39 protein-coding genes (1 of these 39 running past the window's edge) are annotated in these 57,671 nt (G+C 68.0%); 25 read left to right on the top strand and 14 right to left on the bottom strand.

Going from position 1 to position 57,671, the window contains the following annotated elements:
- From JS531_RS00195 to JS531_RS00185, 3 genes are all read left to right on the top strand, one after another.
- Positions 1-520, top strand: the 3' end of a protein-coding gene (locus tag JS531_RS00195; protein ID WP_240541964.1) for an amino acid ABC transporter permease. The gene continues 710 nt to the left of window position 1, outside the view; 520 of the gene's 1,230 nt are visible here — the last part of the coding sequence; the start codon falls outside the window, past its left edge; the stop codon is at positions 518-520.
- Positions 521-853: 333 nt separating this feature from the next.
- On the top strand, positions 854-2,359 hold the full coding sequence (locus JS531_RS00190) for a phosphatase PAP2 family protein (RefSeq protein ID WP_214311623.1): 1,506 nt from the start codon (positions 854-856) through the stop codon (positions 2,357-2,359).
- A gap of 135 nt (positions 2,360-2,494) precedes the next feature.
- Positions 2,495-3,415, top strand: a complete 921-nt coding sequence (locus JS531_RS00185) for a PPK2 family polyphosphate kinase (RefSeq protein ID WP_240541977.1) — start codon at positions 2,495-2,497, stop codon at positions 3,413-3,415.
- A 60-nt stretch (positions 3,416-3,475) separates the two neighbouring features.
- Here JS531_RS00185 and JS531_RS00180 read toward each other — a convergent pair whose 3' ends face one another.
- Together JS531_RS00180 and JS531_RS00175 are read right to left on the bottom strand one after the other, a co-directional pair.
- Positions 3,476-4,495 carry a zinc ribbon domain-containing protein gene (locus tag JS531_RS00180; protein WP_214311011.1) on the bottom strand — a complete coding sequence of 340 codons (1,020 nt, stop codon included), beginning with the start codon at positions 4,493-4,495 and terminating at the stop codon, positions 3,476-3,478.
- Positions 4,496-4,539: 44 nt separating this feature from the next.
- Positions 4,540-5,214 (bottom strand): XRE family transcriptional regulator, encoded by a 675-nt coding sequence (locus tag JS531_RS00175; RefSeq protein ID WP_214311010.1) that lies wholly within the window; start codon positions 5,212-5,214, stop codon positions 4,540-4,542.
- Between the two features lie 1,348 nt (positions 5,215-6,562).
- On the opposite strand from JS531_RS00175, the gene JS531_RS00170 reads away from it, so the two are divergent.
- The 3 genes from JS531_RS00170 (at position 6,563) to JS531_RS00160 (ending at position 12,452) form a co-directional block, all read left to right on the top strand.
- Positions 6,563-9,274, top strand: coding sequence for a DEAD/DEAH box helicase (locus tag JS531_RS00170; RefSeq protein ID WP_240541963.1), 2,712 nt, complete (start codon positions 6,563-6,565; stop codon positions 9,272-9,274).
- Positions 9,275-9,352: 78 nt separating this feature from the next.
- The gene (locus JS531_RS00165) at positions 9,353-10,735 is read left to right on the top strand and encodes a replication-associated recombination protein A (protein ID WP_214311009.1); all 1,383 of its coding nucleotides are present in this window, start codon (positions 9,353-9,355) and stop codon (positions 10,733-10,735) included.
- A gap of 202 nt (positions 10,736-10,937) precedes the next feature.
- Entirely contained in the window at positions 10,938-12,452 is a 1,515-nt protein-coding gene (locus JS531_RS00160; protein ID WP_214311008.1) for an MFS transporter, read from the top strand.
- A 152-nt stretch (positions 12,453-12,604) separates the two neighbouring features.
- Here the strand turns inward: JS531_RS00160 and JS531_RS00155 are convergent, their stop codons facing one another.
- The 4 genes from JS531_RS00155 to JS531_RS00140 form a co-directional block, all read right to left on the bottom strand.
- On the bottom strand, positions 12,605-13,183 hold the full coding sequence (locus JS531_RS00155) for a TM2 domain-containing protein (protein ID WP_214311007.1): 579 nt from the start codon (positions 13,181-13,183) through the stop codon (positions 12,605-12,607).
- A 363-nt stretch (positions 13,184-13,546) separates the two neighbouring features.
- Positions 13,547-13,858, bottom strand: coding sequence for a YhbY family RNA-binding protein (locus tag JS531_RS00150; RefSeq protein ID WP_214311006.1), 312 nt, complete (start codon positions 13,856-13,858; stop codon positions 13,547-13,549).
- Positions 13,859-13,998: 140 nt separating this feature from the next.
- A complete protein-coding gene (locus JS531_RS00145) occupies positions 13,999-18,126 on the bottom strand; it encodes a DUF3418 domain-containing protein (protein WP_214311005.1) in 4,128 nt (1,375 codons plus the stop codon).
- 70 nt (positions 18,127-18,196) lie between these two features.
- The gene (locus tag JS531_RS00140; protein ID WP_214311004.1) at positions 18,197-18,853 is read right to left on the bottom strand and encodes a methyltransferase; all 657 of its coding nucleotides are present in this window, start codon (positions 18,851-18,853) and stop codon (positions 18,197-18,199) included.
- Positions 18,854-19,001: 148 nt separating this feature from the next.
- Here JS531_RS00140 and hflX point away from each other — a divergent pair, with 148 nt between their 5' ends.
- Both hflX and JS531_RS00130 read left to right on the top strand, forming a co-directional pair.
- A complete protein-coding gene (gene hflX / locus JS531_RS00135; RefSeq protein WP_240541976.1) occupies positions 19,002-20,483 on the top strand; it encodes a GTPase HflX in 1,482 nt (493 codons plus the stop codon).
- A gap of 230 nt (positions 20,484-20,713) precedes the next feature.
- Positions 20,714-21,679 carry an L-lactate dehydrogenase gene (locus JS531_RS00130; RefSeq protein ID WP_214311003.1) on the top strand — a complete coding sequence of 322 codons (966 nt, stop codon included), beginning with the start codon at positions 20,714-20,716 and terminating at the stop codon, positions 21,677-21,679.
- Between the two features lie 111 nt (positions 21,680-21,790).
- Here JS531_RS00130 and JS531_RS00125 read toward each other — a convergent pair whose 3' ends face one another.
- The 3 genes from JS531_RS00125 to JS531_RS00115 all read right to left on the bottom strand — a co-directional run bounded on the left by JS531_RS00125 (position 21,791) and on the right by JS531_RS00115 (position 26,683).
- Complete coding sequence (locus tag JS531_RS00125; RefSeq protein ID WP_214311002.1) at positions 21,791-22,768, bottom strand: cation diffusion facilitator family transporter; 978 nt, start codon at positions 22,766-22,768, stop codon at positions 21,791-21,793.
- 202 nt (positions 22,769-22,970) lie between these two features.
- The gene (locus tag JS531_RS00120; protein ID WP_214311001.1) at positions 22,971-25,859 is read right to left on the bottom strand and encodes an ABC transporter permease; all 2,889 of its coding nucleotides are present in this window, start codon (positions 25,857-25,859) and stop codon (positions 22,971-22,973) included.
- Complete coding sequence (locus JS531_RS00115; RefSeq protein ID WP_214311000.1) at positions 25,856-26,683, bottom strand: ABC transporter ATP-binding protein; 828 nt, start codon at positions 26,681-26,683, stop codon at positions 25,856-25,858. The genes JS531_RS00120 and JS531_RS00115 overlap by 4 nt, the downstream gene beginning before the upstream one ends.
- A gap of 71 nt (positions 26,684-26,754) precedes the next feature.
- On the opposite strand from JS531_RS00115, the gene JS531_RS00110 reads away from it, so the two are divergent.
- From JS531_RS00110 to JS531_RS00065, 10 genes are all read left to right on the top strand, one after another.
- A complete protein-coding gene (locus JS531_RS00110; protein ID WP_214310999.1) occupies positions 26,755-27,699 on the top strand; it encodes a tyrosine recombinase XerC in 945 nt (314 codons plus the stop codon).
- 351 nt (positions 27,700-28,050) lie between these two features.
- A complete protein-coding gene (locus JS531_RS00105; protein ID WP_214310998.1) occupies positions 28,051-29,682 on the top strand; it encodes an ABC transporter substrate-binding protein in 1,632 nt (543 codons plus the stop codon).
- Positions 29,683-29,987: 305 nt separating this feature from the next.
- Positions 29,988-30,914, top strand: coding sequence for an ABC transporter permease (locus tag JS531_RS00100; RefSeq protein WP_214310997.1), 927 nt, complete (start codon positions 29,988-29,990; stop codon positions 30,912-30,914).
- A gap of 16 nt (positions 30,915-30,930) precedes the next feature.
- Entirely contained in the window at positions 30,931-31,896 is a 966-nt protein-coding gene (locus JS531_RS00095) for an ABC transporter permease (RefSeq protein WP_214310996.1), read from the top strand.
- A 20-nt stretch (positions 31,897-31,916) separates the two neighbouring features.
- Positions 31,917-33,932 carry an ABC transporter ATP-binding protein gene (locus JS531_RS00090; protein WP_214310995.1) on the top strand — a complete coding sequence of 672 codons (2,016 nt, stop codon included), beginning with the start codon at positions 31,917-31,919 and terminating at the stop codon, positions 33,930-33,932.
- Positions 33,933-34,063: 131 nt separating this feature from the next.
- On the top strand, positions 34,064-34,921 hold the full coding sequence (locus JS531_RS00085) for an exodeoxyribonuclease III (RefSeq protein WP_214310994.1): 858 nt from the start codon (positions 34,064-34,066) through the stop codon (positions 34,919-34,921).
- A gap of 96 nt (positions 34,922-35,017) precedes the next feature.
- Positions 35,018-35,887 carry a DUF3710 domain-containing protein gene (locus tag JS531_RS00080; protein WP_214310993.1) on the top strand — a complete coding sequence of 290 codons (870 nt, stop codon included), beginning with the start codon at positions 35,018-35,020 and terminating at the stop codon, positions 35,885-35,887.
- Positions 35,888-35,890: 3 nt separating this feature from the next.
- Positions 35,891-36,685 carry a DUF3159 domain-containing protein gene (locus JS531_RS00075; RefSeq protein ID WP_214310992.1) on the top strand — a complete coding sequence of 265 codons (795 nt, stop codon included), beginning with the start codon at positions 35,891-35,893 and terminating at the stop codon, positions 36,683-36,685.
- Positions 36,686-36,692: 7 nt separating this feature from the next.
- The gene (locus JS531_RS00070) at positions 36,693-37,964 is read left to right on the top strand and encodes a TRAM domain-containing protein (RefSeq protein ID WP_214310991.1); all 1,272 of its coding nucleotides are present in this window, start codon (positions 36,693-36,695) and stop codon (positions 37,962-37,964) included.
- Entirely contained in the window at positions 37,961-38,617 is a 657-nt protein-coding gene (locus JS531_RS00065) for a hypothetical protein (RefSeq protein ID WP_338024110.1), read from the top strand. Before JS531_RS00070 ends, JS531_RS00065 begins: the two co-directional genes overlap by 4 nt.
- A gap of 933 nt (positions 38,618-39,550) precedes the next feature.
- Here JS531_RS00065 and JS531_RS00060 read toward each other — a convergent pair.
- Complete coding sequence (locus JS531_RS00060) at positions 39,551-40,129, bottom strand: hypothetical protein (RefSeq protein WP_214310990.1); 579 nt, start codon at positions 40,127-40,129, stop codon at positions 39,551-39,553.
- 153 nt (positions 40,130-40,282) lie between these two features.
- On the opposite strand from JS531_RS00060, the gene JS531_RS00055 reads away from it, so the two are divergent.
- Complete coding sequence (locus JS531_RS00055; protein ID WP_346427745.1) at positions 40,283-42,841, top strand: HAD-IC family P-type ATPase; 2,559 nt, start codon at positions 40,283-40,285, stop codon at positions 42,839-42,841.
- A gap of 155 nt (positions 42,842-42,996) precedes the next feature.
- Positions 42,997-45,699 carry an aconitate hydratase AcnA gene (acnA, locus tag JS531_RS00050; RefSeq protein WP_214310989.1) on the top strand — a complete coding sequence of 901 codons (2,703 nt, stop codon included), beginning with the start codon at positions 42,997-42,999 and terminating at the stop codon, positions 45,697-45,699.
- A 166-nt stretch (positions 45,700-45,865) separates the two neighbouring features.
- On the opposite strand, the gene JS531_RS00045 is transcribed toward acnA, so the two are convergent.
- The 3 genes from JS531_RS00045 to JS531_RS00035 all read right to left on the bottom strand — a co-directional run bounded on the left by JS531_RS00045 (position 45,866) and on the right by JS531_RS00035 (position 50,301).
- Entirely contained in the window at positions 45,866-47,971 is a 2,106-nt protein-coding gene (locus tag JS531_RS00045) for a DUF262 domain-containing protein (protein ID WP_214310988.1), read from the bottom strand.
- Positions 47,972-48,156: 185 nt separating this feature from the next.
- Positions 48,157-48,786, bottom strand: coding sequence for a response regulator transcription factor (locus tag JS531_RS00040; protein WP_214311596.1), 630 nt, complete (start codon positions 48,784-48,786; stop codon positions 48,157-48,159).
- A gap of 81 nt (positions 48,787-48,867) precedes the next feature.
- Positions 48,868-50,301, bottom strand: a complete 1,434-nt coding sequence (locus JS531_RS00035) for a histidine kinase (protein ID WP_240541962.1) — start codon at positions 50,299-50,301, stop codon at positions 48,868-48,870.
- 190 nt (positions 50,302-50,491) lie between these two features.
- Here JS531_RS00035 and JS531_RS00030 point away from each other — a divergent pair, with 190 nt between their 5' ends.
- Positions 50,492-51,118 carry a hypothetical protein gene (locus JS531_RS00030; RefSeq protein WP_214310987.1) on the top strand — a complete coding sequence of 209 codons (627 nt, stop codon included), beginning with the start codon at positions 50,492-50,494 and terminating at the stop codon, positions 51,116-51,118.
- An 81-nt stretch (positions 51,119-51,199) separates the two neighbouring features.
- The gene (locus JS531_RS00025; RefSeq protein ID WP_214310986.1) at positions 51,200-52,138 is read left to right on the top strand and encodes a Bax inhibitor-1/YccA family protein; all 939 of its coding nucleotides are present in this window, start codon (positions 51,200-51,202) and stop codon (positions 52,136-52,138) included.
- Positions 52,139-52,279: 141 nt separating this feature from the next.
- Here the strand turns inward: JS531_RS00025 and JS531_RS00020 are convergent, their stop codons facing one another.
- Positions 52,280-53,320 (bottom strand): LacI family DNA-binding transcriptional regulator, encoded by a 1,041-nt coding sequence (locus JS531_RS00020; RefSeq protein ID WP_214310985.1) that lies wholly within the window; start codon positions 53,318-53,320, stop codon positions 52,280-52,282.
- 243 nt (positions 53,321-53,563) lie between these two features.
- Here JS531_RS00020 and JS531_RS00015 point away from each other — a divergent pair, with 243 nt between their 5' ends.
- The 3 genes from JS531_RS00015 to JS531_RS00005 all read left to right on the top strand — a co-directional run.
- Complete coding sequence (locus JS531_RS00015; RefSeq protein ID WP_236034400.1) at positions 53,564-56,575, top strand: glycoside hydrolase family 2 TIM barrel-domain containing protein; 3,012 nt, start codon at positions 53,564-53,566, stop codon at positions 56,573-56,575.
- A 1-nt stretch (position 56,576) separates the two neighbouring features.
- On the top strand, positions 56,577-57,029 hold the full coding sequence (locus JS531_RS00010; RefSeq protein ID WP_214310983.1) for a hypothetical protein: 453 nt from the start codon (positions 56,577-56,579) through the stop codon (positions 57,027-57,029).
- An 86-nt stretch (positions 57,030-57,115) separates the two neighbouring features.
- Positions 57,116-57,671: amino acid permease (locus tag JS531_RS00005; protein ID WP_214310982.1), on the top strand; the 556-nt coding region annotated here is incomplete at its 3' end.

Here is a 57,671-nt window from a genome sequence, read left to right as displayed (position 1 = left end):
GTACTTCAACATCCTCCAGACGCTCGTCATGGCCGCCGTGGTCTACTTCATCGCCTGCTGGCTGCTCTCGCGCCTCGCCGAATGGCTGCCCGAACGCATGCAGCAGCGCACCGCGGCACCCGCCGAGCCCGAGCCGGTCGCCCCGATCGCCGCCGGCGACCCGTCCAACGTCAACCAGATCGCCGTGGCCAAGGAGGTCGAGGAGCTGCCGCTCGGCGGCACGCCGCGCAAGTACCATGTGCACCATCGCGGCACCAACGCCTCCATCCGCAACTGGCGCAAGACCCGGTACGAGCAGGGCTACGACGCCACACAGCCCGATTCGCAGGTCGACCCGGAGACCGGACGCCCGATCCGCGAGGAGAAGGCCCGCAAGGCGAAGAACGCCAAGCCCGGGGAGGATGCGCCGCACCACCACGACCAGTACGGCCACGGCGAGAAGCATGACCGCGCCGTGTTCAAGCCGCACAACGACATCGGCGGCACGCACACCGATCTGGGCCGCAAACCGAAGATCTGAGCCGCGTGGGCGGGCCTTCCGGGCCTTCCGGGCTGATGGCCGAAGCCGGTCGTCGAAGCGGGCCTTCGCGACCGGCCGCTAAGGCCACGCACATCCGGCACGAAGAGTTCACCGAGTGTTCGGATGCGGCGTGCGCCGCATGAACGGACGGCGGATAGGTTGGGGGACATGACATTGTTCCCCGATCCATCCGCCGTCCGTCGTCGTTCCGGCACGTTCCGGCACGACGCGTCCCGCCGTCCCGCCACACCCCGCACGCTCCGGACGTCCCAGCCGCTCCTGCAGGCCGGCCGGGCGGCGCGCCGCGCGCTCGCCGTTTGCTGCACGGCCGCCATGACGCTGCCACTCGCCTTCGCCGCGTTCGGTGTGTTGGCCGTCGTCCCGCAGACCGCCCGCGCCGACCAGATGCCGAACCCCGATTTCGTCGCGTTGCTGTCCGACTACGAGAAGGACTACTGGCAGGCGCCGAAGAACGCGAAGCAAGGCGGCAAGGTGCTCGACGCCGCCACCATGCGGCGGGACGACGAACTCGTCCTCGCCATCAACCACCGCGGCGCCGAAGGCGCCGGCAAGGACGGGCTGACCCCGCAGCGCAAGCGGGCCCTCGTCGACGCCGACCTGTATCCGAGGGAGACCATGCCGGACGCGCTCGGCCCCGTGCTCGGCACGTACATGCGCGAAGGCATCGACCGGCACCAGCTGGGACGCGTCGTCGACCTGTTCCGGTTCAACGTCGCCCCCACCTATCAGACGAAACGCGCCGCCATGCACCCGCGCCCCTACCTCGACCGGTCCATCAGCACGTTCGACGGGACGAACGACCTCGCGGGGCTCCCCGCGAAACTCGACATCCGCCAATCGCCCTCCTGGGGCGACCACATCCCCGGATACTCCACGCTGCAGAAGAACAGCTCCTACCCGTCCGGCCACACCACCGGTGCCTACTCGTGGGGCGTCGCCCTGGCCGGCATGATCCCGGAACTCGCGCCGCAGATTATGGCGCGCGCCTCCGAAGCCGGCAACAACCGCATCCTGCTCGGCGTCCACTACCCGCTGGACATCATGGGCGGTCGCATCGGCGCCTCCGCGCAGAACGGACAATACTGGCACAACGAATTCGCCTCGTCCGTCCGTCCTGCAGCGGAACAGCTGCGCGCCTACCTCACCGCACGATGCAAGGCCGACGGGCACGGCGACACGCTCGCCGCCTGCATCGCCGACCTCAAGGCCGGCGCCGCCGGAGGATACACGAACGGCTTCCTCGATCCGGTGGCCACCGAGCCCGTCAAGGACCGGGCATCCGCCGTCCGCGTCTACACCGCGCGCATGACCTACGGGTTCCCGCAGGACAAAGCCGAGAAGGGGCGCCCGTTCACTGCTCCGAAGGGCGCCGCCGACGTGCTGCGGCTCGCGTATCCGCAGCTTCACGTCGACCAGAGGAACGCGATCCTCAAGGCCACCGCGCTCGACTCCGGCTACCCGTTGTGGAAGTCCAGCGAAGGCTGGCAGCGCATCAACTGGGCCAAGGCCCTGTGCGCCCGCGTCACGCTCGACGCGAACGGCGACGTCGTCAAGGTCGAGACCGCCGACGACGCGCGGGGCGCGACGTTCGATGGTCCCGTCGTCGTCAACGCGCAATACGCCGACCGCGGTGGCCATCCCGCCTCCGATACGGCGGCCGGCGAGAACGACGCGCCCTCCGCGGGCCCCGTCGCCGTCGCCGGCGTACGCAGACGTGCGTTCGACGGCGTCGCCGTCGGCGTGTGCGCCGTGCTGGCCGTTGCGGCCACGTTGCGCGTACGTGACCGTCGCCGCGTGCGCCGCGGCGTACAATCATGACCTATGGCCAAGGACGACATCAAAGGCGATAGGAAGACCGGCAAAGGCGGCAGGGACAAGGACCGTGCGGAGGCGGGCAAGGCGGTGCGCAAACGCGTCGACAAGGCGCTCGACGCCGCCGAGGCGCGCATCGGCATGATCGAGGAGAGCGAGACCGTGGCGGAGCGGCTCGCCAACGCCGCCAAATCCAGCGAACTGCTGAGCGCCGTATGGTCGCTGCCGCCCGCGCAGCGGCTCATGTTCCACCATGGGGTGAACGTGGGGGAGCTGGCGGCGGCCGGCGCGGGGGAGACGCCCGGGTTCGATGGCGACAAGCTGGACGGCGAACGGTTCATCGACCTGAGCTCGTCCGGCATCGCCCGCTACCAGCGGCTCATGTACGCCAACGGCGTGAAGGGGTCGAGCCGCAGGCTGCTCATCGTGTTGCAGGGCATGGACGCCTCCGGCAAGGGAGGCATCGTGCGCCACGTGTTCCGGCAGGGCGACCCAATGGGCATCCACTACCACGGTTTCGGCAAACCCACCGACGAAGAGGCCTCCCACGGGTTCCTGTGGCGCGTGGAGCGCGAACTGCCCGAACCGGGGTGGATCGGCGTGTTCGACCGTTCCCACTATGAGGACATCGTCATGCCGCACGTGTACGGCACGTTCCCCGAGGAGGTGTGGCGTGCGCGCTACGACCTCGTCAACGCGTTCGAACGGAACCTCGTCGCCTCGGGATGCGCGGTCATCAAGATCTTCCTCGTCTCCAGCCGCGAGGAGCAGCGCAGGCATTTCCTCTCCCGGCTCGACGACCCCACGAAATACTGGAAGTTCGACGTATCCGACCTGGATGCCCGCGACCGGTGGGACGACTACATGGCCGCATGGCAGGAGGTGTTCGAACGGACCAGCACCCCGGAGGCGCCGTGGTATCTCGTCCCGGCGGACAACCGCTGGTATTCGAGGGCCGTCGTCTCCGAGCTGTTGCGCACCACGCTGAGGAACATGAACATGTCCTGGCCGTCGCTCGAAGCGGAGGTCGACCCGGACGAGGCGCGCCGGCGGCTGGGGTAGGGGGAGTTCCGGTCCTGGCCTCGGAGCCAAGGGCTCCGTTCCGAGACCGGAACCGCGGCGTCATTCGTTCACACGGTCATATTCGTAGATGGCGCCCACTATCGTGCCGGCGGAATCCTCGGAGGAATCCCCAGGCGCATCCTCCACCGAGATGTCGCAGGCGACGATGAGCCTGTCCGCGGTGAGCGACAGGATGTGGACCCCGGCCATGGTGTCGCCGTTGGCGTCCAAGGCCCGGCAGCTCTTGTAGTGGCCGTCCCCGCCGTCCTCATCGCAGAAGGCGAGATGCGCGTCGTACGTCGCATCGATGTCGTCGTTTTCGTCGTCTCCGGAGGCGACGATGAAATAGACGTCGCCGAGCAGGTCGAAGGAGCCGTTATGGCCGCTGGCGTCGGCCTCGGTCCGGTAGTGGGCGCCGCTGTCCACGCCCGGGACCTCACCGTCGGCGCCGATACCCAGCATCCATGACGGCTTGCAGGAGGAGGCGTCGTAGTACGATGCGAACGCCTTGCTCACCGTGCATGTGTCCGAGAGGTCCGTGGTGTCGTTCTCGTCGTAGAGGGCGAGCACTCCCGTGGGCAGCTGCGCATCCTTCGTGCCCGATGACGACGGTCCGTCGTTCGATTCGGCCTCGGATGATGAACCGGATGACGGCGATTCCGACGAGACGCCTGCGGATCGGGACAGGGACGCCGCGGATGACAAGCCGATGGCGAGGGCCGCGACGGCGGCGATGACGTTGACGATGATGCCGGCGATGAACCCGTTGCGCGCGCGACGTGAATCCCGTGGACGTCGTCCGCGCCAGACGAGCCACAGGATGAGTCCGGCGACCGGAACGAAGAATCCGAGCACGCTCCATCCGAAGCTGTCGGTGTCCTGCTCCGGTGCCGGGGCTCCAGGTTGTGCTGCGACGGGATCGGGAGACGCGGGCGCGGGAGGCATGGAGACGGAGGGTGCGGGTGCGGCCGGAGGCGCCGGGTGCGTCGACGTCGGATGCGCCAGCGGCGCACCGCAATTCACGCAGAACCGGGCGTCGTCCCCGTTGCCGGTCCCGCATTGTGTGCAATACATCATCATGGTCCCCCTTCCGTCGTCTTCTTCGACGACTTCCATGATTCCGATTATAGGTCTTGCGTCGGCTCATGCGGCAGTGCGTCGGGGCGGCGACGGCGCGAATGCGAGGCGTCGGGAAGGTCCGCGACCGGGATCAGCACGTTGTAGGCGAGGAAATCCGGGGAGAACGCGGCATCGGGTGGTTCTTTCCTGCGCGCCGACCGCTCGCGTTCATGATCGATGATGGATTGCGGCAGCGGGGACCATGGGATGGGGAGGCGGTACCGCCGGCCCGGCGATACGCATGTCGTCGTCATGGTGCGGCGGGATGTGCCGTCACCCCATCGCAGATGACGGTAGACGCCCGCCAATGTGGCGAGCCATCGTCGGTCCCGTATGCCGTAGGCGGCTTGCGTGAAGGCGATGCATTGGAGGTTGCGGTCGGCGGCGTGGAGGAGGTCGTCGAGGTGCGATGACAGTGAACGCCATGCTGCGCCATTGTCGATGAGGTGTTGGTCGATGGGACGCCGTAGTTCGGCGAGCAGTGCATGCAGTTCGTTCTGCGGGAGCTGGATGAGCGGTGCCGATCGTTCGGCCCGGATGGCGAATCCGGCTTTCCGCAGTCCTTCGGCGAACAGGTCGAATCCCATGCTTCTGTCGCCGCGGAGCACTTTGGCGAGCGACGACTTGTCGACGCCCATGTGTTGGGCCAGCTCGGCCGCGTTCCAGCCTGTCTCGGCCATGATTGACAGCAGGATCCGCTTGGATGGCCGCACCTCGGTTTCGGATGTCGGTGCTCCGGTTGTTGACGTTGGTGCTTTCGATTGGTTCGTCATCATCGCATCCCCTCTATGCGCATATGGAGGGCGACCATGCCCCCATACGTCGATTCTATCCCCGTTCCGCTTGACGGAGCTTAGTGATTGGCCGTTGCTGATTCTTCGGGGGTGGGTGAGTGTTCTTTCGCGGTCGTGGCAGGCTGGTGTCCGATGGGACACCATTTCGTTTGTGCGGGTGTGGGGCGTGCAGGCGGATATTCGGTGTGGTTTGTGCGGCTGCGCGGTGATGCGGGAGGGTTGCGGTCTGTGCGGTTGTACGGCGACGTGACTACACGGCGATGCGTGCGGATATGCCGCGTGGAGATGCGGCCGCGTGTACGTCGCGGCCGGAGCCGTGCCGTGATGCGTCGGGGTCTTCGGCAGGGGCGGGGTCGTGCTCGCGTGGTCGTGACAATCTGGTGTCCGATGGGACACTGCCCCGTCCAATGGCTGGCGGTGTGGCGTGATTGTGCCGGTGGTGCGGTGCGCGCGATGTTGCTCGTCGGGTGCAGCTGGGTATGTGTATGGCTGGCTGGGGCGGTGACATGGACCGGATGCGCGCATGGCCGGGTGGGGCGGTGACCCAAGGTATTCATACTGCCGGTTCCTGCTTAGGGGTGGATGCGCGCATGGTGGGGTGGTGGCGTGGGTCGGATGTGCGCATGGTGGGGCGGGACGGTGACGTGGGTTGGATGCGTGCATGGTGGGGTGGTAGCGTGGGTCGGATGCGCGCCTGGCTGGGTGGGGCGGTGTGGGCTGAAGCATGGCGGATGGCTGTGTGGTGGTGCCTGGTGTCTTATCGGACACCGGGTTGTCATGGGGTGTGATGGTTTACATCCTGCCTCCGCGCGTCCGGGCTTCTATCCGGATCGCCGGTGGTGGCGGGGACGGCCGGCCTGCTTCCCTCGGAGCCGGAAACCCCTTCAATAGGGGGTATGTTCCTTCGCAGGCGGAGTGGTTTCACATGGCGGCATGGTCGGGGTCGTCGTGGTGGTTTCACGTGGCGGCATGGTCGGGTCCGTTGTGGTTGGTTTTGCGGTCGGTCTGGTGTCCTATCGGACACCGGGTTGTCATGAGCCGTGAGAACGCTGCGTCTTGTGCTTCTTGAACGTGCGGGGAACGCGGCATCGCATAGGCGCATATGGGGAAGGTGATGACGGTGTCTTGACGTGACGAAGTGGTCGGGGGGCTGGACGGAACGGTTGGGCCGGACCAGACGGGACGGGCTGGACGGGACGCGGGTGGTGCGCTCCTGCGGCTAAGCTAGGAAACCATGACCGACGGGAAGGAATACGATGACATGGACCGCGACGAGGCGAGGGACGACGCGAGGTACGACATGATGGACGATGCGAACGACGGTGCGGCGGTCGACGATGCCGCCCGTGACACGACACGTGACGATGCGAACGCCACGGCCCGATACGGGTCGCTGGGACGGCTCGCCCCGGAATGGGACGGTGACGAACGGGAGCGCAACCTCACGGCCGACGACATCTACGAACGTTTCTTCGGCTGGGTGACGGACGTCAAGGGCATCGAACCATGGCCCCATCAGGAGGAGGCCATCATGGACATCCTCGCCGGCGACCACGTGATCCTCAACACGCCCACCGGCTCCGGCAAGTCGCTGGTCGCGCTCGGCATGCATTTCGCCGCCCTGTGCACCGGACGCCGCTCCTACTACACGGCCCCCATCAAGGCGCTCGTCTCCGAGAAGTTCTTCGACCTCGTGGAGGTGTTCGGCCGCGACAACGTCGGCATGATCACCGGCGACAGCCACATCAACGCGGACGCCCCCATCATCTGCTGCACCGCGGAGATCCTCGCCAACCAGGCGCTGCGCGAAGGCGAGCACGCGGACATCGGACTCGTCGCCATGGACGAGTTCCACTACTACGGCGACCCGGAACGCGGCTGGGCGTGGCAGGTGCCGCTCCTCACCCTCCCGCAGACCCAGTTCCTGCTCATGAGCGCCACGCTCGGCAACGTCGACGCCATCGCCGACAAACTCGCCGACCTCAACGACACGCCCGACGTGGACGTGATCGCCGACGCACCCCGTCCCGTGCCCCTGAGCTACGAGTACACGCTCGACCCGCTGGAGAAGACCGTCGAACTCGCGTTCAGGAACGGCGAGACCCCCATCTACGTCGTCCACTTCTCCCAGGATGCCGCCCTCGAGACCGCGCAGGCGCTCGCCTCCACCGGCGTCTCCTCCAAGGAGCAGCGCACCGCCATCGCCGAGGCCATCAAGGGCGTGAAATTCACCACCGCGTTCGGCAAGATCCTCCAGCGGCTCCTCAGAACCGGCGTCGGCATCCACCATGCCGGCATGCTGCCGCGCTACCGTCGACTCGTCGAACAGCTCGCCCAGCAGGGGCTGCTCCCGGTCATCTGCGGCACCGACACGCTCGGCGTCGGCATCAACGTGCCCATCCACTCCGTCGTGCTCACCGCCCTGACCAAGTTCGATGGCACCAAGATGCGCCGCCTCAAGGCCCGTGAATTCCATCAGATCGCCGGCCGCGCCGGCCGCATGGGCTTCGACACCGAAGGTCTCGTCATCGCCGAGGCGCCGGAATACGAGATCGAGAACCAGAAGGCCATCGCCAAGGCCGGGGGAGACCCGAAGAAGCTCAAGAAGGTCAAGCGCAAGAAGGCGCCCGAAGGCTTCGTCACGTGGAACCAGAACACGTTCGACAAGCTCATCGACGCCGCTCCCGAGACGCTCGTGCCGCACCTCAAGATCACCCACTCCATGGTGCTCAACGAGGTCGAGCAGGGCGGCGACGCCCGCGCCCGCATCGACGACCTCATCGACGATTCCGCACAGACCCCCGATCAGAAGGAGAAGCTCCACCAGCGCGCCGACGAGATCTTCCAGACCCTGTTCGACACCGACGTCATCGAGGTCCTCGAAGGCCGCGACGGCGGCAGGGACTATGTGATGACGCTCGACGTGCCCGACGACTTCGCGCTCGACCAGCCGCTCTCGCCGTTCCTGCTCGCCGCGCTGGAACTGCTCGACCCCGAAGCCGACACGCACGCGCTCGACGTGATCTCCATGGTCGAGGCGACGCTCGACGACCCCAAGCAGGTGCTGCGCGCCCAGGAGCGCGCCGCCCGGGACAAGGCCATGGCCGACATGAAGGCCGACGGCCTCGACTATGACGAGCGCATGGACCGCCTCCAGGAGATCACCTACCCGAAACCGTTGGAGGACATGCTCGACGCGGCGTTCGACCAGTACCGCCACGACGTGCCATGGGCCAACGACTACTGGCTGAGCCCCAAGTCGGTCGTGCGCGACATGGTCGAGACCGCCTCCGACTTCACCGGCTACATCGACCGCTACAACATCGCCCGCTCCGAAGGCACGCTGCTGCGCTACCTGTCCGACGCGTACCGGGCGCTCGCCCGCACCGTGCCGCCGGAGAAGCGCGACGAACAGCTGGACGACATCATCGCCTGGCTGCGCGTGCTCGTGCGCTCCATCGACTCCTCGCTCGTCGACGAATGGGAGAACGCGGGTGCAGACGGCTCCACGGACGCCTCCGAGGCGGCCGCCTCGCTCGCCGCGCCGGGTGCGAGGAACGCGGTGGTCGAGGACCGTCGCGGCCTCACCGTGCTCGTGCGCAACGCCCTGTTCCGCCGCGTGCAGCTCATGGACCTCGACGATCCGGACGCGCTCGGTGCGCTCGACAAGGACTGGGGCTACGGCGTCCACGAATGGGAGGACGCGCTCGACGACTACTACGACGAGCACGAATACGTGAACACCGACGCGAAGGCCCGCTCCGCCGAGCTGTTCATGCTCGACGACGCCCACGAGAGGGACGAGCACACGTGGAAGGTGCGTCAGATCATCGACGACTCCGACGGCGACCATGACTGGGCCATCGAAGGCGTCGTCGACCTCGACGCCACGCAGGAGAGCGGCGAGGTCGTGTTCCTCGACTACGCCGTCGGCGACGGCGACTGACCGGTGACGACGGCGTGCGGCCGCAACGCCCGGCCGCATGATAGAACGGATGTTCGAATCGTGGGGTAGGCTGGAGCCATGACCGACCATGACCTGTTCGCGGCGTCCGACGCCCCCGAGGACGTGACCCGTCCGCTCGCCGTGCGCATGCGCCCGCGCACGCTCGACGAGGTGATCGGACAGGGGCACGTGCTCGGCCCCGGCTCCCCGCTGCGCCGGCTCGCCAACCCGGCGAGCCGCGGCAGTCTCACCGCGCCCAGCTCCATCATCCTGTTCGGGCCTCCCGGCGTCGGCAAGACCACGCTCGCCACCATCGTGGCGCGCCAGTCCGGCCGTGTGTTCGAGGAGCTGTCCGCCGTGACCAGCGGCGTGAAGGACGTGCGCGCCGTGCTCGACCGGGCGCACGAACGCCTCGTCTCGGGTGGACAGGAGACCGTCCTGTTCATCGACGAGGTGCACCGTTTCTCCAAGTCGCAGCAGGACGCGCTCCTGCCGGCCGTGGAGAACCGGGACGTCACGTTCATCGGCGCCACCACCGAGAACCCGAGCTTCTCCGTCATCAAACCGCTCCTGTCCCGTTCCGTCGTCGTCAAACTCGAATCGTTGGAGCCCGGGCAGCTCACCGAACTGGTCGAACGGGCCCTCGCCTCCGCGCACGGGCTCAAAGGCGAGGTGAAGGCCACCGACGAGGCCGTCGCCGAAATCGTGCGGATGGCCGGCGGCGACGCGCGCAAGTCGCTCACCATCCTCGAGGCGGCCGCGGGCGCCGTCACCGGCGACAAGGCGCGCGAGAAGGGCAAACGCCGCCCGATCATCACGCCGGACGTCGTCTCCACCGTCATGGACGTGGCCACCGTGCGCTACGACAAGGACGGCGACGACCACTACGACGTGATCTCCGCGTTCATCAAATCGATGCGCGGGTCCGATCCGGACGCGACGGTCCACTATCTCGCGCGCATGATCCGCGCCGGCGAGGACCCGCGGTTCATCGCCCGGCGCATCATGATCGCCGCCGCCGAGGAGGTCGGCATGGCCGCCCCGCAGATCCTGCAGGTCACCGTCGCCGCCGCGCAGGCCGTCGCGCTCGTCGGCATGCCCGAGGCGCGACTCATCCTCGCCGAGGCGGCCATCGCCGTCGCGACGGCCCCGAAATCGAACGCCAGCTACATGGCCATCAACGAGGCGCTCGCGGACGTCGACGCCGGCCATATCGGCGCCGTGCCCCTGTACCTTCGGAACGCGCCCACCAAGCTCATGAAGGAGTGGGGCAACCATGAGGGCTACAGGTACGCGCACGACTGGCCGGGTGCCGTGGCCCCGCAGGAGTATCTGCCCGAGGAGCTGCGCGGACGGGAATACTACCATCCCAACAACCGCGGCTATGAGCGCGAAGTGGGGGAGCGGATGGCGCGCATCCGGCCCATCCTGCACGGCGGTGACGGTCGCGGTGACGGATGACCGCCATGCCGTCGTTGTCCGGTGTGATTGACTAAGGTATGCGGTGGTCCAGGGCGGATGCGGATGGCCGGAACCGGTTGCGATCCGTTGAGACAAGACGCCCGACGGTTGGCAAACCACATTCCGAAGGCGCATGGCCGCGTGTGGTCGCCGTCATGCGCCCTGCATTGAACAAGAAATGGAAGGTCGCATGGAATCGTCCATGGCTCACTTCGACACCGATCGCGCCGGCAAGCCGCAGCAAGGGCGGGAATCGCGGCATGACAACGGTAACGGCGAACGCGTCCCGCTGCATCTCATCGGCTCGATCGTCGCCGTCGGATCGCTCGCGTTCGTCGGCATCCTCACCGAAACCGTCATGACCGTGCTGTTCCCGCAGCTCATGCGTGAATTCCACGTGGACACGGCCACCGTGCAATGGATCACCACGATCTACCTGCTCGTCGTCGCGGCGACCATGCCGCTCTCGTCGTTCCTCAACCGGCGGTTCCGACTGCGCGCGTTGTTCGTCGCCGCCGTGGCGCTGGCCGTGCTCGGCTCGCTGCTGATGATCGTCGGCCACGCGTTCCCGCTGATCCTGGTCGCGCGCGTGATCCAGGGCGTCGGCTCAGGCGTCGCCACACCGCTGATGATGAACATCATCCTCCAGCAGTCGCCGCGCTCCAAGGTCGGCCGTCTCATGGGCGTGGGCTCCCTGGTGATCACCGTGGCGCCGGCCATCGGGCCGACCGTCGGCGGCGCGATCGCCAGCGTGCTGCCGTGGCGTGCGATCTTCGTCATCGTCATCCCGATCGTGCTGTTCGTCTCCCTGCCGGTCGGTCTGAAATGCATCCGTCAGACCCGCCCCACCGAGGAGGCGCAGCTCAACCCGTTGCAGTTCGTCGCCATCGTGCTCGCCCTGTGCGGGCTGATCTTCGCGCTCAACCAGGCCGGCGTGGCGGTCGGCGAGGCCGTGTCCGGCGGTTCGGGCGCGGTGCGCTCCGGAATCCTGGCGGTGGCGAGCCTGATCGTCGGCGTCGGATCGCTGCTGTTCTTCGTCTGGTCGTCGAAGCGTTCGTTCTCCCCGCTGATCCGTCTGGGCTGGCTGCGTGACCCGGTGGTGCGGCTTCATCTGCTGCCGTACCTGCTCATGCCGATCATCGGCATCGGCTTCGGGTACGTGGTCACCAACGTGGCGCAGCTGTCGCTCGGCACGACGGCGTTCACGGCCGGCGCGCTCGTGCTGCCGGGCGCGCTGATCGGCGCGTTCTTCGCCCCTGTGGGCGGCATGCTGTACGACCGGTTCGGCGCGCCCCGTCCGGTGCTCGCCGCGATCGGCACGGCCACGCTCGGCCCCATCCTGCTGCTCGTCTTCTCGATGCATCTGACGCCGGCGCTGCTGTCCGGCTTCTATTTCATCTTCGGCCTGTGCTATTCGCTCGGCTATTCGAACATCATGGCCAGCGCGTTGGGCGGCATCGACCATGAGTTCACGCCGGACGGCAACGCCGTGTTCCAGACCTCGCTGCAGTTCGGCGGCGCCGTGGGCACCGCCCTGTTCTCCACGATCCTCGGCGTGGCGCAGGCCGGCGCCGGCGAGGAGGGGACGGCTACGTTCCGCCACGCCACCGCGGTGGGCGGCGCGTGGGTGTTCGCCGTGATGATCGTGATCTGCGTGGTCTCGATCGTCTCGCTCGTGGCCGCGTTCCGCATCCGCGCGGCGCGCGCGGGACGGTAGATGGTCCGACGTCGCGGTCGCTCTGTCCGGTGCATCCGTCGCGTTCTCCGCGCCGCACCTGATGCCGCGGGGATGCGCGCCGATACGATGAAGCCCCGCACGGACCGTCCGGTCCGTGCGGGGCTTCATCGTGGCTTCGATGTCGTCGCCCGTCAATCCTGCAGTTCGTAGCCGTTGGCGTCCTTGTGCATGGGGGTGCCGGGCTTGCTGCACAGGATCATGATGCCTTCGACCAGTCCCCAGATGGAGGCGGCCAGCGGGCCGATGAGGATGATCCAGCCGATGAGGGTGAGCAGCAGCTGGGCGACGGCCTTGCCGGTGTAGCCCAGATAGAAGTTGTGCACGCCGAGCGAGCCGAGGAAGATGCCGAGCAGGCCGGCGACCATCTTGGATTTGGTACCGACGGCCGTCTGGCTGTATCCCGCGGCGGCGTAACCCGGGGCCGCGGGGGCACCGTACGCGCCCGCCGGGGCCCCGTAGGCGGGCGCTCCGTACGCGCCGCCCGCCGGCTGGGCCGGGGCGCCGTACTGCGGCTGGGCTCCGTAGGCTCCCGTGGCGGGTGCGCCGTAGGCGGGGTTCTGCGCGCCGTACTGCGGCTGGGCGCCGTACGCGCCGCCCGCCGGCTGGGCCGGGGCGCCGTACTGCGGTTGGGCGGGGGTTCCGTATGCGCCGGGCTGCGCGCCGTATGCGGGGGCCGTGTATGTAGGCCGGGGTCGGTTGCGTGGCGCCATAGGCGGGCGTCTCCGCGGGCGCGGCGGCGGGCTGCTGCGCGACGGGCGCGGCGGCGGGCTGTTGCGCGACGGGCGCGACGGTATCGGCGGCCGGTTCCGCGGCGGGAGCCTGTTCGACGTGTTCCGCGACGGCGTCACTGCCGTACGGTGCCTGCGCGGCGTTCGGATCGACGCCGGCGGGAGTAATCGTTGGTTCCGTCATGAGAATTCCCTTCTACTGTGAATGTACCCAACCCCATCATTGCACATTTCGGCCCGGAATGCACGATTCGCCCGTTCCGCATCCCGTCGGGACGGGGTGCGGAACGGGCGAATCCATATCGGCGGCCGTATCTGTCTGGAAACCGGCCGGGCATGCGCGGGCTACTCGCGCACGAGACGGATGTGCTCGACGTCCTTGCGCTTGGAGGCGCGGTACAAGGTGAACCGGTTGCCGATGGTCTGCACCACCTGCGCGCCGAGCTGGCCGGCCAGGTTCTCCGCGGCCTCCTTGGCGTCGAGACCGGAGCCGTCCTGGATGCTGAACTTGACGAGCTCGCGCTTCTCGAGGGTCTCGCTCGCCTGCTTGACGAGCGCGTCGGTGATGTCGTTCTTGCCGACGCTGATGAGCGGCTTGAGGCTGTTGGCCATGCCGCGCAGCTGACGGGTCTGCTTCTTGGTGAGTGTCGTCGCCATGGGGCGTCCGTTCCTTTCCTTGGGGGTGTGTTCGCGCGGCGTCTCGCGGCGCCGCGTCGTTCGTGTCCTTGTGCGTTCCTCCGTCCGTATTGTATCGGGACGGGGGTGATGCGTCATGCGGTGCGATGCGCCGAGGCGGTTCAGGCGAGTGCCTTTTTGATGCGGTTGAGGCTTGCGGGCTTCGGCGTGCCGAGCTCCTGGGCCCACAGGCTCACGTAGAACTCCTCGAGCATCCATCGGGCCGTGACCGCCTTGCCCATCATCCGTTCATGCGAGGGGCCCGCCGGTTCGGCCTTGGCCTTGGCCGTCGCCTTGTCGACGAGCTGCCTGGCCTCGTCGGCCTCCCATGCCCAGCGCACGTCGCGGTTCTTGTCCTGCTTCGCCTTGCCCAGGCGCATGAGGTCCGCGTGGAGGTAGCGTTCGATGGACTTCAGCGATGCCGGGGGAGCGGCGCCGATGAAGCCCGGGAACACGAGCGTGGCGATGTGTTCGCGGATCGACTGGAGCACGGAGAGCATCGGCAGGTCGGCTTTGCCGGAGACCGCCTTGTCGACCTCCGCATAGCGCTTGAGGATCGCGATCACGTCGTGCGCGACCGCGTACACCGTGTCCTCGTACACCTCGCGCACGTCGAGCACGGCGTTCGCCAACGCCTCGTCGTCCGGCAGCTTGTCCACATCGGGCAGGAGCCGTTTGACGGCGGCGAGCTGCAGGTCCTCGACGAGGTCCTTCGTGGACTTGTATGGGGCGGAGGCGAGCATCAGCGCCTCGGCGCCGAGCCAGCGCGACGAGACGCGGTCCGATGGCAGCCGCAGCGCGTCCAACGCGCCGCGCCAGAGCATCGAGGCGCGCGATTCGGTGGTCGCGCCCGCCTTGTGCAGCAGGTCGGCGCGCTGGACGAGCTTGCCCGCGTCGCCGGCCTGATCGGCCTGCTTGCGCACCATCTTCCTCGCCGAGGCCTTCGCCTCCTCGGCGAACCGCACCTGCAGGGCCTTGAGGTCCTTGGAGCGGCCGAACGTCTTGACCTGCGCCCTGCCGCGGCGTCCGGGCCTGCCGTGTCCGGCCGCGCGCTCCTCGACGACGAACGTCATCCTGAGGTACGGCTGGAGGCGTTCGACGAGCTCCGGGCCCAGCACCTCCGGGTGGATCTGCGCGCCCAGCACGGCGATGGCCGCCTGTGTGAACACGTGGGCCAGGTCCGGCCATGCGGCCGCGTCGTCCGGCGGCGTGTTCGGCCTGCGCATGTCGCCCGAGCCGGGCAGGTCCGGGTAGTGTTCGTCGATCCATGCGCGAATCTTCCGCGCGGCGTCCGGCGCGGGCACGAACTGCACGCGCAGCTGCTTGGGCAGCGCCTTGATCATCGCGAGGATCAGCTCGTCCAGCAGACCCGGCACGTTCCAGGTGAACTGGTCGGGCAGGATGCGCGAGAGCGCCTTCATCGGCACGTGCACGGTCACGCCGTCGTTCTCGTCCGAGGGGTCGTAGACGTAGCTGAGCCTGAGGTCGATGGGCTGGCCGTCCGTGCCGAGCGTATGCCAGTGGTCGGGATAGTCGTCGAGGCTCACCGCGTCGGCCGACTGGAGACGCTCGACCTTCGAGGGGTCGAAGTCCAGCAGTTTCGGGTTCTCGTCATGGACGTCCTTCCACCATTTCGCGAGGGCGGCCACGGATGTCACGTCGTTCGGGACGACGGCGTTGTAGAAGTCGAACAGGTCCTCGTCGGAGACGGTCTCGGCGATTTGGCGCGTGCGGTTCGCGTCGTCCGCGGCCTCCTCGAGAAGCTTCAGGTTCCGCGTGACGAAGTCGTCGTAGCTGAACCGTTGCTGGATGTCGCCCTCCACGAGCCCCTGGCGGATGAGGAAGTCGCGCGCCTCCGGCGGATTGATGCGCCCCCACTGCACGGTGCGGTCCTGCACGATCGGCAGGCCGTACAGGAGCACGCGCGCCGTGGCGACGGCCGATCCGCGCGAACCGGACCAGTGCGGTTCGGCGTACGTGGTGCGGGTGAGCGTGCCGGCCAACGGCTCGGCCCACGCCGGGTCGATGGCCGCCGAATAGCGGGCCCACAGACGCGATGTCTCCACCAGCTCGGTCGACATGACCCAGCTCGGCGTGGTCTTGGCGACCGCCGAGGCGGGGAACAGCGCGAAATGCGTGCCGCGCGCGCCCAGATAGTCGTTCTTCGACATCTTCTGCGCGCGTTTGAGGGCCTTCGCCCTCGCCGCGCCCTTGAGGTTCGCGTAGTCGGAGGCCTTCGGCTCGCGGATGACCTGCATGCCCATCATGGACAGCAGTCCGGCGAGCATCGACTTGTGGATGCCGTCCGCGTCCCACGCGCAGCACAGGGAGTGCGCCGCCTGCTGGTTGATGGGAAGCTGGCGGATCTCCAATCCGGCGCGCGTGGAGGGCAGCGGGTCGCCCACCTTGAACTTCATCTCGCGGCACATCTGCCTCAGCTGCGCGACGAGGTCCTTCCACTGGCGCATCCTGAGCCAGCTGAAGTACTCGGTCTTGCAGGTGCGGCGCAGCGCGTTGTTGCTCGGCTCGCCGTCCGCCTGGAACACGCGGTCCCAGATGTTCAGGGCCGTCAGGTAGTCGCTGGTCTGGTCGGCGTAGCGGTTGTGGATGCGGTCCGCCTCCTCGCGCTTGTCGTCCGGGCGTTCGCGCGGGTCCTGCAGGCTCAGGAATGCGACGACGACCAGGACCGCGGCCAGCGTGTTCGGCGACGCGGTCCGCGCCGCCTCGATGACCATGCGGCCGAGGCGCACGTCGATGGGGATGCGCGCGAGCTGCCGTCCGATGTGCGTGAGGGTCACCTCGCCGCGATGACGGGCCACGGCCTTGAGCTCGGTGAGCTCGTTGAAGCCGTCGGAGACGGCCTTCATGTCCGGCGGGTCGATGAAGCCGAAGTGCGTCACGTCCTCGGCGGTGCGGGCCACGCCCACGGAGAGCATGTGGAGGACCACCGCGCCCAGCGAGGTGCGGAGGATCTCCGGCTCGGTGAAGCGGGGGCGCGTCTCGTAGTCCTCGCGCGAGTACAGGCGGATCGCGATGCCGTCCGCCACGCGGCCGCATCGGCCGCTTCTCTGGTCGGCGCTCGCCTGGCTGATCGGTTCGATGGGAAGCCGCTGCACCTTCGCGGTCTTCGAATAGCGGGAGATGCGCGCGTTGCCCGGGTCCACCACGTAGCGGATGCCCGGCACGGTCAGCGACGTTTCGGCCACGTTCGTGGCGATGACGATGCGCTGGTGCGTATGCGATTCGAACACCTTGTGCTGGTCCGCGGCGGACAGGCGGGCGAACAGCGGCATGATCTCGATAGCGTCGGGCCGGCGCATGTCGTCGACGCGCGGGCCGTAATGGTGCCGCAGCGCCGCCTCGAACTCGTGGATGTCGCGTTCGCCCGAGGCGAACACGAGGATGTCGCGCGGGCCCCGTTCGTGCGAGGAGTGGATGACGAGCTCGGCGCAGGCGCGCGCCACGGCCGTCGGCATGTCGGTGATCGCGTCCTCCTCGTAGGACGCGTTGCGGTTGGATCCGCGGCCGCGCGGCCCGTCGGAGCCGTCGTCGGCGATCGCGTTCGCCAGCTCCTCGTAGCCGGCGTCGCCGGGGCGGGCGCCCGTCGCGAAGCCCGGCACCTCGCGCATGAGCGCGGGGGCGGTGCCGAGCGGCTCGTAGACGACCTGCACCGGATAGGTGCGGCCGGACACCTCGATGACCGGCACCTTCTCGTGCAGCGCGTCCTCGAAATGCCGCTGGAACTTCTCCGAATCGATGGTGGCGGAGGTGATGACGAGCTTCAGGTCTCGGCGCCTCGGCAGCAGCGCCGTCAGGTATCCGAGCAGGAAGTCGATGTTGAGGCTGCGTTCGTGCGCCTCGTCGATGATGATGGTGTCGTAGCGGCTCAGCTGCGGGTCGCGCTGGATCTGGGCGAGCAGGATGCCGTCCGTCACCACCCGTAGGCGGGTGTTTGGCGAGCTTTCGTCGGTGAACCGCACCTGATAGCCGATCTCGTCGCCGAGTTGCACGCCCATCTCGGAGGCGATGCGTTCGGCCACCGTGCGCGCCGCGATGCGCCGCGGCTGCGTGTGCACGATCTGCCGGCCGTGCGTGCCGCGGCCGATCTCGAGCAGGATCTTCGGCAGCTGCGTGGTCTTGCCCGAACCGGTCTGTCCGGAGACGATCACCACCTGCGAGGAACGGACGGCCCGCGCGATGTCGTCGCGCGCGGCGGAGACCGGCAGTTCGGACGGATATTCGAAACGCATTCCCTTGACTTCCCGCCCCTGTCCGTCATCCGGCGCCGGGGCTGTGGCGGGCCCTCCGCCCGCCTGGACATTACTGGTTATTTCGCAAAACCTCAATGATACGGAAGCCCTTGGAGCTTGCGTACTTGGAGACCTCGAACCCCTCGCCGAGCGCGTCCGCCAGCCAGGGGATGAGCGAATCGGAGCCGAGGTTCCGCTGGACCACCAGATAGGCCGCGCCGCCCGTCCTCAGGCGCGGCAGCCACGTCATGAGCAGCGTGTGCAGCGCCTCCTTGCCGATGCGGATCGGCGGGTTGGACCAGATCACGTCGAACGTCAGGTCCGCGGGCATCGCCTCGCATGCGCCGCCGGGCTGGTCGGCGAGCGGCGCGCCCTGCGCGTCGGTCGCGGTCACATGCACGTTCGCGGCGCCGTTGCGGCGCGTGTTCCCCGCGGTGAGCTCCAACGCCCGCTCGTTGACGTCCACCGCCCACACGTCCAGTCCGGGGGCCTCGAGCGCGAGCGCGAGGGCGATGGGCCCCCAGCCGCAGCCGATGTCGAGCGCCGTGCCCGTCTCCGGGGGTTCGGGTGCGTGACGGAGCAGCACCGACGTGCCTAGGTCCAGGCGCGATCCGGAGAACACGCCGTTGGACGTCTCCATGTCCGCGTCGTGCCCGCGCAGCGTGACGTGCAGCGTGCGGCGCACGTCCTTCGATGATGGTTCCGCGGAGAAATACTGTTCCGCCATGATGGGCCTCCCGCCGTTCGTCGTCCTTCGCCGTGCACGGCCGGGCGGCCATGTCACCTCAATGATGATAATAAGGAACGTCAATCGAACCGCGCACAGCGACGCACAGTGAGGAATGGGAGTGCCTTTGACCCGCAACGCCGAAACCATGGGGGAGTCCAGCGAAGGGATGACGTCGATGGACGGCGGCGTGCTCGCCGAATCGTCCGACGTCCTGCTCGACCAGGGCGACAGGGAGCGGAGCGTCGAGCGGCATGACGAGGCGTGGCAGGAGCGTGAGTCGCGCAACCAGTTGAAGCACGTCGCGGGTCTCGGTGAACTCAAGGACGTCACCGAGGTCGAATACCGCAAGGTGCGTCTCGAACGCGTCGTGCTCGTGGGCGTATGGTCCTCGGCCGTCACCACGCAGGCCAAGGCGGAGGAGTCGCTGCGCGAGCTCGCGGCGCTCGCCGAGACCGCCGGCGCCGAGGTGTGCGACGGCCTGCTCCAGCATCGCCTCAAGCCGGACGCCGCCACGTACGTGGGCTCCGGTAAGGCGCGCGAGATCGCCGACATCGTGGCCCGCGAGGAGGCGGACACCATCGTCGTCGACGACGACCTGCCGCCGAGCCAGCGTCGTGGACTGGAGGATGCGGCCAAGGTGAAGGTCGTCGACCGCACCGCCGTCATCCTCGACATCTTCGCCCAGCACGCCACCAGTCGTGAGGGCAAGGCGCAGGTGGAGCTGGCGCAGCTCGAGTACATGCTGCCGAGGCTGCGCGGCTGGGGCGGGTCCCTGTCCCGTCAGGCCGGCGGTCAGGCCGCGGGCCAGGCCGGCGGCATCGGCTCGCGCGGCCCGGGTGAGACGAAGATCGAGATGGACCGCCGCGTCATCCGTACGCGCATCGCCCGCCTCAAGCGCCAGATCCGCGAGATGGCGCCGGCACGCGAGGTCAAGCGCGGCTCGCGCCGCCGGTACGGCCTGCCCACCATCGCCGTCGTCGGCTACACGAACGCGGGCAAGTCGTCGCTCACCAACCGTCTCACCGGATCGGCGGAGCTCGTCGAGAACGCGCTGTTCGCCACGCTCGACACGGCCGTGCGCCGCGCCAAGGCGCACGACGGGCGTCTCTACGCGTACGTCGACACCGTCGGCTTCGTGCGCAGGCTGCCCACCCAGCTCGTCGAGGCGTTCAAATCCACGCTGGAGGAGGTGGCCGAGGCGGACGTCATCCTGCACGTCGTCGACGCCTCGCATCCGGACCCGTTCTCCCAGATCGACGCGGTCAACGAGGTGCTCGCCGACATCCGCGGCGCCGAGTCGATCCCGCGCATCCTCGCGTTCAACAAGACCGACCTGTGCGACGACGCCACGCTGCGGCGCCTCGCCGCGCTCGAACCGGACGCGCATCTCGTATCCGCCTACTCGGGCGAGGGCGTGGACGGGCTGCGCGGCGCCGTGGAGGCGCTGCTGCCGGTGCCGGGCGTGCATGTGGAGGCGCTGCTGCCGTACGCGGCCGGCTCGCTGCTGTCCCGTGTGCGCGAGTACGGGAACGTCGGCACGATCGAATGGCGCGACGACGGCGTGTGGCTGGTGGCCGACGTCGACGCCCGTCTCGCCGCGGCCGTCGTGGACGAGGCCATCGGCTGAGCATGGGGGCGGCGGACCGCTTCCCGCATCCGCCCGCGGATCGGGGTGTGAGGTTGGTCACACTTTGGCGACGCGGTGATTGTGAGCGATAACAACCCAATGGCCGCAATGGTTTAGGCGCTGCGCCCATGTTGCCGTGGTCAGGTTGTGGGAGTACATTGGTCACTGTTGGTTGAATGATGTCCCCGGCGAGGAACCGGGGCGTCCACTCGAAGAGAGGTTCATGAATCATGGCTGAAACCCTGGTTACCAAGCCCACGAAGCTTGCTGTCATCGGTGCCGGCGCCGTCGGCTCCACGCTGGCCTTCGCCGCCGCCCAGCGCGGCATCGCCCGTGAGATCGTGCTCGAGGACATCGCCAAGGAACGCGTCGAGGCCGAGGTGCTCGACATGCAGCACGGCTCCAGCTTCTACCCGACCGTCTCCATCGACGGCTCCGACGATCCCGAGATCTGCCGCGACGCCGACATGGTCGTCATCACCGCCGGTCCGCGCCAGAAGCCGGGCCAGTCCCGCCTCGAGCTCGTCGGCGCCACCGTCAAGATCCTCCAGGCCATCATCCCGAACCTGGTCAAGGTCGCCCCGAACGCCATCTACATGCTCATCACCAACCCGGTCGACATCGCCACCCACGTGGCCCAGAAGATCTCCGGCCTGCCCGAGCACCAGGTCTTCGGCTCCGGCACCAACCTCGACTCCGCCCGTCTGCGCTTCCTCATCGCCCAGCAGACCGGCGTCAACGTCAAGAACGTCCACGCCTACATCGCCGGCGAGCACGGCGACTCCGAGGTCCCGCTGTGGACCTCCGCCACCATCGGCGGCGTCCCCATGCTCGACTGGACCCCGCTGCCGGGCCACGAGCCGCTCGACGCCGACACCCGCGAGCAGATCCACCAGGACGTCAAGAACGCCGCCTACAAGATCATCAACGGCAAGGGCGCGACCAACTACGCCATCGGCATGTCCGGCGTCGACATCATCGAGGCCGTCCTCAAGGACTCCAACCGCATCCTGCCGGTGTCCTCCATGCTCAAGGACTTCCACGGCATCTCCGACGTGTGCATGTCCGTCCCGACCCTCATCAACCGTTCCGGCGTCAACACCGCCATCAACACCCCGGTCTCCGACAAGGAGCTCGCGGCCCTCAAGCGCTCCGCGGAGACGCTGAAGGAGACCGCCGCCCAGTTCGGCTTCTGATGAGACGGCGGCCGCGCCAGGCGCGCGGCATCCGTTCTATCGCATGACGGGATATGCGAAAGCCTCCGGCCCTCGGCCGGGGGCTTTCGCCGTTTCCGGCGCCTTCCCGGTTCAGCGCGCGTCGTCCGGGTGCATCTCGGCATCGGAGGGGGAGTGGTACCCCTCCGGCTCCAGCTGGAACGTGGTGTGCGGCACCGAGACGGGGAAATGCCCGCGCAGGCAGTCCTGCAGCCGCCGCAGCACCACGGCCGCCTGATCCAGCGTCATCCCGCGCTCCACCACCACATGCGCGGTGAGGATCGGCATGCCCGTCGAGACCGTGCTCGCGTGCAGGTCATGCACCGCCACCACGTGCGGCACCTGCTCCAGATGCGTGCGCACCAGGTCCAGGTCCAGCCCCTCCGGCGTCTCCTCCAGCAGCACGCGCACCGCGCCGTGCAGCAGCTTCGCCGCGCGTGGGATCATGAGCAGCGCGATCGCCGCGCCGGCCACCGCGTCGAACCGGTCCCAGCCGGTGCACAGCATCACCGCCGCGGACGTCACCACGGCCACCGAGCCCAACGCGTCGTTGAGCACCTCGAGGAACGCGGCGCGCATGTTCATGTTGTCGCCGCGCCGCGCCGCCAGGATCAGCATGGAGACCACGTTCGCCGCCAGGCCGAGCAGACCTACGAACAGCAGCAGCCGCACGTCCGAAATCTCGTCCGACGCCATGCCGAACAGACGCATCGCCGCCTCGTACAGCGCGTACACGCCCACCATGAACAGCATGACCGCGCCTCCGGTCGCCGTCAGCACCTCGAGGCGCGCCCACCCCCAGGTGCGCGTGCTGTTCGGACGCCGCCGCATCAGCGCCGCCGTCACCGTCGAGGCCGTCAGCACCGACATGTCCGTGAGCATATGGCCCGCGTCCACGAACAGGGCCAGCGAGCCGGTCAACGCGGCCGTCACCACCTCCACCAGGAACACGGTGGCGGTCACCGCCAGCGTGGCCGCGAGACGATGCTGATGCGCCGCCGCGTCGCCCGCCGCGCCGCCGTCCGTCCCGGTCTTCAGGGCCTTCCCGTCCTGTCCATGCACATGCGCCATCGGACCACACTCCTCCGCCGCCTCGCGCGGCCGTAGAACACGGGCGGACGGCGAGGCGGCGGACACGGCCCCACGAAATGAGACCGTTTCTCACTACCATTCCCGTTTCGCCCGGAAACGCGGGGAGCCCCGGCGTGATGCCGGGGCTCCCAAAGACAGTCGTCCAGTGTACACCGTCGCCGCACGGGGCGGAAGACGCATCTCAATCGGCGTCCACCGCGTCCAGCACGGGCACCTTGAGCGCACGGCGCGCGGGCGGCAGCGCGGCCACCACGCCCACCAGCACCGACGCGGCGAGGAACACGCCGAGCTGGTCCCACGGCACGGAGAGCCGCTCCAACCCGTTCGCCGCGTAGACGCGTTGGATGACGGCGCCGGCCGCCACGCCCATGACGACGCCCAGCAGCGTGCCCAGCACGGCGATGAGCGACGCCTCGATGGCGAGCATGCCGCGCACCTGCCCGCGCGACGTGCCGATCGCGCGCAGCAGGCCGATCTCCCTCGTACGCTCCGACACGCTCAACGCCAGCGTGTTCACGATGCCGAACACGGCGATGACGATCGACAGCGCGAGCAGTGCATACAGGATGATGAGGACCTGGTCGACCATCGAGCCCATCGACGATTTGAATTCGTTCCGGTCCTGCACGGTGATCACATAGAACGGCTTGACCGCTTTGACGAGGCGCTTCTTCACCGCGTCCGCGTCCGCGCCGCGCCGCATGTTGATGAACAGCATGATCGTGAACATCGTCGAATCGTCGGCGAGCTTCTCCGCCGCCTTGTCGTTCATCAGCACCATCGAGCGGTACACCGAGTTCTCGATGACCGCGCCGATCCGCATCCTCCGGTGCGTCGTCTCGGTCTTCGTCCTCACCAGCGTGGACGGGTCGACGTCCCGCGCCTCGTCCGCGACCCGCTGCGCCTCGTCCGCCTTGGCCTGCGCGCCCGCCGCGTCGCCGGCGGCCGCGAGGCGCCGCGCCTCCGTCTCGAGACCGGTCACCTTGTCCTGCACCTGCGTCTGATAGTCGGCCTGCGCCTTGGCGGTCGCCTCCTCGTCGACGACGACGCGTCTGCCGTTGACCCGCACCGTGTCGCCGACCTTCCAGCCGTTGTCCTTCGCCACCGTGAGGCCGACGACGAGCTCGCCGTCCTTCAGGGCGCGGTCCGCGTCGCCCGAGTTCTCGACCGGCGCGAACACCTTCGAGAACAGGGACGGCTGCTCGGCGAACGTCATCGCCTGCGCCGCGTCGTCGCCCGAACCGTAGGTGACGCCCAGCAGCATGCGGCTCCTCGAGACCGACGCCACGCCGCGCGTCTTGTCGATCGCCGCGACCGCGTCGTCCGGGATGCGGCCGGAGGACGCGGACATCGCCGTGAAATCGGATTTCAGGCCGGTGTCGACGATGCCGGCCACCGACGTCTTCGCCGACGAGGCGACCACGCCGAGGCAGCTCACGATGGCGACGCCGACGAACAGCGCCGCCGCCGTGTTCGCGGTGCGCCGCTTCTGACGGGCGAGGTTGCGTGCGGCAAGACGGCCCGTCACCGGGAACACATGCGACGGCAACCAGCCGAGTACGGTTCCGGACGGTCCCACCAGCGTCGGGGCGAGCACGATCACGCCGACCACGACGAGGCCTGCGCCCACGCCGAGCGGCCATCCGGCGCCGAGCCTGGCGGCGAGGTCGTCGAGGAACGCGACGTGCGTCGGCTCCCCGCCGTCGCCGGCCGCGGCGATCGCCAGACAGAATGCCCATGAGGCCGCGCCGAGCACGATCATCACGGCGCCGAGCACGCCGCGGGGCACCACGGACCGCTCCGGGTTCACGGTCTCGTTCATCGCCTGGATCGGCGGGGCCGTCGCCGCACGGCGGGCGGGCAGCGACGCCCCGGCGAGCGTCACCAGCACGCCGACGGCCACGCCGGCCAGCATGTCCGCCGCGCCCGGCGCCACGGCGCCGTCCATCGGCGTGCCCATCCGCGCGAGCCCGGCGACTATGGCCTTCACCATGCCCCAGCCGAGCCCGATGCCCGCCGCCGAACCGACGACGCCCAGCAGCAGCGCCTGGACAATCACCGTGGAGAACACCTGCGCGGGGGAGGCGCCCACCGAGCGCAGCAGCGCATAGCCGCGCATCGATTCGCGCACGATCATCGAGAACGTGTTCGCGATGATGAACGAGCCGACGAACAGCGCGATCACCGCGAAGATGAGGATGAGCGGCTGGATGAAGCCGAGCTGGTCCTTGATGGCCTGCGCGTACTCGTCGCGCAGCCGGTCGCCGGTGATCGCGGTCGCCTTGGAGCCCCTGGGCAGGGCGCGCCGCACGCGTGCGGCGAGTTCGCGCTGCTGCGCGTCCGTCAGCGGCGCGCCCCCATTGCCGGAGCCGTACACGCCGATGTACTGCGTGACGCCGGTCTCGCCGGTCTGTTCCTGCTGGAGCGACTTGGCGACCGAGGGCGCCAGACCGATGATGATCGCGCCCGCCTGCGAGGAGTCGGTGTCGAACACGCCGACGACCTTCACGTCCTTCGGGCCGGAGGGAGTGACGAGCTTCGTCACGTCGCCGACCTTGAGCCGTGCGGATTCGGCGGCGAACGCGTGCAGGGCGACCTCGCCCTCGTCCCGGGCCCAGCGGCCGTGCGTGAGATGCGCGGAGCGCCACGTGCCCTTCGCGAGTCCGATGCCCATCGTCGGCGAGCCCATCGTGGAGACCGCGTTGCCGTCCTTGGCGACGAGCACCAGCGAGCCGGACACCGCATACGTGACCTCCGCCTTGGCCACGCCGTCCACCTTCGCGACGTCGTCCACGAGCGAGACGTCGACGTCGTTGTAGGTCTTCAGGGAGGAGCCGGAGGACGACGTGCCGGAGGATGCGCCCGACGCGTCGTCCTTCCGTTCCGTCACGCCGCGCACGTACACGTCGTGGTCGGTGTTCGAGCCGAGCATGCGGTCGACCTGGTCGTTCATCATCGCGCGGAAGCAGAACGAGCCGATCACGAAGGACACGCCGAGCGCGATCGCGACGATCGACATCAGGAACCGTGGGAAGTGCGCGCGGGCGTCGCGCAGGCCGATGCGGATCATGCGTCGCGCCCCGTCCCGCGGGCGTCCGTCGCCGCGTCCTCGTCGCCTTCGCTGGCGAACACCTCGAGGATCTCCTCGTAGTCCGGATGCCTGAGGTCGCGGGTGATGCGCCCGTCGGCGAGCACGAGCACGCGGTCCGCGTAGCTGGCGGCGCGTGGGTCGTGCGTGACCATCACGATGGTCTGGCCGTAGTCGCGCACCGAATCCTTGAGGAAGCCGAGCACCTCCCGGCTGGAACGGGAGTCGAGGTTGCCGGTCGGTTCATCGGCGAAGATCACCGAAGGCCGCGCCATGATGGCGCGCGCGCACGCGACGCGCTGCTGCTGGCCGCCGGACAGCTGGCTCGGCCGGTGCGTGAGACGGGAGCGCAGTCCCGTCACGTCGACGACCCTGTCGAACCACGCGCGGTCGATCGGCCGCCTCGCGATCTGCAGCGGCAGGAGGATGTTCTCCTCCGCGGTGAGCGTGGGCACCAGGTTGAACGACTGGAAGATGAAGCCGATCCGCTCGCGCCGGAGCTTCGTCAGCTGCCGCTGGTTCATCGACGACACCTCGAGCCCCTCGACGACCACCCTGCCGGAGGTGGGACGGTCGAGGCCGGCCATCAGGTGCATGAGCGTGGATTTGCCCGAACCGGACGGGCCCATGATGGCGGTCATCTCGCCGCGATCGAACGCCACGTCCACATGGTCGAGCGCCGTGACGCGCGATTCGCCATCCCCGTACGTCTTCGTCAGGTCGACGGCGCGCGCCACGACGCCGTCATCCTCCCCGCCTTCGCGCGTGCGCGCCGTCTTGGCCGCCTTGGCCGAATGCCGTGCCATAATGCCTCTTCCCCGATGTTGCGAACGGTTATAGTCTAATGGAACACGGCATCGGGAGAGAAGGGGACGGCATGCGGTTCGACGACGAGTTGGAGGCGTTCCTCGCGTTCCTCAAGGCGAACCGGGGGCTTTCCGACAACACGGTCCGCGCCTACCGCACGGACGTCGACTCCTGTCTGCGTTTCCTCGAATCCCGCGGCACGGCCGACCTGCATGAGGTGACCGAGGACGACCTGCGCGGATGGATGGCGGCCGAGACCGGTTCGCACGCCCGTTCGAGCATGGCGCGCATGACCGTGGCCGTGCGCCGGTTCTTCGACTGGGCCGCCGCCCACGGCGTCGTCGCCGTCGACCCGGCCGCCTCGATCATGACGCCGAAGACCGGCAACGCGCTGCCCGTCGTGCTCACCGAACGCCAGGCGGGCGAGCTCATGGACGAGACCGAATCCGAAGCCGACGGACCGGAATCGTCCCGCGGCCGCGGCGACGAGGGGGAGACGCGGGAGGCGCGGGCGCTGCGCCTGCGCGACGCGGCGATTCTCGAACTGCTGTACGCCACCGGCATGCGCGTCGGCGAACTCGTCGGGCTCGGCGTGGGTGACGTCGACTGGTCGTCGCACACGGTGAAGGTCACCGGCAAGGGGAACAAGCAGCGCGTGGTGCCGTTCGGCGCGCCGGCCTGCCGGGCCCTGGAACGGTGGGCGGAGGAGGGACGCCCGGCGCTCGCCGGCCGTCCCTCCGGGGACGCGCTGTTCCTCGGGGCCAGGGGAGGGAGGCTCGACCAGCGTGTGGCCCGCAGGGTGGTGCACAGGCAGGCGGAACGCGCGGGCGTTCCAGATATTGGACCCCATGCGCTGAGACATTCCGCGGCCACCCACATGCTCGACGGCGGGGCCGATCTGCGCGAGGTGCAGGAGCTGCTCGGACACTCCTCGCTCAAGACCACGCAGCGGTATACGCACGTCTCCATCGACCAGCTCAAATCCCGCTATTCCCAAGCGTTTCCCAGGGCATGACCATGTGTCCGCAAGGCGGTTGCGGTATGAATCGGCGCCGTGTCGCCAGGTGGCGACGGCTTGTCGCGCACCCCGGGAGGATTCGGGTGGGCAAGGCCGTCCCCGGTGCTCCGGTCGCGTCCGTCGGATGCCGTCGCACCCGCCGGTATTCACGTAACGTCCACAATTCGGTAACGTGCTGTCTCCAATCTGCGTCACAATGGGACGCGGTCAACGAGGGGGTGAGGTGCTGACGGCCACGCCGGCACCGAACCTCTTTTTCGTTCCTCAGCGGACAGTGTCCGCAATGCGGGTGCGAGTCCCGTCCCGCGGCCGAACCCCGCGGGCAGATGAATAGGAGAAACAAGAAATATGAAGAAGCAAGCCTTCGCGATCGCCGCGGCCGTGTGCGCCGTCGCGACCATGCTCGGCGGCTGCGGCTCGACCGGCAGCGCCTCCAAGGACGCGGCCTCGGGCAACATCATCACCGCGTACGCCTCCGAACCGCAGAACCCGCTCATCCCGGGCAACACCAACGAGACCGGCGGCGGCAAGCCGGGCGACCTGCTGTTCGCCCGCCTCGTCTCCTTCGACGCCAAGGGCAACGCCTCCAACGAAGTGGCCGAGTCCATCACCCCGAACGACGACGCCACCCAGTACACCATCAAGCTCAAGGACGGCTGGAAGTTCACCGACGGCACGCCGGTCACCGCCGAGTCCTTCACCAAGGCCTGGAGCTACGTCGCCAACGCGAAGAACGCCCAGAAGTGCTCCTCCTTCTTCTCCACCATCGCCGGCTTCGACGATCTGCAGAAGGACGGCCTCAAGGGTGACGAGCAGCTCTCCGGCCTCAAGGTCGTGGACGACAAGACCTTCACCGTCGACATGAACCAGCCCGACGCCACCTTCCCGATCAAGGTCGGCTACCTGGCGTTCGCCCCGCTGCCGGAATCCTTCTACAAGGACCCGAAGGCCTTCGGCCAGGCCCCGGTCGGCAACGGCCCGTACAAGTTCTCCAAGTGGGACCACAACAAGGAGATCGACCTCGTCAAGAACGCTGACTACAAGGGCAACGACGTGCCGAAGAACGACGGCGTGACCTTCAAGATCTACACCGACGACAAGGCCGCCTACGCCGACATCCAGGCCGGCAACCTCGACGTGATGGAGTCCGTCCCGGCCTCCGCCACCAAGACCTTCCAGAAGGATCCGAAGGTCCAGGCCTACAACAAGGCCGGCTCCGTCTCCCAGACCTTCACCATCCCGTCCAACCTCGAGCACTTCCAGACCAACACCGAGGAAGGCCAGCTCCGCCGCCAGGCCATCTCCATGGCCATCAACCGCGAGCAGCTGACCGACAAGGTCCTCGGCGGCATCGCCACCCCGGCCAAGGACTTCACCTCCCCGCTCACCCCGGGCTACTCCGACTCCCTCAAGGGCGTCGACAACCTGAAGTTCAACGCCTCCAAGGCCAAGGAGCTGTGGGCCAAGGCCGACGCCATCTCCAAGTACGACGGCCAGCTGACCTTCGCCTACAACGCCGACGGCGGCGCCAAGCCGATCTACGACGCCATCGTCAACCAGCTCAAGAACAACCTGGGCATCGACGCGGCCACCAACCCGATGCCGACCTTCCAGGAGTTCCGTGACGCGGTCACCAACCGCCAGATCAAGGGCGCCTTCCGCACCGGCTGGCAGCCGGATTACCCGTCCGCCGAGAACTACCTGTTCCAGCTGTACTCCTCCAAGGCCGCCGACGGCAACGGCTCCAACGACGGCGACTACAAGAACGCCGACTTCGACAAGCTGATGGACGAGGCCTACGCCGCCCAGTCCACCGACGCCGCCAACAAGATCTACCAGCAGTCCCAGGAGATCCTCCTCGAGCAGCTGCCGGCCATCCCGCTGTACTACTCCAACGCCGTCGGCGTCGCGAGCACCGGCGTCAAGGGCTTCGAGATGAACTGGCAGAACCTGCCGGTCTACGAGGAGCTGACCAAGTGAGCCTGACGCTCGCCTAATCGCATTCCCGTCATCGGAAAGCATCTCGGAAGGGGCGGAACCCGTCAAGGGTTCCGCCCCTTCCTTGTATTTCCCGTCCATATGCGGGGCGGCGCGCACGCATGGGCGCCGTGGAGGGACGGACCTCGGAGAACCCCGGTTTTCAGCCGTGATTCACCTTCGTGAAACATTGGTGTCAACCCGTGGGGTAAACTTACGGGGTACTTAGCGACCGGCAGGGGCGCCCACGTCGCACGCGTGCGCGTGCGGCGACGCCCCCGAAGGTCCGTAGATTCAAGGAGAAACCGATGGGCAAATATCTTCTGCGCCGCATTCTGCAGATGATCCCCGTGGTTCTCGGTGCGACGCTGCTGGTCTATGCCCTCGTCTTCGCCCTGCCCGGTGACCCGGTCAAGGCGATGTTCGGTGACAAGCCGGTCAACGAAGCCGTCGCCGCCCAGATCCGCGCCGAATACAACCTCGACAAGCCGTTCATCATCCAGTACCTGCTGTTCCTCAAGAACGCGTTCACGCTGGACTTCGGCCAGACCTTCGCCGGGCAGCCGGTCATCGCCGAGATCGGACGCGCGTTCCCGGTCACCATCAAGCTCGCTTTGATGGCGTTCGTGTTCGAGGCGGTCTTCGGCGTCGTGTTCGGCATCATCTCCGGCCTCAAGAAGGGCAAGTGGTACGACTCGGTCATCCTCATCGTCTCGCTGCTGCTCATCTCCGTGCCGACCTTCGTCACCGGCTTCGCCGGCCAGTACTTCCTCGGCGTGCAGTGGAGCCTCATCCCCGTGACGGTGAGCGCCGACACTACGTTCGGCGAGATGCTGTTCCCCGCGATGGTGCTGGGCTCCGTCTCCATGGCGTACATCATCCGACTCACCCGTTCCGAGGTCTCCTCGAACATCGCCGAGGACTACGTGCGCACCGCGCGCGCCAAGGGCATGTCCAACGGCTCCGTGATGCTGCGCCACGTCCTCAGGAACTCCCTGATCCCCGTGGTCACCTACCTCGGCCAGGATCTCGGCGCCCTCATGGGCGGCGCGATGATCACCGAGCAGATCTTCAACATCCACGGAGTCGGCTTCCTCACCTACCAGTCGATCCTCAAGGGCGAAGGCAACCTTGTGGTGTCCATCGTCACGATCCTGCTGCTGGTGTTCGTGATCTGCAACCTCGTCGTCGACATGCTGTACGCGGCCCTCGACCCGCGCATCCGTTACGAGTGACCGGGAGGACAAGGACATGACCGACAACAACCAGACCGTGTACGAGACCCTCCCCGGCCAGGAACGCTACGTCGCGCCGATTGACGAGACCCCGCTCCAGGACGTCGACAAGGTCGACGAATCCGCCCCGGCCGCCAGCATGTGGGCCGACGCGTGGCGCACGCTGCGCAAGAACCCGCTGTTCATCATCTCCGGGCTGCTCATCATCTTCATCGTCTTCGTGGCCCTCTTCCCGGGCGTGCTCACCAAGACCGACCCGAACTACTGCAACCTCGACAACTCGCTCGAGCCCGCCGAGGCCGGCCACCCGTTCGGATACGACTTCCAGGGCTGCGACGTGTTCGCCCGCACCGTGTACGGCACACGCACCTCGCTGTCCGTGGGCCTGCTCACCACGATCATCGTGGTGCTCATCGGCACGCTCATCGGCGCGGTCGCCGGCTTCTTCGGCGGCTGGGTCGACGCGCTGCTGAGCCGCATCATCGACATCTTCTACTCCATCCCGTTCCTGCTCGGCGCCATCGTGGTCCTGCAGATGTTCCGCACCTCCGGCTCCATCTGGAAGGTCGTGCTCGTCCTCGCCCTGTTCGGCTGGGTCTCCACGGCCCGTATCGCCCGCGGCTCCGTGATGGAGGCCAAGAACCTCGAGTTCAACACCGCCTCCACCGCACTCGGCTCCACGCCGATGAGGAACCTGTTCAGCCACATCATCCCGAACGCGCTGGCCCCGATCATCGTCATCGGCACCACGTCCCTCGGCTCGTTCATCGTGTCCGAGGCCACGCTGAGCTTCCTCGGCGTGGGTCTGCCGACCACCACCGTCAGCTGGGGCGGCGACATCTCCCAGGCCCAGGTCAACCTCATGACCAACCCGATGGTGCTGTTCTACCCGTCCATGGCTCTGGCCATCACCGTGCTGAGCTTCATCATGATGGGCGACGCCGTCAAGGACGCCCTCGATCCGAAGAGCCGCACGGCCTGAGAGTGAGGTAGGGAAAACTCATGGAAAACACGAATGACGCCAAGCTGGTCGAGATGCAGAAGGCCAACGGCCCGCTGCTCGAGGTGAAGAACCTCGCCATCGACTTCACCACCGACGACAAGCGCGCCGTGCACGCCGTGCGCAACGCCTCGTTCTCCGTCTACCCCGGACAGTGGGTGGCCATCGTGGGCGAATCCGGCTCCGGAAAGTCCACGTCCGCCATGGCCGTCCTCGGCCTCCTTCCCGGCACCGGCCACGTGGTCGGCGGCTCCATCAAGCTCGACGGCCAGGAGCTCACGGGTCTCAAGCCCAAGGACTTCGACAAGCTGCGCGGCGACAAGATGGGCCTCGTACCCCAGGACCCGATGAGCAACCTGAACCCGGTGTACCGTATCGGCACCCAGGTCAAGGAGGCTCTCAAGGCCAACAACATGGACGTCGCCCACGAGAAGCGCTCCGCCCTCGCCAAGGCCCTCGCCGGCGAGGAGGCGGACGTCGAGCTCAAGGGCAACGACGACGAGACCTTCATCGGCTCCGCCGAGCTGCCCGCCCTGATGGACGCCGCCAAGGCCGCCCTCGCGGAGGCCGGTGTGACCGGCGAGGCCTTCGACAAGGCCGTCGCCCGCTTCACCAGCGAATGGGTGCCGGGTTCCGAGACCCGCTGGCGCGTCGCCGACGACCTCATCAAGGCCGGCGTGAACGACGACAAGGCCTGGGCCATCGCCAAGGCGCACGTCACCGGCTCCACCATGGACGACCGCATCGCGGGCCTGCTCTCCGAGGCCGGTCTGCCCGACGCGGCCACCCGCGCCCGCCAGTACCCGCACGAGTTCTCCGGCGGCATGCGCCAGCGCGCGCTCATCGCCATCGGTCTGGCGTGCCGCCCCGATCTGCTCATCGCCGACGAGCCGACCTCCGCGCTCGACGTGACCGTGCAGAAGAAGATCCTCGACCACCTGCACATGCTCACCGACTCGCTCGGCACCGCCGTGCTGTTCATCACCCACGACCTGGGTCTCGCTGCCGAGCGCGCCCAGCACATCGTCGTGATGTACAAGGGCCAGGTCGTCGAATCCGGCCCGTCGCTCGAAGTGCTCCAGCACCCGCAGCACCCGTATACCAAGCGCCTGGTCGCCGCGGCCCCGTCCCTGGCCTCCCAGCGCATCATCTCCGCGCACGAGCGCGGCGAGAGCACGGACGCGCTGCTCGAACACCATGTGGTCGGCGAGGACAAGCTCGAGAAGAGCGAGAACATCATCGTCGTGGACCATCTGACCAAGGAGTTCAAGCTCCCGCGCAAGAAGGAGATGTTCAAGGCCGTCGACGACGTGTCCTTCTCCGTCAAGCGCGGCTCCACGCTGGCCATCGTGGGCGAATCCGGCTCCGGCAAGTCCACCGTGGCGAACATGGTCCTGAAGCTCCTCGAGCCCACCTCCGGCAAGGCGTTCTACGAGGGGCAGGACATCTCCACGTTCAGGGGCGCCAAGCTCCTCGAGTTCCGCCGCCACGTGCAGCCGGTCTTCCAGAACCCGTACGGTTCGCTCGACCCGATGTACTCCATCTACCGCTCCATCGAGGAGCCGCTGCGCATCCACGGCATCGGCGACACCAAGAGCCGCACCAAGCGCGTGCGCGAGCTGCTCGACATGGTGGAGCTGCCCGAATCCGTGATGACCCGCTACCCGAACGAGCTGTCCGGCGGCCAGCGCCAGCGCATCGCCATCGCGCGAGCCATGGCCTTGAACCCGGACGTCATCGTGTGCGACGAGGCGGTCTCCGCCCTCGACGTGCTCGTGCAGGACCAGGTGCTCCACCTCCTCAACGACCTCCAGGCCGAGAAGGGGCTGAGCTACCTGTTCATCACCCACGATCTCGCCGTCGTCCGCCAGATCGCCGACGAGGTGGTCGTCATGCAGCACGGCAGGCTCGTCGAGCACGCCACCACCGACGAGGTCTTCAACCACCCGAAGCAGCAGTACACCAGGGACCTGCTCGACGCGATCCCCGGCGGCAAGCTGCAGCTCGGCCTCGACTGACCGGCACCGGCTGACCGGTCACGACCAACCGGCCTCGGCCGGCCGGTTTCCGCGACGCCCACGGCACAGGCTCCCCTCCCGTTCACCGGAAGGGGAGCCTTTCGCGTCTCGCAGGTTGTATAGTGAGCCGCATGATCACCATCACCACCTCGAACATGAACGGCATCCGCGCCGCCGAACGCAAAGGCATGACGGACTGGGCGAAACGCCACACGCCCGACGTGTGGTGCATGCAGGAGGTCCGCGCACCGCAGGCGGACGTCGACCGTATCTTCTCCTCCATCGCCTTCGAATACGCGGCCGAAGGACGGGTGGCCGATCCGAACGCGCTGAACCGCGACAACGAGGTGTGCCGCGTCAAGGGCCGCGCCGGCGTCGGGCTCCTCACCGACCTCGAGGTCGTCGCCTCCAGGCACGGCCTGCCCGGACTGGACGAGGACGTCGACTCCGGCCGGTGGATCGAGTCGGACGTCGTCACGCCGCAGGGCTACACGCTCACCGTCGCGTGCGTGTACGTGCATGCCGGCAACGCCGACGACGAGACGAAGATGGCGCAGAAGTTCCGCTTCCTTGACGCCATGTGCGAACGCATGGGGGAGCTGCGCGACGAGGCGGCGCGCGGCGGGCGCCAGGCCGTGGTGTGCGGCGACTGCAACATCGCGCACACGCCGCTCGACATCAGGAATGCCAAGGCCAACGAGAAGCACGCCGGCTTCATGCCCGCCGAACGCGCCTACGTGGACCGATGGCTCGGCGAACTCGAATTCGTGGACATGACCCGCTACCTCGCCGGCGACATCCAAGGGCCGTACACGTGGTGGAGCCAGCGCGGCCGCGCCTTCGACAACAACGTGGGGTGGAGGATCGACTACCAGCTCGCCACGCCCGAGCTCGCCGAGACCGCGCGCGGCTTCGTCATCGACAAGGCCCCCTCCTACGACCTCAGATGGTCCGACCACGCGCCGCTGAGCGTCACCTACGACGTGTGAGACCGGCGGGTCCGCCCACCGGCGCCATCCAGCCAAACGCAAGAACGGGTGCTACGCTAGGCAAGGTTGCAACCGCAAGACATGAAATGAGGAACCATGGGACTGTTCGGATTCGGCAAGAAGAAGGACAAGACGGACAGGAAGGCCGAGCCCGTCGAGGACGAGGACGCCAAGGCCGCCGAAGCCGCCAACGCCGCCGCCAGGGCGGACAGCGAGACCGCCGAGAAGACCGCCGCCGAGGCGCTCCCCGAGGCCAGCGACTCCTATGAGGGCCGCGGCGAGGAACGCGGTCCCTGGGACGTGGACGACGAGGACGTTCCCGACTACGACGACTACCTCGACCTGGGCGCCTACTACCTGCCGTTCATGCAGCACATCGAACTGCGCATCAAGGCCAACCGCGCCACCCGCGCCATCCTCGGCTCGACCATCACCTACAAGCGTTCCAGCCTCGAGATCGAGGCGTACGCCGCGCCGAAGACCCTCGGTCTGTGGGAGGACTGGCGCGAGGACTTCCTCGAAGCCAACCCGAAGGCCTCCGCGTCCGACGGCGTGTTCGGCACCGAGATCACGCTGCCCGTCGAAGTGAAGAACGGGCGCACCCTCATCACGCGCATCGTCGGCGTGGACGGCCCCCGCTGGATGCTGCGCGGCATCTTCTCCGGCGTGGCCGCCACCGACCCGGACGCCGAGGAGACCAAGGCGCTCAACCGGTTCTTCTCCGACATCGTCGTCGAGCGCGGCGAGGAGCCGCTCGCCCCGCGCGACCTCATCCCCATGCACCCGCCCGTCGCCCCCGCCGAGCGCAAGGCCGCCAAGGCCGCGGCCGAGCAGGAGGACGCCGCCGAGGGCAAGGAGTACCTCAAGGACGTGCCCACCCGCCCGAAGGGACCGCTGAGCCAGGACCAGGAGACCCAGGTGAAGACCACGCTCTCGCGTGGCCCGATGTTCTCCGAAGTCCGCTGACGCATGGCCGAAACGAGGAAACGCACCGGCCTGGGCGCGCTCGCCCAGGCCGGCGGCGACGAGGACTTCTCCGTCATCGACGCGATCGGCGGGCCGCGCGGCGTCGTCGAATCGATGCTGCCCGGCGTGGTGTTCGTCGTGCTGTTCGTGGTGACGAACGACCTCGACCTCACCATCGGTGTGTCCGCCGCGCTGGCCGTGGCGCAGGTCCTCATCCGTCTTGTCCAACGCCAGTCCGTCATGGGCGCGCTGAGCGGGCTCATCGCCGTGGGCATCTGCCTCGTCTGGGCGTGGAAGAGCCATGAGGCGCGCAACTACTACATGTTCGGGTTCCTCACCAACGGCGTGTACGCGGTGCTGCTGGCCGTTTCGCTCGCCGCGCGCGTGCCGGGGCTCGGACTCGTCATCGAATTCATCCGCCAGCTGCCCACCGAACGGTTCGGCGCATGGTTCCATGACTGGATGGACGACGCTCCGCTCAGACGCGCCTACACGGCCGTCACCGCATTGTGGCTCGGCCTGTTCGCGCTGCGTCTCGCCGTGCAGGTGCCGCTCTACCTCACCGATCATGTGGCCGCGCTCGGCGTGACCCGCCTCATCATGGGCATCCCGTTCTGGGCGTTGGCCATCTGGGTGAGCTATCTCGTCATCGCCACGCCGCTGCACCGCCACAAGGCGGCCGTCAAAGCCGCGGAGACCGCGGACGCGGACGCCGCCGGGGCCGCCGGGCCCACCGGGGACGCCGAGACCACCGCCGGGACGGACGGTCCGGCACATCAGACAGGTCAAGACAGGTAAGGAACGTATGGAAGCTGAAGTCCGCATCGAACGGTACGCCGACCAGGGCCGCTGCGTGGCCCACATCGACGGGCGCGTCGTCTTCGTCCGCTTCGCCCTGCCGGGCGAGCTCGTGCGCATCGTCCTCGACGAGCCGCACGACCGCGACGAACGGTTCTGGACCGGCGAGGTCGTCGAAGTCGTCGAGGCGAGCCCGGACCGTGTCGACCCCGCATGGCCGCTCGCCGGACCGCTCGCTACGGGCGGCGGCGTCGGCGGCGCGGACCTCGTCCACGTCTCCCTGCCCGGACAGCTGACATGGAAGGCCGTCACCGTCAGCGAGCAGATGAGCCGACTGGGCCATGTCGACGTCACCGTGCCCATCGAACGCGCCGAAGGCGACGAGGCGCTCGACGGCCTCCACTGGCGCACGCGCATCGAGATGATCGCCGACGACGACGGCAGGCCCTCGATGCGCCGGCGCGGCAGCCACACGCGCGTGCCCATCGACACGATGCCGCTCGCCACGAAGACCCTGCTCAAGGTCGCCGACGACGCGCACGTGTGGGACGGCGGCTTCACGCCCGGCGCGCAGATCCGCCTGTCCGTACCCGAACCGCGCGCCGGCGCGCCCCTGCCCGACGATTACGCCGTCCTCGTCGACGGCGAGCTCACGCACGGCTCGCAGACCCTCACCGAACAGGTCACCGTGTCCGGCATCACCTTCACGTACGAGGTCGACGCGAACGGCTTCTGGCAGGTGCACCGCGAGGCGCCCGTCGCCCTCGCGAACCACGTCATCGACCTCGTGCGCGCCGAACTCGACGGCGCCGACGCCGCCGTCATCTGGGACCTCTACTCCGGCTCCGGCCTGTTCACACTGCCGCTCGCCACGCTCGCCGCCGACCGTGCGCGCGTGTTCAGCGTCGAAGGCGGCCGCACCGCCGTGAGAAGCCAGCAGCGCAATCTGCGCGCCCTGGGTCTGGGCGATGTGGACGCCCGCTGCGGTGACGTCGCGCGCACGCTCGCGCACGTGCCCGCCAACTTCGCGCATCCGGACGTGGTGGTCCTCGACCCGCCGCGCGCCGGCGCGCACGCCAAGGTGTGCCGTCAGATCGCCGCCGCCGGGCCGCGCGCCATCGTCTACATCGCCTGCGATCCGACGAGTCTCGCCCGCGACACGGGCACGCTCGTCCCGCTCGGCTACGAGCTCGCCGACATCCGCGCCTACGACATCTATCCGATGACCCATCACGTCGAGACGGTCGCGTTGTTCCGCCGCGGAGGGGACGTCGCGTGACGTCGCGGCCCATCGGGACGGAGGGGCGTCGGCCCGGGCCGGCGCGCATGATGCGCGGCCCGCGCCGCGCCGCGGCCCGGATGATGGCCCGCGTCGGCGCGTCGATCGCGTGCATGGCGGCGGTGCTGTCGCTCGCCGCGTGCGTGCCGCACGGCACCGCCGTCGGCGACACGCAGGGGCATACGCCGTCGACCGCGCATATCGGCACGGTGCGTGACGACGCGGTGGTCGGCGTCGTCGGTTCGTCCACGGCCGCCGCCGACAAGACCGTGCTGGACGCGTTCGCCGCCGCCGACATCGACGCCGTGTACGTGTCCGTCAAGGACGCCGCCGATGCCGCCGACGCGGCCCATCGGGCGCAACAGGGCGTGCGCGACATGATCTCGCGCGTCGTAAGCCTCGTCATCGTCTCCGACATCGACGTGACGGCCGATGCGGACGGCTGGGATTCCGCGTTGCGGGATGCGCGGAACGCCGGCATCCCCGTCGCGCTGCTCTCGCCCGTTCACGCGCCCTCCGACGCCACGCTCTACGCGGCCACGCTCGTCATCAACGACCGCGCCGCCGACGCCACGCCCATCGACGAGGCCGCCATGACCATCCTCAACGACGAACCCCATGCCCGCGAGATCACCGTCAGCACGGTTCGGTAGGGGATAGGGGAGCCGGCGTGGCGTCAGTATGCCATTGCCGTCGTTTCCGTGTGGTACGGAGGCGACGGCATGCGTGCTCTACGCGTCGCTTCCATGCGGTCCTTGGCATGCTCCCGACGCTCAGGCCCCGTCAGCATCGGCTCCCTGCCATTCTTGGCGCGCTCCCGACGCTGAGCATGCTCCAGGCGTCGGTTCCGTGCCAAACGCCACCGGCATCCGACGCGGATGGTACCGGGCAACGCGGATTGAATGGTTCGCGGCGTTGTCCGGCATGAAATGGTGCTGGACAACGAGGAAACAGTGTATTCCCCTGTTGCCCGTCAGGGAATTGTGCCGGACAACAGGAGAATCAGGTCTTTTGCCGTTGCCCGGCAGCATACTGTGCCGGACAACAGCGCGGAGGCGCGGATTCGTGTTGTCCGGCGTGCTCTGGCGCCGGATAGGCTCCGCATTCCGGAATCGGATGTTGTCCGGCACACATATCGGGCGATACGACGGCGTGGTGTGCCTTCCGGTCGCCGTTTCGTGTGTCCCTGAGGGGGTTTCCGTGTCGGATAACCCGGGAATCCGGCTTGTGGGCGGTTATCCGGCCGGCGATTGGGGCCGGACGCCATTGGATGCGCCCCGGATTGCTCCTCATCATGCCGTATGACGTGATTTGGCGATGCCGGGCAACGAGGGAATAGCGTCTTCCGTCGTTGTCCGGCATGAAATGGTGTCGGACAACGCGAATCCGATGGTCTGCGATGTTACCTGGCACGGGGCGGTGCCGGGCAACGCAAGGGCCGCGTCTTCCACGGTTGCCCGGCAAGGGCTGCTTGTCCTGAGCGCTGGAAGAGAAAAAGCTATTCGATATAGCGAGTGATGGCAGACTGCAAACGTTGACGGTCAGGATATCGGGAACATATCCGTCGGGCTATGACCGCTGCATCGTCATGATTGAACAGTTGTTCGTACCGATGAAGTACACCATGCTATATGGTTGTATGCCGACTTATTGTCCGCGAGAATACGAGGACCAACCAAGGTACCGTTTGGCAGACCGCGTAAGGCGATGGCATCGGCCTCGCGTCGATACTTGACCGCAAGGACGCGCAGCAGCGCATATGAAGGTTGCGTGACGTATTGCATATAGCGGAGAACGTCGTCGGACATCATCTCTTCGACGAGGAGCCGTTCGAATGCGGGATTCCTCCGATGGCCATGTGGGTTGGTGACGGCACGGCGGTCAAGTACTCTGAAGCACTCCTCGGACAGTTCGACAAGCAAACCGGAATCAAATCGACAGATGCCGCGCAGGAACCACACGTATTCCCTGTCGCACGCGGATGATGCATGCGCGATGATGTACCTGAACAGGTCGCTGATTTCCTCGCGATGCCCTTCCAAGGCGAGTCGCCAAAGCGCCCAGCGATTATATCCGTTCTGGAGGGTATACGGGCAATATGTCATTAACCATGATTGGGTATGCATCAACGGCTCCGGCAATGCCGTCTGTGTGGGGATGGACATGTCATCTGCTTTCCGCGTGATGGCGCCGACGCCACCATTTTATGCAGCATTCCATGGAACCGCGCACGGGGTAGGGTAGTAGGCATGAGTGCGATTGCAGCGACCGGCGCGAAGGACGGCAGGAACGACGGCAACAGGACGGACGGCGATGCCGTGCACGCATACGCATCAGTCATGCCGCACGTGGATGAGACCGGCCTCGCCGCCGACGAGGTGGCGGCGCGCGTCGCGGCCGGAGCCGTCAACAAGGTGAAGGACTCCACGTCGCGGTCGGTGAAGGACATCGTGCGCGCCAACGTGTTCACCCTGTTCAACGGCATCATCCTCGCGGCGATGATCCTTGTGCTTGCCACCGGATCGTGGAGGGACGCGGTCTTCGGCTTCGTCATCATCATCAACACCGGCATCGGCATCGTCACCGAGCTCAAGGCGAAACGTACGCTTGACCGGCTCTCCATCCTCGTCGCCTCCGACTATCTCGTGCGACGCGACGGACGCGACGTCACCGTACCGCACGACGGCATCGTCATGGACGACCTGCTGTGGGTGCGCGCCGGCGAACAGGTGCCCGCCGACGCCGAGATCGTCGGCTCCTGGGGGCTCGAGGCGGACGAATCGATGCTCACCGGCGAATCGCGCACCGTGCGCAAACGCGAGGGCGACGACGTCTACTCCGGTTCCACCATCGTCTCCGGCGCGGCGCTCGCACGCGTCACCGCCGTCGGCGCGCACTCGTACGCGGCCACGCTCACCGCGAAGGCCAAGGTGTACAAGAAGACCGTCTCCGACCTCAACAAGGGCATCAACACCATCCTCAAGGTCATGACGTTCCTCGTCGTGCCGTTGTGCGTGCTGCTCATCATCTCCCAGATCCACACAGTGGGCGGATGGTCGGTGGCGCTCGCCACCGGCCAGTGGCGGCAGGCGGTCGTCTCCGCGGTGGCCGGCGTCGTCGGCATGATCCCCGAGGGGCTCGTGCTGCTCACCTCGCTCAACTTCGCGGTCGCCGCGATGCGTCTCGCCCGGCACGAGACGCTCGTCCAGGAGCTTGAATCCGTGGAGACGCTGGCACGCGTCGACTGTCTCAACCTCGACAAGACCGGCACCATCACCGACGGCGGCATCGCGTTCGACCGCGTGGTCATGCTGGGTGGCGACGATGCGAACGGCGGCGATGCGTCGGTCCAGGAACGGGAGACGATGCAGGCGCTCTACGACCTTGCCGACGAGGCGCAGCCGAACGCCACCGGCCGCGCCGTGCTCGACGGCCTGGGGGAGCGGGGATACGCGCCGGGCGAGGTCGTCTCGCGCGTGCCGTTCTCCTCCGCGCGCAAGTGGAGCGCCGTCGTGAAGCCGGCGCCGTCCCGTCGGGACGTCGCCGCCGCGTCCGATGATGCGTCCGCCGGCGATGCGGTCGGGACGTGGTATCTGGGCGCACCCGAGGTGCTGCTCGCCGCAATCGGCGGCGACCATGCGGCCGTGCTCGCGCAGGCCAACGCGCATGCCGCCGACGGCGGCCGTGTGCTGCTCGTCGCGTATGCGCCCGGCGTGGGCGTCGATGCCGACGACCCCGCGTTGGACGCCTCCGCCACGCCCGTCGCCCTCGTCCTGTGCGCCGAACGCATCCGCTCCGACGCGGCCGCCACGCTCGCCTGGTTCCGCGAGCAGGGCGTGCGATGCCGCGTCATCTCCGGCGACAACCCCGTCACCGTCACGGCGATTGCCCGCAAGGTCCGTCTCACCGGCGACCGCGATCCCGTCGGCATGGACGCGCGCGAACTTCCCGACGACCCGGCCGAGATCGGACGCATCCTCGAGGACGTGGACGTCATCGGCCGCGTCCTGCCCGATCAGAAGAAGCTCATCGTCGACGCGCTGCATGTGCGCGGCTACACGGTCGCGATGACCGGTGACGGCGTCAACGACGCGCTCGCCCTGAAGGAGGCGGACCTCGGCATCGCGATGGGCAACGCCGCGCCCGCCACCAAGGCCGTGGCGCAGGTCGTGCTCGTCGATTCGAAGTTCTCCCACCTGCCCGACGTCGTGGCCCGCGGACGGCAGGTCATGGCCAATATGGAGCGCGTCGCCGGCCTGTTCCTCGTCAAGACCGTGTATTCGGCGCTCATCTCGCTCGGCGTGGTCCTGACGGCCATCCCGTACCCGTACCTGCCGCGCCACATCACCTACATCGGCGCGCTCACCATCGGCATGCCCGCCTTCATCCTCGCGCTCGCGCCCAACACGCGCCGATACATCCCCGGCTTCCTCGGCCGTGTGGTGCGTTTCGCGCTGCCCGGCGGCATCGCCACAGCGCTGTCCGTGCTGTTCGCCGCATGGTTCCTGCCGTCCGTCATGGGATGGGATGTCGCCGGTTCGTCGGCGGACCTCGCCTCGCTGCGCGCCACCGAGGCGATCATCCTGTTCGTCATGGGCGTGTTCGTGCTCGCCCGCGTCGCCCGTCCCCTCAACAGCTGGCGGGGTGTGCTCGTCGCCGTGTTCGCCGCGGCGGGCGTCATCGGCATGTTCATTCCGTTCGTGGCCCGGTTCTTCGCGCTCGTCGTCCCCACCGGCGCCCTCGTCGCGCCGACGTTGAGCGCGCTCGCCGGCGCGGTCGTCGTGTTCGTCATCTGCCTCGCCGTGGTGCCGTGGGCGTCGCGTACGGCGGTCGCCGGACTGCTCGGCCGCGCGCCCGGCGACCGCGGAGGGCGATGACCGCGGACGCGTCGCGCCGGTCTCCCATCCGTGTGCGCGGGCGGCGTATTGTCTCACGTTTCAAGCCGACACGCCAGAGGCATGGTTACGTTCCCGTACCATTTCGAGTGGATAATCGGCGACATCATCAGCCGGTCCAATGATTCGGAGGAAGCATGTCCCTACGTGACGACCAATTGGCGACCCTCAATGCCGCCGGCAAGGATTTCGACTACTACAACATCGCCGACCTCGACGGCGTCGACCACCTGCCGTACTCGCTCAAGGTGCTCGTCGAGAACCTGGTGCGCAACATCGACGGCGCCAACATCACCGACGAACACGTCAAGGCGTTGCTCGGCTGGGATCCGAACGCCCAACCCAGCCACGAGATTCAGTTCACGCCGAGCCGCGTCGTCATGCAGGACTTCACCGGCGTGCCGTGCATCGTGGACCTCGCCACCATGCGCGACGCCGTCAAGGACCTCGGCGGCGATCCGGAGGTCATCAACCCGCAGGTCCAGTCCGACATGGTCATCGACCATTCCGTGCAGATCGACAAGTACGGCGTGGCCGACGCCGTCGAGCAGAACATGGACATCGAATACCGGCGCAACGGCGAACGCTACCAGTTCCTGCGCTGGGGCCAGCAGGCGTTCCGCAACTTCCGCGTCGTGCCGCCGGGGACCGGCATCATCCATCAGGTCAACATCGAATACCTCGCCAAGGTCGTCATGACGAAGGCGGGGGAGCGGGGCCGCGAGCTCGCCTACCTCGACTCCTGCGTCGGCACCGATTCGCACACCACCACCGAGAACGGCCTGGGCGTGCTCGGCTGGGGCGTCGGCGGCATCGAGGCCGAGGCCGCCATGCTCGGTCAGCCGATCTCCATGCTCGTGCCGCGCGTCGTCGGCTTCAAACTCACCGGCTCCATCCCCGAGGGCGTGACCGCCACCGACGTGGTCCTCACCATCACCGACATGCTGCGCAAGCATGGCGTCGTCGGCAAGTTCGTCGAGTTCTACGGCGAGGGCATCGCCTCCGTGCCGCTCGCCAACCGCGCCACCATCGGCAACATGAGCCCCGAATTCGGCTCCACCTGCGGCATCTTCCCCATCGACGACGTCACCCTCGACTACCTGCGTCTGACCGGCCGATCCGAGGAGCAGGTCGCGCTCGTCGAGGCGTACGCCAAGGCCAACAAGCTGTGGGGAGACGCCAAGGACCCGAACTACGTCGAACCCGAATACTCCGAGTACATGGAGCTCGACCTCGGTTCCGTCGTGCCGTCCATCGCCGGTCCGAAGCGCCCGCAGGACCGTATCAAGCTGTCCGAGGCGAAGAAGACGTTCGAGGAGACGCTGCCCGCCTACGAGACCGAGAAGACCGTCCACGAATCCGTGCCCGTCTCCACCGACTTCCGCGGCGACTTCGATCTCGACAACGGCGACGTGGCCATCGCCTCCATCACCAGCTGCACGAACACGTCCAACCCGTCCGTGATGATCGCCGCCGGCCTCATCGCCCGCAACGCGCACCTGAAGGGCCTCAAACCCAAGCCGTGGGTGAAGACGTCGCTCGCCCCCGGATCCCAGGTCGTCGCCGGTTACTTGAAGGCCGCCGGCCTCCAGGACGACCTCGACGCGCTCGGCTACCAGCTCGTCGGCTTCGGCTGCGCCACCTGCATCGGCAACTCCGGCCCGCTGCTGCCCGAGATCAGCGAGGCCATCAACGCCAACGACATGACCGTCACCGCCGTGCTGTCCGGCAACCGAAACTTCGAGGGCCGCATCAGCCCGGACGTCAAGATGAACTACCTCGCCTCGCCGCCGCTCGTCATCGCGTACGCACTCGCCGGCACGATGGACTTCGACTTCGAGTCGCAGCCGCTCGGCACGGACACGGACGGCAATGACGTGTACCTCAAGGACATCTGGCCCACCAACGCGGATGTCGCCGCCGTGGTCAACGGCACCGTCAGTCGTGAGATGTTCCTCAAGGACTACGCCTCCGTGTTCGAGGGCGACCACCGCTGGAAGGGCCTCGACGTGCCCGAGGGCGAGCTGTTCGCATGGGATCCGAAGTCCACGTACGTGCGCCGCCAGACGTTCTTCGACGGCATGAAGGCCGAGCCCGATCCGGTCGCCGACATCCACGGCGCGCGCGTGCTCGCCCTGCTCGGCGACTCCGTCACCACCGACCACATCTCCCCGGCTGGCGCGTTCAAGGCGTCCAGCCCGGCCGGCAAATACCTGACCGAGCGCGGCGTGGAGCCGAGGAACTTCAACTCCTACGGTTCGCGCCGCGGCAACCATGAGGTCATGGTGCGCGGCACGTTCGGCAACATCCGCCTGCGCAACCTCCTGCTCGCCTCCACCGGCAACGAGGTGACGCCCGGCGGCTTCACCTATGACTTCACCACCGGAGAGCCGTCCACGATCTTCGACGCCTCGCGCAACTACAAGGCTGCGGGCACGCCGCTCGTGGTCCTGGCCGGCAAGGAGTACGGCACCGGCTCCTCGCGTGACTGGGCCGCGAAGGGCACGCTGATGCTCGGCGTGAAGGCCGTCATCACCGAGAGCTTCGAACGCATCCACCGCTCCAACCTCATCGGCATGGGCGTGCTGCCGCTCCAGTTCCCCGAAGGCGAGTCCACCACGTCACTGGGACTCGACGGCACCGAGACGTACGACATCGCCGGCGTCGAGAAGCTCAACGAGGGCGTCACCCCGAAGACCGTCCACGTCACCGCCACGCACAAGGACGGCTCCACCACCGAATTCGACGCGGTCGTGCGCATCGACACGCCCGGCGAGGCCGACTACTACCGCAACGGCGGCATCCTCCAGTACGTGCTGAGGAACCTCATGCGCCGCTGACGGGAGCCCGCGCCGCGCGGCGCAGGCCGTCCGTCGCGAGGGGCCTTGCATGACGAACCATCGTCATGCAAGGCCCCTCGTCATGTACACGTCGTATGCGGGAGACCGTCCACCGATCGTTCGTAGGGCGACCGTCCGCCACCGCCGTCAGCCGTGTCACCTGCCGTCAGGCGGCCTGCCGACGGTACTCCTTCCAGATGTCCGCGAGCCCGCGGCCGTCGGAGACGCGCTTCCACACGTCCAGACCGCCGCTGGCCCGGCCTCCGGCGGCGGCCTTCGCGGCGGCCGTCGGGCTGGCGTGCTCCGAACCGTCCTCGAGACGGAACCTGCCGTCCTCGGTGACGGTGGCGTACCAGCGTTCGCCCTTGCGCGGGCGCTCCCATACGAGCTTCTCGCCGGGGATGAGCAGCCCCGCGGCCACCACCTGACGGATGGTCACGCGCCGCGAGCTGTGCGCCGGCTTGGGGGAGTCCTTCGCCAGGACGTCCACGGTCTGACGGGTCAGATCCGTGTGGTTCTCGTCGTATCGGATGTCCCAGTAGTCGGCGAGCAGGCGGATCGTCTCCTCCTGACGGTGACGGAGCATGGCGGGCGTGCACTCGCCGAAGTCCTTGAGCTCGGCGGTGAGCGGGAACCGGCGTGAATCGGCCCGCATGAGGATGCGGTCCCTGCGCTGGTCGTATTCGGTCATCCGGTCCAGCTGGTTGCCGGCGCCCTGCGCGAGCACCATGTTGCCCAGCCGGTACGCCCAATGATCGTGCTCCTCCTGCGGCCAGTTCCCGAACGACGCGGAGCGCTCGATGTCCACCGGCATGATGGGCAGCGCGCTCAGGCGCCGGGGCCTGGCGAGATGGGCCTGGGCGGCCTGCTCGTTCGCGCGGATGAGCAGCAGACGCACCAGTTCGTCGTCGCCCTGCATCTCGCCGTGCAGCCGCACCAGCGCGCCGGCACGGTCGTCCGGACGGATGGCGAGCCCCCGCACCAACCGCACCGGGTAGCCCTTGTCGAGGTCCCGGATGGCGGCGGCCGCATGGCCGCGACGGTCCGCCGTGGGGGTGCGGTTCAGCGTGTCGATGCCGCTCACACGCTCCAATGCGGCGAGCACGTCGTCCAGCCGCTGCAGGTCGTGGGCGCCCAACGCCTGCAACGTGGCCTCCGCATGCGCGGACCGTCCCGCGCGCCGTGCGAACGGGGAGACGTCGGGCGAGCCGAGATGACGGAACGAATGCGTCAGCACCCACATGGCCACCGGCTTCCACTCATGGTTCCGGTAGTCGTTCAGCGCCTCGAGCCGCAGACGCGGCCCCTCGGGCAGAATCGTGTCCGAAGGGTGCGTGATGACTTGCCACGCCGCCGCGTACGGGGCGAGCACGCCGTCGATGAACGCCGGCACCGTGCCCTTTTCCAGAGGGCCGGCGAGCACGTCGGCCAGGAACTCCTCGATGAGCCGGTCCGTGACGGGCTTGTGCGTGAGGATGAGGTGCAGGAACGCGAAGAACTCCTCGGTGCCCGCGGAGTCGTCGCCTAGTGGGTCCATGATGTCGTCCCACCGTTGCGCGTAGGCGTCGAGTTCGGCCGGCTTCAGCCCGCTCGTGGCCCGCGCCTTGAACACGTCCGACGAGGTGAGCGGCAGACCGCGCATGTTCATCACGTCGAAGATGCGGTGCGCGCCGTCCAGGTCGTCGGTGGTGACGATCACCAGCGTCACCGCGTTCACCAGATAGGAGGCGAGGGCGTGGCGCTCCTCGTCCGAGAGGACGGACAGCTCGTCGTACACCTTGCGCGTGTTGCGGGTGATGTTGCGCTGTGCCGTGCTCGTCCAGTCGTCGTCCGACAGGTCGAACAGCGCCTCGAGGTTGCCTTCCTGCACGTATTCGCGGAAGAACGCCTCGTCCCGTTCGCGCAGCGTGAGCCTCGGCTCGTTCGCGATGCCTCGCATCTTGTCGCCGGGCTCCACGATGAGGGCGTCCAGCAGGCGCATCCACTCCGGGTCCTTCTCCAGGTCGCGCAGCACGGCGATGACGATCGACAGCGACACGAGGCGCTGCTGGCCGTCGATCACCTCGAACCGCGTGCCCTCGTCGTGCACGAGGATCAGCGAGCCGAGGAAATAGGGGGTGGCGGGCGTCAGGCTCGCCCCGCGCAGGTCGTCCACCAGCTGCAGGATGTTCTCCGGTTTCCAGATGTACGCACGCTGGAAGGACGGGATGAAGAACCGGTAGTCCGGCGTGAACACCTTGCCCAGCGACAGCTCCTTCGCATTGATGGCCATTGACGGTCCCCTTCCTGCGTTCGTCCTCCGCCTCGCGGCGGCTTCCATGGTGTTCAGCCTAGCAGCGTCGTCGGCGGCCGGGCGATATCCACCGGTTTCCGCTCCCATGCGTGGCGTCCGCGTGTCGCCGCGTCCCGGCCGGTGCGGCATGCGGACGCCACGTCGGTGCCGTCGGCGCCGACCCGTCAATCCCGCGACGGCAGGTCGGCCCGCTCCACCAGTCGCGCCATCTGCACGCGTCCCATGGCGAGCTTGTCCGAGGCGGAGGAGAGATGCGCCTTGGCGGTGCGCTCCGAGATGAACATGCGCGCGGCGATCTGCGCGTTCGTGAACCCCTCCGCCGCGAGCAGCACCGCCTCGCGCTCGCGTTCGGGCAACGCGTCGAGCATGGCGCGCGCCTCGTCCCGCCGCGCCGTCGACTGCCGCGCGTGCAGGTCCCCGATGAGCTGGCGCTGGCTCGCCGTGTTGAACTGCGGTGCGTCGGCGCATACGCCCAGCACCCTGCGGATGATGTCCTCCGGGGCGTCGGTCTTCGAGACGAACCCTTCGGCGCCCGCCTCGACGGCCCGCTCCACCGTGTTCGAGGGGCTCAGCGAGGTGAGGATGAGCACGTGAGGGGGATCGGGCAGCCCGCGCAGCGCCCGTGTGGCGGCGATGCCGTCCATGTCGGGCATGGCGATGTCCATGAGCACCACGTCCGGTCGTTCGTCGGCGGCCCGGCGCAGCGCCTCGGCGCCGCCGGTCGCCGTGAACGCGACGGCGATCCGCCCCCGCGAATAATCGGTGAGGATGAGGGCCATCGCCTGACAGATCATCGGATCGTCGTCGACGATGCCGACGGCGATCCGCCCCGGTTCGTTCCCATGCCGTTCTTCCCGTTCACTCACCCTGCCATCCTATGCCATGGACATGCCGGTTCCGCCGGAATGCGTCGCGCGACTCCGCCACGGCAGGGCCACGTCCAGGTGGAAGACGCCGGCGTCGTCCGTGCCGAAACGGCACGATCCGCCCGCGGCCCGCGCCCGCGACGCCAACCCCGCGAGGCCTGCGCCGCGACGATGGGGCGTCGCGGGCGCCGTGTCCGACGCGTCCGTCGTGCCGGTGACGGGTGCGGCCGGGGGAGGCGCCACGGTCCGCGCGCGGTTGGCAACGTGCACGTGGACGCCCCGTTCCGGCGCGGCCGTGACCTCGAGGGACACCGGGGATCCCGGCGCGTGACGGCATGCGTTCGTCAGCCCCTCCTGGATCGCCCGATAGGCGACCTTCGCCGTGGCGTCGTCCAGATCGCCCAGCTGCCGGATGTCGATCCACGTGTCGATGCGCATGCCCGCGGCCCGCGACTCCCCGAGCAGCGCGTCGAGCGATTCGCGCGTCAGCGCCGTCTCGGCCGTGGGGGCGAGCTGCTCCCACGCCTGTTGCGGATGCCGGAGCATGTCGATGATCTGATGCGCCTCGTCCAACGCCCCGGCGGCCTGCCTGCGGATCTCCTCCGCCTGCCGGGCGACGGCGCGCGTCCCGTCCGTCGGCTGCATGCGCAGGGTCTGCGCCTGCAGCGCGCTCGCGTTCAGGGCGAGCAGCGAGAGCGTATGCGCGAGCGTGTCATGCGCTTCGGCCGCGATCGCGTCGGCCAGCCGCTGGTCGGCCAGGTCGCGGCTCAGCTCTTGCGCGTGGGTGACGGCCGCGTCGGTGCGCGCCTGCGCCGTGCGCAGCCGGACCTTTGAGCGGATATGCAGGCCGATCAGCGTTGCGACCGTCGCGGCGACCAGTCCCGTCACCACGGCCGTCGCCGCGATCGTCGGCTCCCCGACGAGCATGACGATCGGTTCGCCGTCCACGCCGGTGTGCGGTTTCGCGAACACCATATGCCAGAACGATTCGTCCGCCGGGCGCAGGACGTCGCGCAGCTGCGCCCACACCGCCACGACGGCGCCCGCCGCCACGGCTCGCGCAGTACGCGCCCGGCCGTCCCTCCGGGCCAGCATCGAGGACAACGCGATGAGCGCCGGGGCGGAGCCGTAGGGGAACACCGCCACCACGGCGCAGCACGCCCAGAACGTCGCCTCGGGATATGCGCCCCGCGCCAGCAGCGTGAACGGGAACGGGATGGCGATGAGCGTGGCGAGGACGAACCACAGGTACCGTGCGCCGTGCGGATCGTCGATGTACGGCTGCGCCGCGAACGAGACGTACGTCAGACAGGAGAGCATGGCCGCGGCGATCATGAGCGCGGTGCACCATCCTCTGGTACGTGTCGGCACGTCGTCGGCCGTCGGCGTGCGTGGGGCCGCGACGGGCGACGCGGGTGGGGGAATCGGTGCTCCATAGGTCATGCCTCCACTGTATGACCGCTCCTTCCATACTCGCCATGCCCCCTATGGGCGCGATGCGGCCGCCCCCGCCGCCCGTTCGGGCATGCGATTCGTCCCGTTCGTACACTGACGCCGCAGGGTTCGGACCGGTAGCGTCGGAGACGTCATCAGGGCGTCCCCTGCCGGGGCGCCGTACGAGAAAGAAGGAACCATGACAGACGCGAACAACCCGCAGCAGCCCTCGCCGGCCGCACCGCCCGCCGGCGCGCCGGCCCCCATGCCGGCGCCGCAGCCGTATCCCGTGCAGCCGGCGGCGCCCGCGCCCAAGCCGAAGAAGCCCGTGTACCGTCGCTGGTGGTTCTGGGCCGTCGTCGTGGTGGTGGTGGTCCTCGGCATCGCCGGCGCCGTCGGCGGCGGCTCGAACGCCTCGAACGGCGCGACCGGCTCCGGTGCATCGTCCTCGCAGTCGGCGTCGACGGACGGCAAGAGCGGGCGGACGCAGGACAAGTCCGACGGCTCCGCATCCGACGACGGCGGATCGCAGGAGACGAAGCCGGCGGAGAAGACCATCGAACTGCAGGCCACCGCCACCGGCAACGGCACGGTGATGTGGTTCAAGGGCAGCTCGAGCAGCACCGAGCAGTTCAACGGCAGCTGGTCGAAGACTTTCACCGGCGATGACGCCAAGGACATCACCGGCGTGAGCGTCACCGGCGACATCATGGGCGGCAACGACCAGAAGATGTCGTGCAAGGTGATCGTCAACGGCGAGGAGAAGGAGAGCCAGGAGGGCAGCGGCTCGGCGGGCAGCGCCTACTGCAGCGTGCCGTGGTTCTAAGGACGCCCAGGGCGTAGTCTCCCAGCCAACGCACAGTTGCCCGGGTAGGATGGGGCGTGACAGCAACGAGAAGGAGCGAACATGACATACGGTCAGCAGCCCCAGCCCAATCCGAACTATGAGCCGCAGGGCGGCAGCGGCATCAACACCGGCTATGGAGCCCAGCCGCAGTACCAGTACGCGAACCAGCAGCAGTACGGCGTCCCCTACGGAAACCAGCAGCAGTACCAGCAGTACCAGTACGCGCAGCAGGCCCCGCAGGGCCAGCCCTACGCCCAGCCCCAGTACGCCTACGCCGGCGGCGCGGGCGCGGCGGCCACCGTCAACGGCCAGGTGGCCTACTCGTACGAGCAGGCCCGCCGCGCCTCCGTCACCCGCGCGTACGGCGAGATGACGGCCGGACTGGTCGTCACCATGCTGGTGGCCCTGTTCGCCCAGGCCACCGGCGCCTACTACTACTTCCTCGCCGCCACCGGCATGATCGGACTCATCGGCCTGTGCGTCGTCCAGGTGGCCATGGCCGTCGTGCTCGGCATGCGCATCACGAAGATGAGCGTCGGCGCGGCCCGCGCCATGTTCTACGTGTACGCGGCGCTCATGGGCTTCACGCTGAGCTCGATCTTCTGGGTGTACACCACGGCGGACATCGTGGTGGCGCTCGGCATCACCGCCGCGTTCTTCCTGGCGCTCACGATGTTCTCGCTCACCACGAAGTTCGACATGCTCAAGCTGGGCCCGATCCTCATGGTGGGACTCATCGTGCTCATCGTCTCCCAGCTGGTGCTCCTGTTCATCCCGGGCGTCGGCGGCGCCACGCGCATCGTGTGCGCGTTCGGCATCCTCGTGTTCGCGGGCATGACCATGTACGACGCGCAGTCCACGCGCGCCCTGTTCGAGCAGTACGAGGCCCAGGGGCCGGAGATGGTCAGGAAGATCTCCATCCTGTGCGCGCTGAACCTCTACCTCGATTTCGTGAACATGTTCCTGTACATCCTGCAGCTGTTCGGCAGCAGGGATTGACGCGCCCCGGCCGGCCCGTGCCGGCCGCGCCATGACCGTGTCCCGCGTGGGGCCGACCCGTTTCGGCCCCACGCGGGACACGGTTTTTTCATGTCCGGATTCGTAGCGTCCCGTGCGCCATCGCACGCCTTGCGTGGCGCGTCACAGCGATTCGCGCTCGACGAGCGTCATCTGCAGCACCGTGGTGCCGGGCGCCTCGCCGTCGATCATGCGCATCGCCGTGTCGGCGGCGAGACGGCCCTCCTCGTAGAGCGGCTGGTGGATGGTGGTGAGCTTCGGCGTGGTGGTCATGGCGATGGGATGGTCGTCGAAGCCGATGACGGACACGTCGTCCGGCACGCAGATCCCGCGCCCCTGCAGCGCTTCGATGACGCCGGCCGCGATGCGGTCCGAGCCGGCGAGCACGCCGTCGATCCCGCACGTGGGGGAGTCTCCCTCGCTTGCGCGCTCGTCGAGCAGGCGAAGCATGGCGGTGAAGCCGTCGGAGGCGCCCCAGCCCGTGTAGACGACGTCCCGTTCGCCGAGGGCCGTGCCGTACACGGATCGGTAGCCTTCGACGCGGTCCGTGGAGGCGGGGTTGTCCTTTGGGCCCAGGATGGCGACCGGCCGCGTGCGGCCGCGTGCGGCCATGGCGTCCGCGGCCAGTTTCGCGCCGACCACGTCGTCGGAGTAGATGGTGGAGAACACGTGCTCGTAGGGCTGCCCGTCCAGCTGCCCGCACAGCACGGTGGGGATGTGGAACCGCTGCAGCACGTCAAGCAGTTCGCTGCCCGTGTAGGGGGAGATGTCGATGACCGCGTCGAACGACTTGCGTTCGAGGTGGCGGCGCACGCGTTCGCGTTCGTGGTGTGTGGAGGCCTGGAGCAGCACCGGCAGGTATTCCGATTCGGACAGGCGTTCGGTGATGCCGCCAAGGAACACGCCGTACGTGGGGTCGGCGAACAGTTCGGGCAGCGGTTCGGTGACGAGCATGGCGATGGTTTCGGAACGGCCGACCGCCAGTGCGCGGGCCTGCGCGTTGGGGACGAATCCGATGCGGTCTGCGGCTTCGCGCACCAGTTGCTTCGTCCTCTCGCTGATGCGAGGCGAATCGTTGAGCGCCCGGGATGCGGTCGACCGCGAGACGCCGGCCGCCTCGGCCACGTCGGCGATGGTGGTCGTGCCGCTGCGGATGATGCTCATGATGTCCCCTTGTGTGTGGTGGCGTGCGCGATGTGTCGACGATGCTCAGGTCCGGTATGCCGTCCGCCCGCGTCGAGGAAGTGATGGCTCATATCGTAGTCGTCGCCGCAGGGGACAGGGGCGTGTGTCCCATGCCGACACGCGCGTATGACAACCGGTTGCACAGTCGAAGCGTCGTGTGCTATGGTTAGGGCAACCGGTTGCACAATGAAGTCAACACAACCCCTAAGGAGGGCCATTCACATGACCGCCAACGATTGGGAGAATCCCAAGCTCACGAACAGGAACAGGCTTGCGCCGCACGCCTACTTCCTGGGCTACGAGAGCGAGGATCTCGCCCGCACGTACAGCAGGGAGCTGTCGCGCGGATTCATCCAGCTGTCCGGACGGTGGCAGTTCAGGCTGTTCGCCGGACCCCGCGCCGTCGTCGCCGCCGATCTCGACGCCTATCACGAGGAGTGGGACGCCGTCGAGGTGCCGCACATGTGGCAGGTGGACGGATACGGCAAGCTCGCCTACACCGACGAAGGCTTCCCCTTCCCGCTCGACCAGCCGTACGTCCCCGGCGACGACCCCACCGGTGTCTACCAGCGCATGGTCACGCTCCACGTGCCGCAGGACGGCTCCCGGCTCATCCTGCGTTTCGACGGCGTGGAGAGCTACGCCGAGGTCTACCTCAACGGCGGGTTCGTCGGCATGACCAAGGGCTCCCGCCTCGCCGCCGAATTCGACATCACCGACCAGGCCAGGGACGGCGCCAACCTGCTCGCCGTCAAGGTGCTCCAGTACTCCGACGGCACCTACATCGAGGACCAGGACATGTGGTGGGCCTCCGGCATCTTCCGCGACGTGTACGTCATGGAGCGTCCCGCCGCGCGACTCGAGGACTTCCGCGTCCGCACGCACGTGAACGGCACGACGGCCGAGACCGAGGTCTCGGTCGCCACGACCGGCGCCTCCCGCGTCGACGTCCGGCTTGAACGCGACGGCGAGACCGTCGCCCACGGCGAGACCGCGGGGGACGGGACCGTCCGCCTCGACGTCGCCGACGCACGCCTGTGGAACCCCGAGGACCCGTTCCTCTACGACCTGTTCATCACCGTCCACGACGGCGAAGGCGACGTGTCCGAGGTCGTGTCCCACCGTCAGGGCCTCGACGAGGTCACCATCGAGGACGGCCACATCCTCCTCAACGGCACCTACTTCAAGATGCACGGCGTCAACCGCCACGACGTCGACGACCACAAGGGCCGCGCCGTCGGCATGGAGCGCGTCCGCCGCGACCTCGAGATGATGAAGCGCCACAACATCAACGCGGTGCGCACCTCCCACTACGCCAACGACCCGCGCTTCTACGAGATGTGCGACGAATACGGCATCATGCTCATCGCCGAGACCGACCTCGAATGCCACGGTTTCGAGAACGTCGGCGACATGACCCGCATCACCGACGACCCCGAATGGGAGGGCGCCTACGTCGACCGCATCGAACGCCTCGTCATGCAGGAACGCAACCAGGCGTGCGTCATCATGTGGTCCCTCGGCAACGAATCCGGCTACGGCTGCAACTTCAAGGCCATGTACCGCCGCTGCAAGGAGCTCGACCCGCGTCCCGTGCACTACGAGGAGGACCGCAACGCCGACAGCGTCGACGTGATCTCCACCATGTACTCGCGCGTCTCCCAGATGAACGACTTCGGCGAACACCCTGGCCCCAAGCCGCGCATCAACTGCGAATACGGCCACTCCATGGGCAACGGCCCGGGAGGCCTGAGCGAATACCAGCAGGTGTTCGACAAGTGGGACAGCATCCAGGGCCACTTCATCTGGGAATGGTGCGACCACGGCCTCGCCGCGTACACCGAGGACGGCCGCTACTACGACATGTACGGCGGCGACAACGGCGACTACCCGAACAACGGCAACTTCTGCATCGACGGCATGGTCTTCCCCTGGCAGGAGCCCAGCCCCGGACTCACCGAATACCAGCAGGTCATCTGCCCGGTCAAGGTCTCCTACGACGCGTCCCGCGGCGTGCTCCGCGTGACCAACAAGCGCTGGTTCACCACGCTCGACGACATCCGCATCACGCTCGAGACCCTCGTCGACGGCGAGCCCGTGCGCGGCGAGGCCGTCGAACCCGGCGCCGTGGCGCCGCAGGACTCCGTCGAGATCCCCGTCGCCGTCACCGCGGCCGAGCGCGGCGAGACCCTGCTCACCGCCCGCGTGTACTCCACCGCCGCCCACCCGTGGGCCGACCCGATGCGCCGCATCGGCATCTACCAGTTCCCGATCGCGAACCGGCCCCGCCCCGCCGTGGCCGATCGCACCCACGGCGCGCTCGCCGTCGAGGAGAGCGGGCTCACGCTCGCCGTCACCGGCGACGACATGCGCATCGCCTTCGACCTGGTCTCCGGCGACATCGCCGACTGGCACGCCGCCGGACGCCCCGTGCTCGCCTCCGGCATCCACCTCGGCTTCTGGCGTCCGCTCATCGACAACTACGGCCAGGAGTTCGAATCCATCTGGCAGCCGCGCCTGCTGCACGTCATGCAGACGTCCACCCGCGGTGTCACCTGGCGCCGCGAAGACGACGACGTGGTCGTCGAGGTCGAGCAGCGCATCGCCCCGCCGGTCTACGACTACGGCATGCGCACCCGCATGACCTACGCCATCCACCCCAACGGGCGCGTCGACCTCGCCGTCGAAGGCACGCCGTACGGCGACTTCCACGACATCGTCCCGCGCATCGGCGTCACCTTCGAGGTGCCTGGCGAGGACCGCAACGCGGAATGGTACGGACGCGGACCGGGGGAGAACTACCCCGACTCGCTCACCGCCAACGTCATCGGCCACTACCGCAGCGACGTCGACAGGATGTTCACCCCCTACGTGGTGCCGCAGGACTGCGCCAACCACGAGGACGTGCGCTGGGTGGCCATGCGCTCGCGGCACGGCGACGGCCTGCTCGTCACCCGCACCGGCGACGCGGCCGAGAACCCGTTCTCGTTCTCCGCATGGCCCTACACCTGCCAGGACATCGACGACGCCAAGCACGTCACCGACCTGGTGAGGCGCGACACCGTCACCGTCAACATCAACGACAGGATGCTCGGCCTCGGCTCCAACTCGTGGGGCTCCGAGGTGCTCGACTCCTACCGCATCCGCTTCGAGCGGTTCGCGTTCTCCATCAGCCTGAGGCCACTGACCTCCGCGGATCTCGCCCAGGCGCTCGTCGCTTTCAAGGAGGCATGACATGCACGTCTACGACACCCGGGAGCTCTTCGACGCCGAACTCGGCTCCGTCAAGAAATGGATGCGCGTCGGCCAGGCGCTCGACATCGCCACGACGCTCACCCGCAACGTCGCCTACTCCATCGGCGACTCGCTGGTCTACTGGTGGGACCGCACGCCGGCCATCGCCACGTCCGACATGACGGGCCACCGCCGCTACCTGTTCGTCTGCTCGCCGCAGGACGGCGACATGCGCGTCATGGTCGCGCCCAAGTCGCAGCTCACCTCCATCGAGGCGTACAGCGACCTGACCGACCGCGAACGGTTCATGGGACCCGCCAACATCGTCACCGTCCCCGCCGGCGGCGTCTTCGTCGCCGACATCGACGAGGCGTACAAGGTGTGCTCCGACCCGGACGTTCAGGCCGTGGTCCTGCACGTCACCGTCGAGGGATACAGCTTCCCGAACAAGTGACCCTCCCCGCGGCGGGGACGTCGACGTCCCCGCCGTTTCGACCACACAACACATAGAGAGAACAACATCATCCAAAGGAGCTCATCGTGAGCAGCACAGAGAAACGAGCGAAGATCGGTTCCGTCGCCCTGCTGGGCATGACCGTCGCCGCCGTGTTCGGCATCAAGAACGTGATCAACAACAACGTGGCGATCGGCCTGTCGGCCGCGCCGGCGTTCTTCCTGGCCACCATCCTCTATTTCGTCCCCTTCACCCTGGCGGTCGCCGAGTTCGTGTCCCTCAACAAGGACTCCGAATCCGGCGTGTACGCGTGGGTCAACACGTCGATGGGCGGCCGCTGGGCGTTCCTCACCGCGTTCTGCTACTGGTTCGTGAACCTGTTCTACTTCGCGTCCATCCTGCCGAACGTCATCATCTACTCGAGCTACGTGCTCTTCGGCGAGAACCGTGAGATCTCGCAGCTGTGGATCACCATCGCCGAGATCGCCCTGTTCGCCGTGGCCACATGGGTGTCCACGAAGGGCGCCAAGTGGATCGGCTCGGTCTCCTCGTTCGGCGCCATGTCGGCGCTCGGCCTGACCGTCGTGTTCGTCGTGCTGTCCGTGGCCGCGCTGTGCGGCGGCGTGACCCCCGCCACCCCGG

The sequence above is a fragment of the Bifidobacterium sp. CP2 genome (genome assembly GCF_018555635.1).
In the GTDB taxonomy this organism is placed as follows: domain Bacteria; phylum Actinomycetota; class Actinomycetes; order Actinomycetales; family Bifidobacteriaceae; genus Bifidobacterium; species Bifidobacterium saguinibicoloris.
This window is presented reverse-complemented; position numbering and strand designations above follow the sequence as displayed.

Coding starts and splice junctions, on each gene's coding strand:
- JS531_RS00190 (WP_214311623.1), top strand. CDS start 854: ATGACGCTGCCACTCGCCTTCGCCGCGTTCGGTGTGTTGGCCGTCGTC.
- JS531_RS00185 (WP_240541977.1), top strand. CDS start 2,495: ATGATCGAGGAGAGCGAGACCGTGGCGGAGCGGCTCGCCAACGCCGCC.
- JS531_RS00180 (WP_214311011.1), bottom strand. CDS start 4,495: ATGATGATGTATTGCACACAATGCGGGACCGGCAACGGGGACGACGCC.
- JS531_RS00175 (WP_214311010.1), bottom strand. CDS start 5,214: ATGGCCGAGACAGGCTGGAACGCGGCCGAGCTGGCCCAACACATGGGC.
- JS531_RS00170 (WP_240541963.1), top strand. CDS start 6,563: ATGACCGACGGGAAGGAATACGATGACATGGACCGCGACGAGGCGAGG.
- JS531_RS00165 (WP_214311009.1), top strand. CDS start 9,353: ATGACCGACCATGACCTGTTCGCGGCGTCCGACGCCCCCGAGGACGTG.
- JS531_RS00160 (WP_214311008.1), top strand. CDS start 10,938: ATGGCTCACTTCGACACCGATCGCGCCGGCAAGCCGCAGCAAGGGCGG.
- JS531_RS00155 (WP_214311007.1), bottom strand. CDS start 13,183: ATGGCGCCACGCAACCGACCCCGGCCTACATACACGGCCCCCGCATAC.
- JS531_RS00150 (WP_214311006.1), bottom strand. CDS start 13,858: ATGGCGACGACACTCACCAAGAAGCAGACCCGTCAGCTGCGCGGCATG.
- JS531_RS00145 (WP_214311005.1), bottom strand. CDS start 18,126: ATGCGTTTCGAATATCCGTCCGAACTGCCGGTCTCCGCCGCGCGCGAC.
- JS531_RS00140 (WP_214311004.1), bottom strand. CDS start 18,853: ATGGCGGAACAGTATTTCTCCGCGGAACCATCATCGAAGGACGTGCGC.
- hflX (WP_240541976.1), top strand. CDS start 19,002: ATGGGGGAGTCCAGCGAAGGGATGACGTCGATGGACGGCGGCGTGCTC.
- JS531_RS00130 (WP_214311003.1), top strand. CDS start 20,714: ATGGCTGAAACCCTGGTTACCAAGCCCACGAAGCTTGCTGTCATCGGT.
- JS531_RS00125 (WP_214311002.1), bottom strand. CDS start 22,768: ATGGCGCATGTGCATGGACAGGACGGGAAGGCCCTGAAGACCGGGACG.
- JS531_RS00120 (WP_214311001.1), bottom strand. CDS start 25,859: ATGATCCGCATCGGCCTGCGCGACGCCCGCGCGCACTTCCCACGGTTC.
- JS531_RS00115 (WP_214311000.1), bottom strand. CDS start 26,683: ATGGCACGGCATTCGGCCAAGGCGGCCAAGACGGCGCGCACGCGCGAA.
- JS531_RS00110 (WP_214310999.1), top strand. CDS start 26,755: ATGCGGTTCGACGACGAGTTGGAGGCGTTCCTCGCGTTCCTCAAGGCG.
- JS531_RS00105 (WP_214310998.1), top strand. CDS start 28,051: ATGAAGAAGCAAGCCTTCGCGATCGCCGCGGCCGTGTGCGCCGTCGCG.
- JS531_RS00100 (WP_214310997.1), top strand. CDS start 29,988: ATGGGCAAATATCTTCTGCGCCGCATTCTGCAGATGATCCCCGTGGTT.
- JS531_RS00095 (WP_214310996.1), top strand. CDS start 30,931: ATGACCGACAACAACCAGACCGTGTACGAGACCCTCCCCGGCCAGGAA.
- JS531_RS00090 (WP_214310995.1), top strand. CDS start 31,917: ATGGAAAACACGAATGACGCCAAGCTGGTCGAGATGCAGAAGGCCAAC.
- JS531_RS00085 (WP_214310994.1), top strand. CDS start 34,064: ATGATCACCATCACCACCTCGAACATGAACGGCATCCGCGCCGCCGAA.
- JS531_RS00080 (WP_214310993.1), top strand. CDS start 35,018: ATGGGACTGTTCGGATTCGGCAAGAAGAAGGACAAGACGGACAGGAAG.
- JS531_RS00075 (WP_214310992.1), top strand. CDS start 35,891: ATGGCCGAAACGAGGAAACGCACCGGCCTGGGCGCGCTCGCCCAGGCC.
- JS531_RS00070 (WP_214310991.1), top strand. CDS start 36,693: ATGGAAGCTGAAGTCCGCATCGAACGGTACGCCGACCAGGGCCGCTGC.
- JS531_RS00060 (WP_214310990.1), bottom strand. CDS start 40,129: ATGTCCATCCCCACACAGACGGCATTGCCGGAGCCGTTGATGCATACC.
- acnA (WP_214310989.1), top strand. CDS start 42,997: ATGTCCCTACGTGACGACCAATTGGCGACCCTCAATGCCGCCGGCAAG.
- JS531_RS00045 (WP_214310988.1), bottom strand. CDS start 47,971: ATGGCCATCAATGCGAAGGAGCTGTCGCTGGGCAAGGTGTTCACGCCG.
- JS531_RS00040 (WP_214311596.1), bottom strand. CDS start 48,786: ATGATCTGTCAGGCGATGGCCCTCATCCTCACCGATTATTCGCGGGGG.
- JS531_RS00035 (WP_240541962.1), bottom strand. CDS start 50,301: ATGACCTATGGAGCACCGATTCCCCCACCCGCGTCGCCCGTCGCGGCC.
- JS531_RS00030 (WP_214310987.1), top strand. CDS start 50,492: ATGACAGACGCGAACAACCCGCAGCAGCCCTCGCCGGCCGCACCGCCC.
- JS531_RS00025 (WP_214310986.1), top strand. CDS start 51,200: ATGACATACGGTCAGCAGCCCCAGCCCAATCCGAACTATGAGCCGCAG.
- JS531_RS00020 (WP_214310985.1), bottom strand. CDS start 53,320: ATGAGCATCATCCGCAGCGGCACGACCACCATCGCCGACGTGGCCGAG.
- JS531_RS00015 (WP_236034400.1), top strand. CDS start 53,564: ATGACCGCCAACGATTGGGAGAATCCCAAGCTCACGAACAGGAACAGG.
- JS531_RS00010 (WP_214310983.1), top strand. CDS start 56,577: ATGCACGTCTACGACACCCGGGAGCTCTTCGACGCCGAACTCGGCTCC.